This window comes from Albibacillus kandeliae (assembly GCF_003116585.1).
GTDB classification, from domain to species: domain Bacteria; phylum Pseudomonadota; class Alphaproteobacteria; order Rhodobacterales; family Rhodobacteraceae; genus Albibacillus; species Albibacillus kandeliae.
Map to the genome: position 1 here is coordinate 114120 of NZ_QEHM01000010.1, position 55503 is coordinate 169622.

53 protein-coding genes (2 of these 53 running past the window's edge) are annotated in these 55503 nt (G+C 65.5%); 34 read left to right on the forward strand and 19 right to left on the reverse strand.

Going from position 1 to position 55503, the window contains the following annotated elements; translation table 11 throughout:
• From cysP to DDT93_RS21745, 9 genes are all read left to right on the forward strand, one after another.
• A protein-coding gene (cysP, locus tag DDT93_RS21705; RefSeq protein WP_109467993.1) for a thiosulfate ABC transporter substrate-binding protein CysP crosses the window boundary here: on the forward strand, nucleotides 1-599 show its 3' portion. 433 nt of this gene lie to the left of the window's left edge; only the last 599 of its 1032 coding nucleotides appear in the window; its start codon lies beyond the left edge, outside the window; the stop codon is at nucleotides 597-599.
• A 61-nt stretch (nucleotides 600-660) separates the two neighbouring features.
• Complete coding sequence (gene cysT / locus DDT93_RS21710) at nucleotides 661-1503, forward strand: sulfate ABC transporter permease subunit CysT (protein WP_109467994.1); 843 nt, start codon at nucleotides 661-663, stop codon at nucleotides 1501-1503.
• Between the two features lie 3 nt (nucleotides 1504-1506).
• Nucleotides 1507-2310 carry a sulfate ABC transporter permease subunit CysW gene (gene cysW, locus DDT93_RS21715; RefSeq protein WP_109467995.1) on the forward strand — a complete coding sequence of 268 codons (804 nt, stop codon included), beginning with the start codon at nucleotides 1507-1509 and terminating at the stop codon, nucleotides 2308-2310.
• Entirely contained in the window at nucleotides 2307-3035 is a 729-nt protein-coding gene (locus DDT93_RS21720; RefSeq protein ID WP_109467996.1) for an ABC transporter ATP-binding protein, read from the forward strand. Before cysW (DDT93_RS21715) ends, DDT93_RS21720 begins: the two co-directional genes overlap by 4 nt.
• A gap of 191 nt (nucleotides 3036-3226) precedes the next feature.
• Entirely contained in the window at nucleotides 3227-4174 is a 948-nt protein-coding gene (locus tag DDT93_RS21725; protein WP_109467997.1) for a TAXI family TRAP transporter solute-binding subunit, read from the forward strand.
• A 57-nt stretch (nucleotides 4175-4231) separates the two neighbouring features.
• Nucleotides 4232-6331, forward strand: a complete 2100-nt coding sequence (locus DDT93_RS21730; RefSeq protein WP_109467998.1) for a TRAP transporter permease — start codon at nucleotides 4232-4234, stop codon at nucleotides 6329-6331.
• Complete coding sequence (locus tag DDT93_RS21735; RefSeq protein WP_109467999.1) at nucleotides 6328-6708, forward strand: DUF1850 domain-containing protein; 381 nt, start codon at nucleotides 6328-6330, stop codon at nucleotides 6706-6708. The genes DDT93_RS21730 and DDT93_RS21735 overlap by 4 nt, the downstream gene beginning before the upstream one ends.
• Before the next feature lie 7 nt (nucleotides 6709-6715).
• Entirely contained in the window at nucleotides 6716-8509 is a 1794-nt protein-coding gene (locus DDT93_RS21740; protein ID WP_109468000.1) for a sensor histidine kinase, read from the forward strand.
• Complete coding sequence (locus DDT93_RS21745; protein WP_109468001.1) at nucleotides 8506-9810, forward strand: sigma-54-dependent transcriptional regulator; 1305 nt, start codon at nucleotides 8506-8508, stop codon at nucleotides 9808-9810. The genes DDT93_RS21740 and DDT93_RS21745 overlap by 4 nt, the downstream gene beginning before the upstream one ends.
• Before the next feature lie 9 nt (nucleotides 9811-9819).
• Here the strand turns inward: DDT93_RS21745 and DDT93_RS21750 are convergent, their stop codons facing one another.
• The 9 genes from DDT93_RS21750 to DDT93_RS21790 all read right to left on the reverse strand — a co-directional run bounded on the left by DDT93_RS21750 (nucleotide 9820) and on the right by DDT93_RS21790 (nucleotide 20297).
• On the reverse strand, nucleotides 9820-10980 hold the full coding sequence (locus tag DDT93_RS21750; RefSeq protein ID WP_109468002.1) for an acyl-CoA dehydrogenase family protein: 1161 nt from the start codon (nucleotides 10978-10980) through the stop codon (nucleotides 9820-9822).
• A gap of 2 nt (nucleotides 10981-10982) precedes the next feature.
• Nucleotides 10983-12527 (reverse strand): long-chain-fatty-acid--CoA ligase, encoded by a 1545-nt coding sequence (locus DDT93_RS21755; protein WP_109468003.1) that lies wholly within the window; start codon nucleotides 12525-12527, stop codon nucleotides 10983-10985.
• Nucleotides 12527-13684: an acyl-CoA dehydrogenase family protein gene (locus tag DDT93_RS21760; RefSeq protein ID WP_198654936.1), complete on the reverse strand. Its 1158-nt coding sequence runs from the start codon at nucleotides 13682-13684 to the stop codon at nucleotides 12527-12529. The genes DDT93_RS21755 and DDT93_RS21760 overlap by 1 nt, the downstream gene beginning before the upstream one ends.
• An 83-nt stretch (nucleotides 13685-13767) precedes the next feature.
• Nucleotides 13768-14931 (reverse strand): ABC transporter substrate-binding protein, encoded by a 1164-nt coding sequence (locus DDT93_RS21765; RefSeq protein WP_109468004.1) that lies wholly within the window; start codon nucleotides 14929-14931, stop codon nucleotides 13768-13770.
• Nucleotides 14932-14960: 29 nt separating this feature from the next.
• The gene (locus tag DDT93_RS21770) at nucleotides 14961-16802 is read right to left on the reverse strand and encodes an AMP-dependent synthetase/ligase (RefSeq protein WP_109468005.1); all 1842 of its coding nucleotides are present in this window, start codon (nucleotides 16800-16802) and stop codon (nucleotides 14961-14963) included.
• On the reverse strand, nucleotides 16793-17554 hold the full coding sequence (locus DDT93_RS21775) for an ABC transporter ATP-binding protein (protein WP_109468006.1): 762 nt from the start codon (nucleotides 17552-17554) through the stop codon (nucleotides 16793-16795). Before DDT93_RS21775 ends, DDT93_RS21770 begins: the two co-directional genes overlap by 10 nt.
• Complete coding sequence (locus tag DDT93_RS21780) at nucleotides 17554-18321, reverse strand: ABC transporter ATP-binding protein (protein ID WP_109468007.1); 768 nt, start codon at nucleotides 18319-18321, stop codon at nucleotides 17554-17556. The genes DDT93_RS21775 and DDT93_RS21780 overlap by 1 nt, the downstream gene beginning before the upstream one ends.
• Nucleotides 18318-19415 carry a branched-chain amino acid ABC transporter permease gene (locus DDT93_RS21785; RefSeq protein ID WP_109468008.1) on the reverse strand — a complete coding sequence of 366 codons (1098 nt, stop codon included), beginning with the start codon at nucleotides 19413-19415 and terminating at the stop codon, nucleotides 18318-18320. The genes DDT93_RS21780 and DDT93_RS21785 overlap by 4 nt, the downstream gene beginning before the upstream one ends.
• A gap of 3 nt (nucleotides 19416-19418) precedes the next feature.
• Nucleotides 19419-20297 (reverse strand): branched-chain amino acid ABC transporter permease, encoded by an 879-nt coding sequence (locus DDT93_RS21790; protein WP_109468009.1) that lies wholly within the window; start codon nucleotides 20295-20297, stop codon nucleotides 19419-19421.
• A 155-nt stretch (nucleotides 20298-20452) separates the two neighbouring features.
• Here DDT93_RS21790 and DDT93_RS21795 point away from each other — a divergent pair, with 155 nt between their 5' ends.
• Genes DDT93_RS21795 through DDT93_RS21810 form a run of 4 tightly spaced genes read left to right on the forward strand, consistent with a single transcriptional unit; the run spans nucleotide 20453 to nucleotide 25592 of the window.
• Complete coding sequence (locus DDT93_RS21795; protein WP_109468010.1) at nucleotides 20453-21073, forward strand: TetR/AcrR family transcriptional regulator; 621 nt, start codon at nucleotides 20453-20455, stop codon at nucleotides 21071-21073.
• Nucleotides 21074-21100: 27 nt separating this feature from the next.
• Nucleotides 21101-22309, forward strand: coding sequence for an acetyl-CoA C-acetyltransferase (locus DDT93_RS21800; RefSeq protein ID WP_109468011.1), 1209 nt, complete (start codon nucleotides 21101-21103; stop codon nucleotides 22307-22309).
• An 11-nt stretch (nucleotides 22310-22320) separates the two neighbouring features.
• Entirely contained in the window at nucleotides 22321-24468 is a 2148-nt protein-coding gene (locus DDT93_RS21805; protein ID WP_109468012.1) for a 3-hydroxyacyl-CoA dehydrogenase NAD-binding domain-containing protein, read from the forward strand.
• Complete coding sequence (locus tag DDT93_RS21810) at nucleotides 24465-25592, forward strand: CaiB/BaiF CoA transferase family protein (RefSeq protein ID WP_109468013.1); 1128 nt, start codon at nucleotides 24465-24467, stop codon at nucleotides 25590-25592. Before DDT93_RS21805 ends, DDT93_RS21810 begins: the two co-directional genes overlap by 4 nt.
• Before the next feature lie 18 nt (nucleotides 25593-25610).
• Here DDT93_RS21810 and DDT93_RS21815 read toward each other — a convergent pair whose 3' ends face one another.
• Complete coding sequence (locus DDT93_RS21815; RefSeq protein ID WP_109468014.1) at nucleotides 25611-26081, reverse strand: Lrp/AsnC family transcriptional regulator; 471 nt, start codon at nucleotides 26079-26081, stop codon at nucleotides 25611-25613.
• Nucleotides 26082-26208: 127 nt separating this feature from the next.
• On the opposite strand from DDT93_RS21815, the gene DDT93_RS21820 reads away from it, so the two are divergent.
• From DDT93_RS21820 to DDT93_RS21845, 7 genes are all read left to right on the forward strand, one after another.
• Nucleotides 26209-26712 carry an RrF2 family transcriptional regulator gene (locus tag DDT93_RS21820; RefSeq protein ID WP_109468015.1) on the forward strand — a complete coding sequence of 168 codons (504 nt, stop codon included), beginning with the start codon at nucleotides 26209-26211 and terminating at the stop codon, nucleotides 26710-26712.
• A 111-nt stretch (nucleotides 26713-26823) separates the two neighbouring features.
• Nucleotides 26824-27033: a hypothetical protein gene (locus DDT93_RS26570; protein ID WP_157960252.1), complete on the forward strand. Its 210-nt coding sequence runs from the start codon at nucleotides 26824-26826 to the stop codon at nucleotides 27031-27033.
• Nucleotides 27034-27051: 18 nt separating this feature from the next.
• Nucleotides 27052-28074, forward strand: coding sequence for a sulfate ABC transporter substrate-binding protein (locus DDT93_RS21825; RefSeq protein ID WP_109468016.1), 1023 nt, complete (start codon nucleotides 27052-27054; stop codon nucleotides 28072-28074).
• Between the two features lie 4 nt (nucleotides 28075-28078).
• Nucleotides 28079-28906: a sulfate ABC transporter permease subunit CysT gene (cysT, locus tag DDT93_RS21830; RefSeq protein WP_109468017.1), complete on the forward strand. Its 828-nt coding sequence runs from the start codon at nucleotides 28079-28081 to the stop codon at nucleotides 28904-28906.
• Nucleotides 28899-29171 carry a hypothetical protein gene (locus DDT93_RS21835; RefSeq protein ID WP_109468018.1) on the forward strand — a complete coding sequence of 91 codons (273 nt, stop codon included), beginning with the start codon at nucleotides 28899-28901 and terminating at the stop codon, nucleotides 29169-29171. The genes cysT (DDT93_RS21830) and DDT93_RS21835 overlap by 8 nt, the downstream gene beginning before the upstream one ends.
• The gene (gene cysW / locus DDT93_RS21840; RefSeq protein ID WP_109468019.1) at nucleotides 29164-30021 is read left to right on the forward strand and encodes a sulfate ABC transporter permease subunit CysW; all 858 of its coding nucleotides are present in this window, start codon (nucleotides 29164-29166) and stop codon (nucleotides 30019-30021) included. The genes DDT93_RS21835 and cysW (DDT93_RS21840) overlap by 8 nt, the downstream gene beginning before the upstream one ends.
• Nucleotides 30022-30033: 12 nt before the next feature.
• Nucleotides 30034-30774, forward strand: coding sequence for a sulfate/molybdate ABC transporter ATP-binding protein (locus DDT93_RS21845; RefSeq protein WP_109468020.1), 741 nt, complete (start codon nucleotides 30034-30036; stop codon nucleotides 30772-30774).
• Between the two features lie 287 nt (nucleotides 30775-31061).
• On the opposite strand, the gene DDT93_RS21850 is transcribed toward DDT93_RS21845, so the two are convergent.
• From DDT93_RS21850 to DDT93_RS21865, 4 genes are all read right to left on the reverse strand, one after another.
• Nucleotides 31062-32033, reverse strand: a complete 972-nt coding sequence (locus tag DDT93_RS21850; RefSeq protein ID WP_232825531.1) for a FecCD family ABC transporter permease — start codon at nucleotides 32031-32033, stop codon at nucleotides 31062-31064.
• Nucleotides 32034-32095: 62 nt separating this feature from the next.
• A complete protein-coding gene (locus DDT93_RS21855) occupies nucleotides 32096-33124 on the reverse strand; it encodes a FecCD family ABC transporter permease (RefSeq protein ID WP_232825532.1) in 1029 nt (342 codons plus the stop codon).
• A complete protein-coding gene (gene fepB, locus DDT93_RS21860) occupies nucleotides 33121-34038 on the reverse strand; it encodes a Fe2+-enterobactin ABC transporter substrate-binding protein (protein ID WP_232825533.1) in 918 nt (305 codons plus the stop codon). Before fepB ends, DDT93_RS21855 begins: the two co-directional genes overlap by 4 nt.
• A 31-nt stretch (nucleotides 34039-34069) precedes the next feature.
• Nucleotides 34070-34936 (reverse strand): siderophore-interacting protein, encoded by an 867-nt coding sequence (locus DDT93_RS21865; RefSeq protein ID WP_198654937.1) that lies wholly within the window; start codon nucleotides 34934-34936, stop codon nucleotides 34070-34072.
• 183 nt (nucleotides 34937-35119) lie between these two features.
• Here DDT93_RS21865 and DDT93_RS21870 point away from each other — a divergent pair, with 183 nt between their 5' ends.
• Nucleotides 35120-35908, forward strand: a complete 789-nt coding sequence (locus DDT93_RS21870) for an ABC transporter ATP-binding protein (protein ID WP_109468023.1) — start codon at nucleotides 35120-35122, stop codon at nucleotides 35906-35908.
• Here DDT93_RS21870 and DDT93_RS21875 read toward each other — a convergent pair.
• The gene (locus DDT93_RS21875) at nucleotides 35893-36702 is read right to left on the reverse strand and encodes an IclR family transcriptional regulator (RefSeq protein WP_109468117.1); all 810 of its coding nucleotides are present in this window, start codon (nucleotides 36700-36702) and stop codon (nucleotides 35893-35895) included. The two genes, DDT93_RS21870 and DDT93_RS21875, sit on opposite strands and share 16 nt — an antisense overlap.
• A 202-nt stretch (nucleotides 36703-36904) precedes the next feature.
• On the opposite strand from DDT93_RS21875, the gene DDT93_RS21880 reads away from it, so the two are divergent.
• Both DDT93_RS21880 and DDT93_RS21885 read left to right on the forward strand, forming a co-directional pair.
• Entirely contained in the window at nucleotides 36905-38986 is a 2082-nt protein-coding gene (locus tag DDT93_RS21880) for a TonB-dependent receptor (RefSeq protein ID WP_109468024.1), read from the forward strand.
• 64 nt (nucleotides 38987-39050) lie between these two features.
• Entirely contained in the window at nucleotides 39051-40355 is a 1305-nt protein-coding gene (locus tag DDT93_RS21885) for an NtaA/DmoA family FMN-dependent monooxygenase (protein ID WP_109468025.1), read from the forward strand.
• Between the two features lie 207 nt (nucleotides 40356-40562).
• On the opposite strand, the gene DDT93_RS21890 is transcribed toward DDT93_RS21885, so the two are convergent.
• Nucleotides 40563-41570, reverse strand: a complete 1008-nt coding sequence (locus DDT93_RS21890; RefSeq protein WP_232825534.1) for an AraC family transcriptional regulator — start codon at nucleotides 41568-41570, stop codon at nucleotides 40563-40565.
• A gap of 200 nt (nucleotides 41571-41770) precedes the next feature.
• Here DDT93_RS21890 and DDT93_RS21895 point away from each other — a divergent pair, with 200 nt between their 5' ends.
• On the forward strand, nucleotides 41771-42961 hold the full coding sequence (locus DDT93_RS21895; RefSeq protein WP_109468026.1) for an acetyl-CoA C-acyltransferase: 1191 nt from the start codon (nucleotides 41771-41773) through the stop codon (nucleotides 42959-42961).
• Nucleotides 42961-44088, forward strand: a complete 1128-nt coding sequence (locus DDT93_RS21900) for an acyl-CoA dehydrogenase family protein (protein WP_109468027.1) — start codon at nucleotides 42961-42963, stop codon at nucleotides 44086-44088. The genes DDT93_RS21895 and DDT93_RS21900 overlap by 1 nt, the downstream gene beginning before the upstream one ends.
• An 88-nt stretch (nucleotides 44089-44176) precedes the next feature.
• Here DDT93_RS21900 and DDT93_RS21905 read toward each other — a convergent pair whose 3' ends face one another.
• Together DDT93_RS21905 and DDT93_RS21910 are read right to left on the reverse strand one after the other, a co-directional pair.
• Nucleotides 44177-45280 (reverse strand): ParB/RepB/Spo0J family partition protein, encoded by a 1104-nt coding sequence (locus tag DDT93_RS21905; protein ID WP_109468028.1) that lies wholly within the window; start codon nucleotides 45278-45280, stop codon nucleotides 44177-44179.
• The gene (locus DDT93_RS21910; protein ID WP_109468029.1) at nucleotides 45277-46584 is read right to left on the reverse strand and encodes an AAA family ATPase; all 1308 of its coding nucleotides are present in this window, start codon (nucleotides 46582-46584) and stop codon (nucleotides 45277-45279) included. Before DDT93_RS21910 ends, DDT93_RS21905 begins: the two co-directional genes overlap by 4 nt.
• Before the next feature lie 480 nt (nucleotides 46585-47064).
• Here DDT93_RS21910 and DDT93_RS21915 point away from each other — a divergent pair, with 480 nt between their 5' ends.
• A complete protein-coding gene (locus DDT93_RS21915; protein ID WP_109468030.1) occupies nucleotides 47065-47760 on the forward strand; it encodes a hypothetical protein in 696 nt (231 codons plus the stop codon).
• Between the two features lie 148 nt (nucleotides 47761-47908).
• Nucleotides 47909-49177 (forward strand): MFS transporter, encoded by a 1269-nt coding sequence (locus DDT93_RS21920; RefSeq protein WP_109468031.1) that lies wholly within the window; start codon nucleotides 47909-47911, stop codon nucleotides 49175-49177.
• Nucleotides 49178-49181: 4 nt separating this feature from the next.
• Here the strand turns inward: DDT93_RS21920 and fliI are convergent, their stop codons facing one another.
• Nucleotides 49182-50534, reverse strand: coding sequence for a flagellar protein export ATPase FliI (gene fliI / locus DDT93_RS21925; protein WP_109468032.1), 1353 nt, complete (start codon nucleotides 50532-50534; stop codon nucleotides 49182-49184).
• Nucleotides 50535-50615: 81 nt separating this feature from the next.
• Between fliI and flgB the strand changes: the two genes are divergently transcribed.
• The 7 genes in view from flgB to DDT93_RS21960 are tightly spaced (at most 14 nt apart) and all read left to right on the forward strand, a layout consistent with a single transcriptional unit that may run on beyond the window.
• Nucleotides 50616-51002 carry a flagellar basal body rod protein FlgB gene (gene flgB, locus DDT93_RS21930; RefSeq protein WP_232825535.1) on the forward strand — a complete coding sequence of 129 codons (387 nt, stop codon included), beginning with the start codon at nucleotides 50616-50618 and terminating at the stop codon, nucleotides 51000-51002.
• A gap of 14 nt (nucleotides 51003-51016) precedes the next feature.
• Nucleotides 51017-51427, forward strand: coding sequence for a flagellar basal body rod protein FlgC (gene flgC, locus DDT93_RS21935; protein WP_109468034.1), 411 nt, complete (start codon nucleotides 51017-51019; stop codon nucleotides 51425-51427).
• Nucleotides 51428-51436: 9 nt separating this feature from the next.
• The gene (locus tag DDT93_RS21940) at nucleotides 51437-51766 is read left to right on the forward strand and encodes a flagellar hook-basal body complex protein FliE (protein WP_109468035.1); all 330 of its coding nucleotides are present in this window, start codon (nucleotides 51437-51439) and stop codon (nucleotides 51764-51766) included.
• A 14-nt stretch (nucleotides 51767-51780) separates the two neighbouring features.
• Complete coding sequence (locus DDT93_RS21945) at nucleotides 51781-52050, forward strand: flagellar biosynthetic protein FliQ (protein WP_109468036.1); 270 nt, start codon at nucleotides 51781-51783, stop codon at nucleotides 52048-52050.
• On the forward strand, nucleotides 52047-52832 hold the full coding sequence (locus DDT93_RS21950) for a lytic transglycosylase domain-containing protein (RefSeq protein ID WP_232825536.1): 786 nt from the start codon (nucleotides 52047-52049) through the stop codon (nucleotides 52830-52832). Before DDT93_RS21945 ends, DDT93_RS21950 begins: the two co-directional genes overlap by 4 nt.
• Nucleotides 52832-54937: a flagellar biosynthesis protein FlhA gene (gene flhA, locus DDT93_RS21955; RefSeq protein WP_109468037.1), complete on the forward strand. Its 2106-nt coding sequence runs from the start codon at nucleotides 52832-52834 to the stop codon at nucleotides 54935-54937. The genes DDT93_RS21950 and flhA overlap by 1 nt, the downstream gene beginning before the upstream one ends.
• 1 nt (nucleotide 54938) lies before the next feature.
• Nucleotides 54939-55503 carry the 5' portion of a flagellar biosynthetic protein FliR gene (locus DDT93_RS21960; protein WP_109468038.1) on the forward strand. It continues 194 nt past the right edge of the window, so only the first 565 of its 759 coding nucleotides appear in the window; its start codon is at nucleotides 54939-54941; the stop codon falls past the right edge of the window.

The window sequence follows — 55503 nt, forward strand, 5'->3', positions numbered from 1 at the left end:
GGGATGACCTCATCCGCGATGACGTCTCCATCGTCTTCCCGAACCCCAAGACCAGCGGCAATGCTCGCTACACCTATCTCGCTGCCTATGCCTACGCGCTCGACAAGTTCGAGGGCGACGACGCGGCGGCGCAGGACTTCGTCGGCAAGGTGCTGAAGAACGTCGTGGTGTTCGACACCGGCGGGCGTGGCGCCACCACCAGCTTTGTCGAGCGCGGTCTGGGCGACGTGCTGATCACCTTCGAGGCCGAGGTGGAGAACATCCGCGCGGCCGAAGCCGAAGGTGCCTACGAGCGTGTCGTTCCGCCGGTTTCGCTGCTGGCCGAATTCCCGGTGGCGCTGGTCCAGAAGGTCGCCGAAGAGCGTGGCACCACCGATGTGGCAAAGGCATACCTCGAGTTCCTCTACAGCAAGGAAGCGCAGGAGATCATCGCCTCGTTCAACAACCGCGTGCACAACCCCGAGGTCGTCGCCGCAACGGCAGACCAGTTCCCCGAAGTGCGCCTGATCACGGTCGAGGACGTCTTTGGCAGTTGGGCGGAAGCGCAGGAAACCCACTTCGGCGACGGCGGGACGCTGGACAAGGTCTTCCGGAACTGATCCAGACAGCGCGTCATGCCGCGACCCCGCGGCATGACACCTCCGAGGGAAGTTAGACCAAGTGACCGCGATACCCCGCTCAACTCCGCGCGTGCTGCCCGGGCTCTCGCTTGGCCTGGGCATCTCGATTCTGTTCGTGACCCTGATCGTGCTGCTGCCGATCTCGGGCCTGTTGTGGCAACTGGCCCAGCTTACGCCCGCAGACTACTTCCGCGTCATGTCGTCGGAGCGTGTGCTCACCGCCCTCAGGGTCACCCTCACTGCCGCGGCCGCCGCCACGCTGATCAATGGCGTCTTCGGCCTCATGCTGGCCTGGGTCCTGACCCGGTATCGTTTTGCAGGTCGCGGACTGATCGACGCGCTGGTCGATCTGCCCTTCGCCCTTCCGACGGCGGTGGCGGGCATTGCCCTCGTCTCCCTCTACGACCGTTCCGGGTGGCTCGGCAGCGTCCTCGATAAGTTCGGCCTGCAGGTCGCCTATACCTGGTGGGGCATCATGATCGCCATGATCTTCACCTCGATCCCCTTCGCCGTGCGCGCGATCCAGCCAGCGATCGAGGAACTCGACCCCGACGAAGAGGCGGCCGCGCTGACCCTTGGCGCGAACGGTGTGCAACGGTTCCTTCGGGTCGTGCTGCGCCCGCTGATGCCCTCTATCCTGACCGGCGTGGGCCTGTCCTTCGTGCGTTCAATGGGGGAATTCGGGGCCGTCATCTTCATCGCGGGCAACCTCCCCTACAAGACCGAGATCGCCTCGCTGCTGATCCTCATCCGGCTGGACGAATTCGATTACCCGGCCGCGGCGGCCATCGCCGGCACGCTGCTCCTGCTCTCGGTCATCCTTCTGGTCGCCATCAACCTCGCCCAGACCCGCATGCAGCGCTACCTGAGAGCCGAGGGCTGACGCATGACCCGCTTCATTCTCATTGCCCTGTCCCTGCTGTTTCTCGGCCTGATGGTGATCCTGCCTGTCATCGCCATCTTTCACCGTGCCTTCGCCGACGGGTTCGACGCCTACCGGGCGGCCATTCTCGACCCCGAGACTCTCGCCGCGATCCGTCTGACGGTGATTGCGACACTGCTGGTCCTGCCGCTCAACGTGATCTTCGGCGTCGCCGCGGCCTGGGCCATCGCCCGGTTCCGCTTCGTCGGCCGCCGTGTCCTGCTGATCCTGATCGAGATCCCCTTTGCCGTCTCGCCCATCGTGGCTGGCCTCTGCTTCCTGCTGATCTATGGCGCCTATGGCCCGGTCGGCGCCCTGCTGGAGCCCTACGGCGTGCAGCTGATGTTCAACCTGACCGGCATCGTCCTTGTCTCTGCCTTCGTCACCTGCCCCTTCGTGATGCGTGAAGTGCTGCCCGTCCTGATGGTGACGGGCGAGGACGAGGAACTGGCCGCCGTGACTCTGGGGGCGAACGGCTGGCAGATCTTCCGCCACGTGGTCCTGCCCAACATCTCCTGGGGGCTCGCTTATGGCGTGGTCCTGACGATGGCGCGCGCCATGGGAGAATTCGGGGCGGTCAGCGTCGTGGCCGGGGCAATTCGCGGCCAGACGATGACGCTGCCTCTGCAGATCGAACTTATGTACAACGACTACAACGCGACCGGGGCCTTCGCCGCCGCAACCGTGCTGACGGCGCTGGCGCTCGTCACGCTGGTGCTGCGCGGGGTACTCAACCGGTTCGGACCAAAGAAGGAAGCGCACGCATGACGTTTCAGGCGCTCGACATACACAAGTCCTTCGGCGACACCGAAGTGCTCAAGGGCGTTTCGCTCTCGATGAAAGAGGGCGAATTCGTCGCCCTTCTCGGCCCTTCCGGATCCGGCAAGACGACCCTTCTGAACATCATCGCCGGGCTCGCCCACGCGGACCGGGGGCAGCTTCTGTTCGCAGGCGAGGACATCACGAGGCTGCCCGCCGGGCAGAGGCATTTCGGCTTCGTGTTCCAGAACTACGCCCTGTTCCGCCACATGACCGTCGCGCAGAACATCGCGTTCGGCCTGCGCGTCCTCCCGCGCAAGTCCCGGCCGTCGCGGTCGGCGATTGCCGCACGGACGCGGGAACTGCTCGAGATGATCGAGATGGCGGATCTGGCAGACCGCTTTCCCGCGCAGCTTTCCGGCGGACAGCGCCAGCGGGTCGCCATGGCCCGCGCCCTTGCCATCGAGCCCCGGCTGTTGCTGATGGACGAACCCTTCAGCGCGCTGGACGCGCAGGTGCGGCAGTCCCTGCGCGAGTCCGTCCGCGACCTGCAGCGCAAGGCAGGTGTGGGCGCCATCATGGTCACCCATGACCGGGCCGAGGCATGGGCGCTCGCCGATCGCGTCGCCGTAATGAACGAGGGCCACATCGTCCAGTTCGACCGGCCCGAGGTCCTGAGCAGCAATCCAAGCTCTGATTTCGTCCGCCTTCTGGTGCGCGCCGACGCGGCCTGAACGCCGTTCGCGGTCCGCCTGAACAGCTCCCGTGGCAGAAAACCGCCACGGGCGGGGCAGGAACCTGCGAACTATTTGAAAGCTCCCCCGACTCGCAGGGTTGTCGCCCGGTCGACGCTTGACCATGGTTCCCGCACCGCGCGCCAGCGACCCAAATCCTGCTGGTGCGATCGTTTTCTGGGAGGAACATCATGTTCAAAACCTTTGGGCTCGGCGCGCTGGTCGCCGGCAGCCTCGCCGTCTCCGCACCCGCCGCGATGGCCACTGAATTCGTCAACGTCCTCACCGGCGGCACCTCGGGCGTGTACTACCCGCTCGGCGTTGCCCTCGCGGATATCTATGCCAAGAACATCCCCGATTCCCGCACCCAGGTGCAGTCCACCAAGGCATCGGTCGAAAACCTGAACCTGCTGCAGCAGGGCCGGGGCGAGCTCGGCTTTGCGCTCGGTGACTCGGTCAAGGACGCCTACGAAGGCAACGCAGACGTCGGCTTTACCAAGCCGCTCGACAAGCTGCGCGCCATCGCCGCCATCTACCCGAACTACATCCAGATCGCAGCATCCGCCGACTCCGGCGTGTCCACCGTGACCGAACTGGCCGGCAAGTCCGTGTCCGTCGGCGCCGCCAAGTCCGGAACCGAGGTCAACGCACGCAAGATCCTCGACGCGCTCGGCATGACCTACGACGATCTCGGCAAGGTCGAGTACCTGCCCTTTGCGGAATCCGTCGAACTGATGAAGAACCGTCAGCTGGACGCCACCCTGCAGAGCTCGGGCCTCGGCTCCGCCGCGCTGAAGGATCTGTCCTCCACGCAGGATGTGACCTACGTGTCGATCCCCGCCGAAGTGGCCGACACCCTGGGCGCGCCCTACGCCGCTGGCGTGATCCCGGCGGGCACCTACCCGGGTCAGGATGCAGACATCCCGACGCTGGCAATCACCAACATCCTCGTCACCAGCTCCGACGTCTCGGACGAACTGGCCTACGAGATGACCAAGCTGCTGTTCGAGAACCTCGAGCAACTGAAGGCCGCGCATGCCGCAGCCGGTGCCATCGACATCAAGGAAGCGGTCAAGAACTCGCCGATTCCGCTGCATCCGGGCGCCGAAAAGTACTACAAGGAACAGGGCCTGCTGTAAGCGGACCCGTGCGGTGGCCCGGCCAAGGCCGGGCTGCCTGCGCGAAGGGAGGATCACATGACCGGACAAACCGTGGCCGAGCGCGACAGCGCCGAGGACCTGACCGAAATGCACGACCCGCTGGCATCGGGCTTTCCGCCCAGCCTGACCGGGCGTTTCCTGTTCTGGCTGGCCGTTGCTTTTTCTCTCTACCAGATTTCGATCGCCGCGCATGTGATCGACCTGCCCAGCCAAGTCATGCGCGCCGTTCACGTCGGCTTCCTGATGGCGCTCGGGTTCCCGATGCTTGCCATCGGGCGCGGCTTCCGGCCCGCGCTGCGCGCCTTCTGCTGGCTGCTGGCCGCCGCCGGCGTCACGGTCGCCGCCTACCAGTGGATCGAATACACGCCGCTGCTGATGCGCGCGGGTGCGCCCATCCCCGCCGACCTCGTCTTCGGCTGCATCGCGGTCGTGACCGTCTTTGTCGCCGCATGGATGCTGATGGGCCCTGCCCTGCCGATCATCTGCGGCATCTTCCTCGCATACGCGCTGTTCGGCCAACACTTGCCCTCCCCGTTCAACCACCGGGGCTATGCCTTCGAGCAGGTCGTCGAACAGATCGCCTACGGGACCGAAGGGATCTACGGGATCCCGACCTATGTCTCGGCCACCTACATCTTCCTCTTCATCCTTTTTGGCTCGTTCCTTGAGAAGGCCGGGATGATCAAGCTCTTCACCGATGTCTCCCTCGGTCTCGTCGGTCACAAGATGGGCGGCGCGGCCAAGGTTTCCGTCCTGTCCTCTGGCCTGATGGGCACCATCTCGGGCTCGGGCGTCGCCAACGTGGTAACCACCGGCCAGTTCACCATTCCGCTGATGAAACGCTTCGGCTATCGCCCCGCCTTTGCAGGCGGCGTCGAGGCGACCGCCTCGATGGGCGGGCAGATCATGCCGCCGGTGATGGGCGCCGTCGCCTTTATCATGGCCGAGACCCTCGGCGTTCAGTACATCGAAGTGGTGAAGGCCGCCCTCGTACCGGCCATCCTCTACTTCGCCGGGGCCTTCTGGATGGTCCACCTCGAAGCCGGCAAGCGTGACCTGCGCGGCCTCTCCGCCGAGGAAATGCCCTCGGCCCGCAAGGCGCTGAAAGAGGGCTGGTACCTGATCCTGCCGCTCGCCGTTCTGGTCTGGCTGCTGTTCTCGGGCTACACGCCGCTCTTTGCCGGCACCATCGGCCTTGCACTTACCGGGATGCTCATTCTCGGGGCGGCCATCGCCACGGGCATGTCCTCGACCGCGATCAGGGTGATCTTCTGGATCGTCCTTGGCCTCTCCGCCTCTGCCTTCTTCAAGTTCGGCATCAACGCCCTGCTTCTGGTCCTCGCCATCCTGATCATCGCCTGTGCGGTCTTCAAGGGCGGGCGCGAGACGCTGGCCATCTGCCGCAACAGCCTTGCCGATGGCGCCAAAACCGCCCTGCCCGTCGGGATCGCCTGTGCACTGGTCGGCGTGATCATCGGGGTGATGACCCTGACCGGCGCGGCCAATACCTTTGGCCAGTTCATCGTCTCGGTCGGTCAGAACAGCCTGTTCCTCAGCCTCGTCCTGACGATGATCACCTGCATCATCCTCGGCATGGGCATCCCGACGATCCCGAACTACATCATCACCTCCTCCATCGCGGGCCCCGCCCTGCTCGACCTCGGGGTGCCGCTGATCGTCAGCCACATGTTCGTCTTCTACTTCGGCATCCTCGCCGACCTGACGCCGCCGGTGGCGCTCGCCTGCTTTGCCGCGGCACCCATCGCCAAGGAGAACGGGCTCAAGATCAGCTTCGAGGCCATCAAGGTCGCCGCCGCCGGTTTCGTGGTGCCCTTCATGGCGGTCTACACGCCAGCGCTGATGCTGCAGGATGGCGGAACGCTCGCCGGTTCGATCGGCTACTGGCCCGCCGTCGCCTACATCGTCTTCAAGGCGCTGCTTGCCCTCGCGCTCTGGGGCACCTGCGTCATCGGCTGGCTTGGCCGCCCGCTGGCGATCTGGGAACGCCTCATCGCGGTCGCCGCGGCCTTTACCCTGGTCGCCGCCCTGCCGGTGACGGACGAGATCGGCTTTGCCCTCGTCGTGGTCTTCGGTCTGCTGCTGTGGTGGCGTCGCCGGACCCCGGTGTCGGCATGACCGGTTGCCTGATGGCCGGGGCGACGATGCTCGCCCTCGCCAGCGGCAGCAGCTTCACGCTGGAATGGACCCACTCGGTCGAACGTCAAAGCTGGCGTGAAAGCTGGGAAGTGACCGCCGACCACCGCCTTCACCTGACCGAGGCGGCAGTCAAGGGATCGGGCGCGGGCATGGAGCCCGGTCCGGGGGGACACTTCGAGGATGGTTGGTGGGTCTGGGCCCCTGACCTGCCCTCGGTCCCCGAACTGGTGCTCGCCGCCTCCGGCGAAACCCCGTCGGCCTGGCGCCTCTGCGCCGCGGACTGCACCGACATTGGCGCGACCTCCGGGCAGCCTATCCGGGTCGCCCCCTGTTCCGACACTGACAGCCGGGGCTGAGGGGCCGATGGTGTCCCGTCGCGTCCACCTCCCCCGCATCGGCCCGCAATGGCGGCTGCGGCTGGTCCTTGTCACGATCGGCGCCCTGCTCTGCGGTGCCCTCGCCTGGCAGATGATGCTGGGGCAGCTCCGTCAGGGACTCGAGCAGACCCTGCTCGTCAGCCATCGCGCGATCCAGACCGAGATCGACCGGTTTCGCTACCTTCCCCGCGTGGCCGGAGAGGATGCGCGCATCCATCAGGCGCTCGCCAGGCCGCAGGACGGCGCAACCATAGAAGCCGCCAACCGCTACCTCGAGCGCGTGGCCACGCAGACCGGGGCCGAGCGCCTTTACCTTCTTGATGACACCGGTGTCACGCTCGCCTCGTCGAACTGGGCCGAACCCGACAGCTACGTGGGCCACGATTACAGCTTTCGGCCCTATTTCACCGATGCCTACGCGACCGGCAGCGGTGCGGTCTACGCCATCGGCGTGACCACCGGCGAGCCCGGTTACTTCATCTCGGCCCGGGTCGACGAACCGGGGCTGAGCGTGCGCGGCGTCATGGTCGTGAAGATCGACCTGCGCCCACTCGAACAGGCATGGGCCGAGACCGGCCAGCACATCGCGGTCACCGATCGAGACGACGTAGTCTTCCTGTCGTCGCAGCCGGGCTGGCGCTATCGTCCCCTCACCCCGCTGCCCGCCGATGCCCGCGCGCGGCTGAGCGCCTCGCGCCTCTACACCCGCTCCGAACTGGAACAGGCCGCACCGCTCCTGCCGAATGGGACCGAGCTCAACATCGAAGGGCAGGGCCGCGCGACGAGCCTGCGCGGAACGCCCTTCGAGAACGGCTGGCGCCTGCTCGCGGCGACACCGCTCTGGCCCGCGCGAACCGCGGCCGCCCTTACCGTTGCACTGGTTTTCCTGACCGGCCTGCTCGGGCTCGGGCTGGCGGATATGCGCCGCCATCGCCGCCGCCTGATCGCCCTGCGCCTGAAGCAGACCGAAACGATGGAGCGCAAGGTGCACGAGCGCACCGCCGAACTGGCCCGCGAGATCGACGCGCGCCGTCAGGTCGAGGCCGATCTTCGCGCCACGCAGGCCACGCTGGTCCAGTCCGAGAAAATGGCCGCCCTGGGTCGCATGTCCGCAGCCATCGTCCACGAGGTCAGCCAGCCCCTTGCCGCGATGGAGGCCACGCTTACCGCTGCCGAGTTCGGCCTGTCGAACGCGCCCGAGCAGACGGCTGCTCGGCTTCAGTCCGCGCGCGGCCTGATCCGGCGGATGCAGCGCATGACCAAGCACCTCAAGAACTTCTCGCGGCGCGAGGCGGCACCGCTCGCACCGGTGGACGTGACCGAGGTCGCGCGCTCGGCACTGGCACTGGCCCAGCCCCGCGCCGACGCTGCCGGTGTCCAGCTCCACTTCGAGGCGCCGACAAACACCCCCGTGGTGCAGGCAGGTCATGCCCGGCTGGAGCAGGTGCTGGTGAACCTGCTGCACAACGCCATAGAAGCGGTCGAGCCGGGGCAAGGCGAGGTGTCGCTTCAGGTCCTCTCGCGGGATCAGGAGCTGTCGCTGGTGGTGCGCGACAACGGCCCCGGCATCCCGCCCGATGTCCTGTCCCGCGTCACCGAACCGTTCTTCTCCACCAAGATCGGGGGCGAGGGGCTTGGTCTCGGACTTGCAATCAGCTTCGAGGTCGTCCAGCAGTTCGGCGGACGGCTCGACATCCACTCTACCTCCGGCCAGGGGGCGGAGATCGCGGTGATCCTGCCGCTCCTGAGCAGCGACGACACCCGCGAGGCCGCCGAATGAACCCCCTGATCCACGTTGTCGAAGACGACCGGGACCACCGCCATGCCCTCTGCGACCTGATCGAGGCCGCCGGGTATCGCGCCGAAGGTTTTGCCGAGGGCGGCGCGGCACTGGCCGCGACCACCCGCCCCGATCTCGTGCTGACGGACCTCCGCATGCCCGGGATGGACGGGCAGGCGGTGTTGCAGGCGGTGCGCGAACGCGACCCCGATTGCCCGGTCGTCCTGATTTCCGGGCACGGCGATCTTGCGCAGGCGGTTCAGGCCATGCGGGCCGGGGCCGAGGACTTCCTCGAAAAGCCCTATGACGGCATGCACCTGCTGACGGTCATCGAACGCGGGCTGCGCACCCGTGCCGCGCGGGCCGAGATCGGGCGACTGCAGGACAGCATCACCCGCAGGGACGATGGCGGGCTGCTCGGGCAGTCTGCCGCCATCACTGCGCTTCGATCCCGGATCGCCGCCCTGGCGCCCACCGATCTCGATATTCTCGTCACCGGAGAGACCGGGACCGGCAAGGAACTGGTCGCCCGCGCCCTGCACGAGTCGAGCACGCGCGCGTCCGGCCCCTTCGTCGCCCTCAACTGCGCCGCGCTCCCCGAGAGTCTGTTCGAGATCGAGATCTTCGGCCATGTCGCCGGTGCCTTCCCCGGGGCGCAGGACAAGCCCGGCAAGCTCGAGGCCGCCTCGGGCGGCACGCTGATGCTCGACGAGGTCGAGGCAATGCCGGCCGCGATCCAGCCCAAGCTGCTCCGCGCCTTGCAGGAACGCGCGGTGGAACGGCTGGGTGAGAACCGACTGCGGCCGCTCGATCTGCGCATCGTCGCGACCTCCAAGACCGATCTGCGGCCCCTCACCCTCGATGGCAGCTTCCGTGCGGACCTGTTCTATCGCCTCGCCGGTGCGGAAATCGCGGTCGAACCGCTGCGCTCGCTCGGCGAGGATATCATCCTGATCTTCAGCCACTATGCCGGGCTGGCTGCCGCGCGCTATGGCCGCGAGGTGCCCGAGCTGGATTACCCGCTCAAGCAGCGTCTGCTGCGCCGATCCTGGCCCGGCAACGTCCGGGAGCTGAAAGCCGCCGCCGAACGCTTTGCCCTTGGCCTCGACATTCCGGAGGGGTCGGCCGCGCCACTCGCCGCGCCCGAAAGCCTTGCCGATCGCGTCGCCGCCTTCGAAGCCCGGGAGATCCGGCTCGCGCTCGAACACTGCCGCGGCAATACCGAGCGGGCGGCCAAGGCCCTCGGCATGGCGCGCCGCACGCTGAACGACAAGATCAGCCGCTACGGCATCCGCATCTGACTCCTGCGCTCAGGTCAGATCGCGCTCTCCCAACCCCAGCCCACGCCCGATGATCTCCTTCATGATCTCCGACGTTCCCGCATAGATGCGGGCGATCCGCGCGTCGCGGAACATGTGGCTGATCTCGTATTCGTCCATGTACCCCGCGCCGCCGTGGAACTGGAGCCCGGAATCGACCACCTCGCCCTGTAGCTCCGAGCAGAGCAGCTTGGCCGACGCCGCGTTCTCGGGCGTGAGCCGTCCCGCATTTGCGAGCATCACGCATTGATCCAGGTAGGCCTGCGCCGCATCAAGACGCGTGCGCAGATCGGCCATCACGAAACGGGTGTTCTGGAACGCGCCCACGGGTCGGCCAAAGGCACGGCGTTCCTTGATGTAGTCCAGCGTGATGTCAAAGGCCGCCTGCGCATGGGACAGCGACGAGATCGCGCTCATCGTGCGCTCTACGGCAAGGCACTCCGCCATGTAGGCAAAGCCCATGCCCGGATCGCCGAGCAGGTTCTCCCTCGGCACCCTGATGTCATCGAACCTGATCTCGGCAGTGTCCTGTACCGGCAGGCCCAGCTTCTTGAGGTGCCGCCCACGCGAAAATCCCGCCATGTCGGCGGTCACGACAAACAGCCCGATCTGCCCGCGCTTGTCGCCCGTCTTGGCCGCCACCACGAAAAGGTCACCGATGAGTCCGTTGGAAATAAAGGTCTTGGCCCCGTTCAGCAGCCAGTGATCGCCCATGTCCTCGGCCCGGGTACGGATCGCCGCAAGGTCCGATCCAGTATCGGGTTCGGTCATGGCAATCGCCATGATCGTCTCGCCGCTGACCGCGCCGGGCAGGAAACGCGCCTTCTGCTCTTCATTGGCGAACCGGTCCAGATAGGGCCCCACCAGCATCGAATGCGCGTTGTGGAAAAAGCCGATATCGGTCCAGCGGATTGTCTCTTCCTGCAAGACCTGATCGTATCGGATATCCCGGATGCCCGGGCCACCATACTGCTCGTCCGCCCAGAGGCACAGCCAGCCCTGCGCCCCGAAGGCGAGAAAATCCTCCCGGTCGACATGGCCCTGCGCGCGCCATTTCGGAACCTTGTCCGACATGGTGTCCTTCAGAAAGCGGCGGACCTGGTCGCGGAACATCTCGTGCTCCGGTTCGAGGTGGGTGCGGGGAAACTGCATGGTCATTCCTTGGCAAGCTCGGCCCGCAGGACGTGCTTCAGCACCTTGCCCGCGGGTGACAACGGAAGCGCGTCGATCAGCGAGACCGAGCGGGGCGCCTTGTAACCGGCAATCAGCGACTGGCAGTGCGCCCTGACGCGCTCCAGCGAAATCTCGGCGCCCGCAGCGGCGACGATCACCGCGTGCACCCGTTCGCCCCATTCCTCGTCGGGCGCGGCAACCACGGCCGACGCCGCGATGCCGGGCATCGTGGCAAGGGCGTTCTCGACCTCGGCGGAATAGACGTTCTCGCCCCCGGTCACAATCATGTCCTTCACCCGGTCGACCACGTGAAGGAACCCGGCCTCGTCCATGAACCCCGCGTCTCCGGTATAAAGCCACCCCTCCGACAGGGCCTTCGCCGTCTCCTCCGGGCGGTTCCAGTAGCCCAGCATCACTTGCGGCCCCCGCACCGCGATTTCACCCACCTCGCCCACCGGCAACGGATTGCGCGCCGCATCGACGATCCGCACCGTGGCAGTAGGAAGGGGGCGCCCGGCGGAGGTGAGGCGCTGTCCGGCTCCCTCACCCAAATGGTCCGCCGGGGCCAGGCAGGTCACGACGGGGGAGAATTCCGTCTGGCCATAGACCTGCATGAAGCCCGCCGTCGGGATGGCCTCCATCGCGCGGGCAAGGAGCGTGGTGTCGATCGGGGCAGCGCCATAGCGGATCGACACCAGCGAAGACAGGTCGCGCCGCGCCAGATCGGGATGATCCAGCAGCCAGCGCAGCATGGTCGGAACCACGAAGATATCACCGACCCTTTCCTCTTCGATCAGGCGCAGCGCCTCGCCAGCGTCAAAGGCGGGCATGATCACCTGCGGCGCGCGGCGATAGGCGAACTGGAAGATCACCCCGACACCGCCGATATGGAAGAAGGGCGCCACATGGAGGCCGGGCGCATCTCCGCCATTCGGCGCCGCCGCCGTGAGCGAGAGCGAGCAGGTCGCGATCCCCGCATGCGACAGCATCACGCCCTTAGGTCGCCCGGTCGTCCCGCCGGTGTAGAGCAGCGCCGCCATGTCGTCGCCCGCGCGTCCCGCATCCGGGACCGGGTCATGTGACGCGATCAGCTGCTCCCAGTCGTCCATTCCCTCCGGCGCCGCCATATCGCCAGCATGGATGATCCGCTCCAGCCCCGGCGCGGGCGCGCGCAGCTCGGGCACCATACCGGCGAAACCGTCATCCACGATGAGTATCCGGGTCTCGCTGTCCTCCAGCGAAAAGGCCATCTCGCGGGCCGACCAGCGGGCGTTCACCGGGTTGATCACACCCCCCGCCCAGAGTGTCGCGAAGACATACTCGACATAGCGGTCCGAGTTGGCGGCCAGCATCGCGATGCGGTCACCCGGTCCGACCCCCATCGCCCGGAACGCGGCGGCAAGGCGCGCGACCCGATCGGCAAAAACGGCGTTGCTCCGCCGCCTGCCTCCGAAGATCGTGAAGATCCCCTCGGGCCGCTCTGCCGCGGCCTTGATCACCGGTTGCGTGAGGCCGAACCCGGTCATCAGTTGCGCTGCCGGTCGTCGAGCCCAAGACCCCGACCGATGATCTCGCGCATGATCTCTGAGGTCCCGGCGTAGATACGGCTGATCCGGGCATCGCGGTACAGCCGCGAGATCTCGTATTCGTCCATGTAGCCCGCGCCACCATGCAGCTGCAGGCATTCATCGACGACACGCCCTTCGACCTCGGAAGTGTAGAGCTTGACCTCTGCCGCCATCTCGGCGCTGAGCGTTCCGGTCAGGTGCTCGCGCGCGCAATGGTCGGTCAGGGCCCATGCCGCGTCCAGCTCGGTTCTCAGCGAAGCCATCTTGAAACGCGAGTTCTGGAAGGTGCCGATGGCACGGCCAAAGGCCCGGCGCTCCATGATGTAGTCCATCGTGACGTTAAAGGCGTGTTCCGCCCGTGCGACGAAACCCACCGCACCGATCAGTCGCTCCTCGGCCAGGTTCATCATCATCGTCTTGAACCCGCCGCGCGGGTCGCCCAGCACGTTGGCCTTCGGCACCTTGACGTTGTCGAAGAACAGCTCGGCTGTGTCCTGGCTCTCCAGCCCGACTTTCTTGAGATTGCGTCCGCGTTCGAACCCCGGCGTGCCGTCCTCGACCCAGAACAGCCCGATCTCGTGGCTGGCCTCCGGGTTCGTCTTGGCCGCGACAAGGACCAGCCCGGTCAGGAATCCGTTGGAGATATAGGTCTTGGACCCGTTCAGCACCCAGTGGTCCTCGTGCTCCACCGCGCGCGTCCGGACCCCGGCGAGGTCCGACCCGGTCCCCGGCTCGGTCATCGCGATGGCAAGGATTGTGTCACCCGAGACCGCGCCCGGCATAAAGCGGTCGCGCTGCTCTTCGGGCGCGAAACGGTGCAGGTAGGGGCCGACGATCCGGTTCTGGAGCCCGATGAAGAACCCGGGCTCGCGCGGCCCCAGTTCCTCGCAGATGATCATGTCATAGCGGAAATCCTGCAGCCCCAGCCCGCCGTATTTCTCGTCCGCATACATGCAGAGAAAGCCCTGCGCCCCGGCACTCTTCCAGACCTCGCGGCTGACGCATCCGGCCTCGCGCCATTCCTCGGCATGGGGAAAGAGTTCCTTCTCGGCCCAGGCGCGAACCGTTTTCCGGAAAATCTCGTGCTCTTCTTCGTATATCGTTCGTCTCAGCATGCAGGCCTCCGGGCCGTCGGAGCCCGGCCCCGCGGCATCTGTTCAGGTTTGCAGGGCGGCCTGCGCCGCCCTGTCTTCAGGAATTAGTCGAGGGTCTGGACCAGCACCCAGGACCCGTTCTCGATCCGGTTGACGAAGATCTCGTCCGCGGCCACGTGGTCCTCGGCACTGAAATCGACGTGGTTGCCCGAGATCGGATCGTCGTAATCGAGGCTCTCCATCGCCGCGATAAAGCTCTCGCGTGTCAGGTCAGGTCCCGCCGCTTCCAGCGCGGCCACCATGATCCCGGCGCCCGATCGGCCCAGCAGCGCCCCGGTCCCCGGGTAGGCTTCACCAGTCGCCGCGGTGTACTTCTTGACCCATTCGGCGACGTCCGGGTCGCTCATCCGGGCCTCGAGGTCCTGCCAGCCGGCAGCCGAATAGACTCCGTCCATCACCCCCTGCTGGGCCAGACCCTTGGCAACGACGGTGTGGAAGCCAGCGCTAGACAGCAGGAACTTCAGGTCATCCATGCCCAGCTTGCGCGCGGTGGTGATGGCGTTGATCATCTGGCTGATGCCGAGGGCAACGCCGACGGTATCGCAGCCCGAGTCCTTGATCCGCCCGAGCGCACCGGTGAAGTCGCTCTCGTCCGGCTTGTGGCCGATCTCGGCGCCCAGCTCGATCTCGCCCGCTTCCGCCGCTTCGTGGACCGCGGCCTCGATCTCCTTGCCAAAGTCGGTCGGCAGAATCATCAGGCAGACCTTCTTGGTGCCTTCCGTCTCTTTCATGTAAGCCAGCGCCGCCTTGATCGCGTCGTAGTAGGAAGCCGTCCCGGCGAACTTCCAGGGCTCCGGCGGCTCGACCATCTGGCGCGCGGCGGTGATCGGAGACACGTTCGGCACACCCTGCGGTCCCATCAGCTGGAACATGGCAAGGTTATGCGGCGTCCCAAGGTTCAGCAGCATGGCAAAGACCTGATCGCGGTTGATCAGCTTGTTCGCCGCCTGCGCCGCCTTGGGCACCTGGTAGCCGTGATCCTCGACGATGTAGGTGATCTTGCGACCATGCACCCCGCCATTGGCGTTGACCTCTTCGAAATAGGCCTGCGCCGCAGAAACGGCGGGCACCGAGAAGGGTGCGAAGATTCCGGACAGGTCATGCGCGCCACCGATCTTGATCTCGGTATCGGTCACGCCCGGTGTCTGTGCCAGAACCGGCGACGCCGCGAGTGCGGCAAGTGTGGCCAGTGCTTTCAGTTGTTTCATTCCATCCTCCCTGTTCGACCCTCTCGGGGTCAGTACATCTCGTCGATCAGCGCGGCGTGGCGCTGGTTCACGAAATTCCGTTTCAGCTTCATGGTCGGCGTCAGTTCCTCGTCCTCAGCTGTCAGCAGGATATCGATCAGCCGGAAATCCTTGATCTGCTCCACCTGCGCGAAATCCTTGTTGGTATCGCGAACCACCTGGCCGATCAGGTCGCGCACCTCGCCTGCCCGCGTCAGCGAGGCGAAATCCGAGAAGGGGATCTGCCGGTCCTGCGCGAATTTCTCGACGTTCTCCTGATCGATCATGATCAGGCAGGTCAGGTACTTGCGGCGGTCCCCGATCACCACGGCGTCCGAAACATAGGGCGAGAACTTGATCCGGCTCTCGATCTCGGCAGGGGTAATGTTCTTGCCCCCGGCGGTGATGATGATGTCCTTGATCCGGCCCGTGATGGTCAGGCAGCCGTGGTTGTCGATGCGCCCGACATCGCCAGTCCGCAGCCAGCCGTCCTCGGTCATGGTCTCGGCGGTCTTCTCCGGTTTGTTCCAGTAGCCGCTGAACACCGTAGGTCCCGCGATCTGAATCTCGCCCTCGGGCGACAGTCTCAGCGACACCCCGGGCAGCGCCGCGCCGACCGTTCCGATCCGGCTGTTGTGCACCGTGTTGGTCGTACCCACCCCGGCCGTCTCGGTCATGCCCCACCCTTCGACCAGCGGCACACCAATCGCATTGAACCACCGGATCAGCTCGGGCGAGATAGGTGCGGCGCCGGTCGTGCACTGTCGCGCCTGCGACAGGCCCAGCATCCGCCTGAGATTGCCAAGAACCAGCAGGTTCGCCAGCGTGTACTGCAGCTTCAGCCCGGCGGACGGCGACTGGCCGTCTTCCCTCGCGGCGGCGTTGGCCGCCCCGGTGCGGATCGCCCAGTCGAACACCCACCCGGCCAGCGCCCCGGCGTCCGAGCGCATGATCGTGACCTTCGAGTAAATCTTCTCCCAGATGCGCGGCACCCCGGTAAAGGAATGCGGGCTGACCTCGCGCAGGTTGTCAAAGACCGTTTCCGGGCTCTCGGCAAAGTTCACCGTGCTGCCATTGGCAATCGGGTTCTCGACCGAGACGAGCCGTTCGAGAACGTGGCACAGCGGGAGAAAGCAGAGCAGCTCGTCACCCTCGCCGAACTCGTAGGCGTCGCGCCAGGCCCCAATCTGGAAGATCACGTTGCGGTGCGAGATGATCGCGCCCTTCGACGGTCCGGTGGTGCCCGAAGTATAGATCAGCATGCGCGGATCCTCCGGGCGGACCCGCTTGATCGCCGCCTCGAAGCGCCCCGGCTCGCGGCGCTCCTCCGCGTCGCCCAGATCGTAGAGCTCGTCGAGGAACATCACGTTGGGGTCCGAGAAGTCCGCCAGCCCGTCACGGTCCAGCACGACAACCCGGGCGATACCCGCCATGTCGTCGCGCGCCTCGAGATACTTGTCGAGCTGTTCGTCGTTCTCGACGAAGAGGATCGAGGCACCGCTGTCGTTGGCAAGGTAGGCAAGCTGGCTGGCGCTGTCGGTCGTGTAAACGCCCGACGGGATCGCCCCGACCGAGGCCGCTGCGAGGTCGATATAGAGCCATTCGCGCCGATCCTCCGACAGGATCAGCACCGGTTCGCCATGCTCGACCCCCAGCGCCAGCAGGGCCAGCCCGATCCGCCTCGCGTTTTCGTAGTAGTCGCGCCAGGTGTAGGACTGCCAGATTCCCAGTTCCTTCTCCCGGTGGCAGACCCGGTCCCCGTGCTGCGCGCATCGCTCCGCCCAGAGCGACACCACGGTGTCATGGCCGTCGTATGTCAGATGATCGGAAGCGGTCACGCGGCTCATCTCCATGTCTTGCGCCTCTTCCAGCGCTTCTGATCGCGCTGCTGGTCACCCGAGCGACCGAGGTAGAATTCCTGGATATCGTCAGAGGCGCGCAACCGCTCGGTCGTGCCCGACATCACGATCCGACCGGTTTCCAGAACGTAGCCCTTGTGCGCGGTGGCGAGCGCAATGTGGGCGTTCTGCTCGACCAGCAGCATGGTCACGCCCTGTTCGGCATTCAGCCGCGCGATGATCGCAAAGATCTCCTGCGTTAGCAGCGGCGACAGGCCAAGCGAGGGTTCATCGAGCATCATCAGCCGGGGTCGAGCCATCAGGCCGCGCCCGATCGCCAGCATCTGCTGCTGACCGCCCGACAGGAAGCCCGCCGCCTGCCGATAGCGCTCCTTCAGGATCGGGAAGTAGGAATAGACCAGCTCAAGGTCATCGGCGGTGTTGTCGCGCCGGGTAAAGGCGCCGAGCCTGAGATTCTCCTCGATGGTCAGGTAGGGAAACACTTCCCGCCCCTCGGGCACCAGCGCCATGCCCTTCGACACAACGCGGTCCGGGTCCAGCCCGGCAATCGGCTCGCCAAGAAAGGTGATGGTCCCCTTCTCCGGATCCATCAGTCCGGCGATGGTCTTCATCAGCGTCGTCTTGCCCGCGCCGTTGGCGCCGAGGATGGTGACGATCTCCCCTTCCTCCACGTCGATCGAGACACCGCGCAACGCCATGATCGCGCCGTAGTAGGTTTCGAGGTTGCGAACTGAAAGCACCGCCATCACGCCGCCTCCGTTCCAAGGTAGGCCGCCTTGACGTCCGGGTGCGCCTGCACGTCCGCCGGTGAGCCAAGCGCCAATGGCCGCCCGTTCGCAACCGCCAGCACCCGGTCCGACACCTGGTTCACGAGGCTCATGTCGTGTTCGACCATCAGCACGGTCAGTCCCATGTCGCGGCGCATGTCCTCGATCCAGAAGGCGACCTCGCGGGTTTCCTCCACCGAGAGCCCCGACGCCGGCTCGTCGAGCAGGATCAGCTTGGGCCCGATGGAAAGCGCGCGGCCGATCTCGACCACCTTGCGCACGCCGTAGGGCAGGCCCGCGATCATCTTGTTGCGATAGGCCTCGAGTTCGAGAAACTCGATCACCTCCTCGACATGGCGGCGATGGTCCCTCTCTTCGCGCCGGACTTTCGGCAGGAACAGGATATCCTCGACGAAACTGGTCGAACGATGCGTGTGGCGCCCCATCAGCAGGTTGTCGAGCACCGTCGAGTGATCGAAGAGCTCGATGTTCTGGAACGTCCGCGCGATCCCCAGCTTGGCGATGTCATGCGCCTTCAGGCCGGTGATGTCCCTGCCGTCGAACCTGATACTGCCCCGGGTCGGTTCGTAGATCCGCGAGATCAGGTTGAAGATCGTCGATTTCCCGGCCCCGTTCGGGCCGATGATCGCAAAGACCTCCCCGCTTTCAACCGAGAACGACACCCCGTCGACCGCCTTCACCCCGCCGAAATGAACGGCCAGGTCGTTGACCTCCAGCAGGCTCATTTCATCCGCTCCGTCTTGAGATAGGTCTTGTGCCTGCGGAACATGTCGCGCCGCGCCAGCGGAAAGGTTTCCAGCCAGACCCGGATCTTGCGCCAGCGACCGTAGAGTCCTGCCGGTTCGAAGATGATGAAACCGATGAGGATCATCGAGAACACCATGGTGTCGAGCCCCGGGATCCCGCCAAGGTCGATGCCGAAGTTGGCGTTCACGCCGTCCCGCAGGATCGCGATGAGCTGGGGCATGCCGGTGATCAGGATCGCGCCCAGGAACGCACCCTGGATCGAGCCCAGCCCGCCGATGGTGACGACCAGCAGCAGGTTGATCGAGATGATCACCGAGAAGAGCTCGTAGTTGAAGAACCCGATGAAGTGCCCCATCAGCGCCCCGGCCAGTCCGGTCACGCCCGAGGACAGCCCGAAGGCAAGGGCACGCGTGCGGGTAACGTTGATCCCGAGCGCGCGGGCGCTCACCTCGCTGTCGCGCACCGCGAGAAACGACCGGCCCGTCGGACTGCGCATCAGGTTGGCATACCCCCACGTGACGAGCGCGACGATCCCCAGGACCAGCCAGTAGAAGTTCGTCAGCGCGGCGTAGCGGTCGAAACTCACACCGAAAAGGGTGATCGACGGGGCCATGATCCCCCCCACCCCGCCGGTGATCGGCTCCAGCATGATCACCAGTTCCTCGACGATCACGAAAACCGCAAGCGTGGCGATGGCAAGGTAGATGCCCGACATGCGCACTGCGGGAATCGCGATCAGCGCGCCGAACAGTCCCGCGGCCAGACCTGCCGCCGGAAGGGCGAGGTAGAATGGCAGCCCTGCATTCATCAGCGCCGCATCGGTATAGGCCCCGATGGCCAGAAAGGCCGCATGGCCAAGGCTCACCTGCCCGGTGTGACCTACGGCAATCATCAGCCCCATGCCCGCCAGAGCCCAGATCAGCGTGTTCGTCGCCTCGGCGAGGTAGTAGTCGCCCACGAGGAACGGAAGGATGGCCATCAGCCCCAGCAACAGCGCGGTGCGCAGCCGATCCGCCCCATGCTCGTGCAGGTCGATGTCGCTGTCATAACTCGTCTTGAATACGACCCGCATGGCTCAGACCTTCTTCATCTGGATTTGCGAGAACAGTCCGCCGGGGCGTGTGACCAGAACCAGCAGCATGATGATGTAGGGCGACATCTTGGCGAACTCGCCCGGCGCATAGCGTCCGGCCACCGGCTCGATGATCCCGATGATCAGCCCGCCCAGCAGCGCCCCGGGCAGCGACCCGAGACCGCCGATGACGGCGGCAGCAAAGGCCTTGATGCCCAGCAGCCCGATGTTCGGGTCGATGGCGCCGCGCGTGGCATAAAGCACGCCACCCACGGTCGCGACCGCACCCGACAGGCCCCAGATCAGCGAGTTCACCCGCATCACCGGCACCCCGACGATATAGGCGGCCATCTGGTTCTGGCTGGCCGCCTGCGCGGCAAGCCCGATCCGGGTAAAGGCGAAGAAGGCCCAGAGCGCGACGGTCAGGACAAGGGTCACGCCGATGGCGATCAGGTCCGCGACCGAAATCACGATCCCCCCGGCCCGCATGTTCATCCCGGCAAAGGGAGTCTCCAGCACCAGCGGGGTATATCCCCAGATGGAGCCCGCGACGAAGCGGAAGACGAAACCGAGCGCGATGGTCAGGATGACCAGGGCAAACTGCGGTTGACCGAAAAGCTGTCGGACGATGACCCGCTCGACCCCCCAGCCCACGCCGAACATGATGACAACCGCCAGCGGCACCGCGATTGCAAAGGGCATTCCCAGTTGCTCGCTGTTGCCAAGACCGAGCGCGATGAACGCGCCCAGCATCATCATGTCGCCCTGCGCGAAGTTCACGCCTTCGCTGGCCTTGTAGATCAGAACGAAACCCAGGGCGACGAGCCCATAGATGCAGCCGTTGGCGAGACCGCCAATCACGAGCTGAAGCAACTCCGTCATGGCCGGAGCCACGGCGCAGTCGCGCCTTGCATAGAGTGCATCACGCCGACTCCTCCCTTCCGGCAATGAACGCTGTTGACACGATTTAAACACTCGTGTTCAATTTCAGTCAACAGCGATTTTCATTCGACCGAACCCCGGTTAGAGACGTCCCCATGAACACCGCCACCCTGCGCATTCACCAGGCAGCCCTGCGTTTCTTCGCCGACAATGGCGGCACCAGCGTTGCTGTCAGCGATCTCGCCCGCGAAGCCGGCCTGTCGCGCGGCACCATCTACAACAACCTCGACGAACCGCAGGCACTGTTCGGCTCGGTCTGCCAGACCGTCGCCGAGGAGTTCGGCAGCTCGGTCGCCGAGGCGACCGCCGGCATGAGTGACCCGGCCGAGAAGATCTCCGCCGCTATCCGGCTGTGCATCCGCCGCGTTCACGAAGATCCGCACTGGGGCCGGTTCATCTCGCGCTACGCGATGATGCAGCCCGAACTGGGTTCGTTCTGGGGCAAGATGCCCGCCGACGAACTCCGGCGCGGCATCTCGTCGGGCCGGTTCGACATCCGGCAGGAACAGATAGCCTCCATCACCGCCACGGCGGGCGGAGCGACCTTCGGCGCCATGACACTGGTTCTGGAAGGTCACCGCACCTGGCGTCAGGCAGGCAGCGATACGGCCGAGATCATCCTACGTGGCGTCGGCATTGACAAGAACGAGGCCCGGGAGATCACTCAGAGGGAACTGGAGGGCCTGCCGCGATTGAGCGTGTTCGACGCGGCCTGAGGATTTGGGAATTCAAGGAGGAGAGACATGGCACAAGCGGCCTATATTTACGATGCAATCCGCACACCGCGGTCCAAGGGCAAAGCCGACGGCACCCTGCACGAGGTCAAGCCGATCGACCTCGTCACCACGCTGCTGGGCGAAATGCAGCAGCGACACGACCTCGACACCTCGCGCGTGGATGACGTCATGCTGGGCTGTGTCGCACCGGTGATGGAACAGGGCGCCGTGCTGCCCAAGATCGCCCTGCAAAAGGCCGGTTGGGATGAAACCGTGCCCGGCGCGCAGGTGAACCGATTCTGTGCCTCCGGGCTCGACACCTTCAACACCGCGGCGGCCAAGGTCGCCTCCGGCTGGGAAGACCTCGTTTGCGCCGGTGGCTTCGAATCGATGTCGCGCGTGCCGATGGGCGCTGACGGCGGCCCCTTCGCCGAGGATCCGGCCACCGCGATCCAGACGGGCTTCGTGCCGCAGGGCATCGGCGCCGACCTGATCGCCACGATCGAGGGCTGGTCGCGCGACGACGTCGACGCCTTTGCGCTGGAAAGCCAGAAACGCGCCGCCCACGCCCGCGATTCCGGCTGGTTCGACCGCTCCGTGGTGCCGGTCCGCGACGAGAACGGCGTGACCATTCTCGAACGTGACGACTTCATCAAACCCGACACCGACATGCAGAAGCTCGGCGCGCTGAAGCCCAGTTTCGCCATGCCGGGGTCGATGGGCTTCGATGCCGTCGCACTGGCCAAGTACCCGCAGGTCGAGCGTATCAACCACGTCCACACCCCGGGCAACTCCTCGGGCATCGTCGACGGTGCCTCGCTGGTCATGGTGGGCAGCGAGCAGGCTGGCAAGGATATCGGCCTCGACCCGCGCGGCCGCGTGCTCTCCATCGCGCTGACCGCGACGGATCCGACGATCATGCTGACCGGCCCCGGGCCGGCCTCGCAAAAGGCGCTGGCCAAGGCCGGGCTGACCATCGACGACATCGACCTCGTCGAGATCAACGAGGCCTTCGCCTCGGTGGCCCTGCGCCTGCAGCGCGACCTGAACGTGCCGGATGAAAAGCTCAATGTGGTCGGCGGCGCCATCGCCATGGGCCACCCCCTTGGCGCAACCGGCGGCTGCCTTGTTTCGACCATGCTGGACGAACTGGAGCGGCGCAAACTCAAGCGCGCGCTGATCTGCATGTGCGTCGGCGGCGGCATGGGCATCGCCTCCATCATCGAGCGCGTGTGAGGGAGGACGACATGGAAGATTTCATCTACGAAAAAGACGCCGACGGCATCGTCACCGTGACCATGGACATGCAGGGGCAGTCCGCCAACACGATGAACAAGCGCTACATCCCCGGGATGAACGCGGTGATCGAAAAGCTCCGCGCAGAGGAAGGTCTGAAAGGCGTCGTGTTCGCCTCTGCCAAGAAGACCTTCTTTGCCGGTGGCGACCTCGGCGACATGCTCGCCAACGAGCAGAGCTCCGATGCGCTGTTCCACTACATCGAGGCCAACAAGAAGCCCTACCGCGATCTGGAAAAGCTGCCCGTTCCCGTGGTCGCCGCGATCAACGGCGCGGCGCTCGGCGGTGGCTACGAGCTGTGCCTCGCCTGCAATCACCGGATCGTCCTGAACTCTCCCAAGGCAGTCGTCGGCCTGCCCGAGGTCACCCTCGGCCTGCTGCCCGGCGCGGGCGGCGTCGTGCGCCTGACCAAGCTGCTGGGGTTGGAAAAGGCCCTGCCCTACCTGCTGGAAGGCAAGCAATCCAAGCCGCAGGCGGCGCTCGCCGCCGGGCTGGTAGACGAGATCGTGGAGGCCCCGGAAGATCTGGTGCCTGCCGCCAAGGCATGGATCAAGGCGCATCCCGACGAGCACACCCAACCCTGGGATCAGAAAGGGTTCCGCTATCCGGGCGGTGACACGCTCAGCCCCAAGATCCGGCAGATCATCCAGGTCTCGTCGGCAATGCTCTACAAGAAGACCCGCGGCCTGCTGCCCGCCCCCGAAAAGATCCTCGACATCGCGGTCAACTCGATGCGGATAGACTTCGACGCGGCCCTCCGCAACGAGAGCCGCGGCCTGTGCGCGCTGCTGGTCACCAAGGAATGCCGCGCGGCGATCACGACCTTCTTCTTCGGAATGCAGGCCATCAAGTCCGGCAAGGTGCGCCCCGCCGGCGATCATTGGCAGGCCGGCTCGGCCGTGGTGCTGGGCGCGGGCATGATGGGGTCGGGCATTGCCTATGCCCATGCCAAGCGCGGGCTCGCCACGCGGCTGAAGGATACCGATCAGGCCAATGCCGAAAAGGGCAAGTCCTATTCGGAGAAGCTCTGCGACAAGGCCCTGTCACGCGGCCAGATCGACGAGGCCGCCAAGGCGGCGCTGCTGGGCCAGATCACGCCCACCACCGAGAACGCGGCGCCCGGAACGGTCGATATCGTGATCGAAGCGGTATTCGAGGATATCGACCTCAAGGAGAAGGTCATCGCCGATACCTGGCCGATGCTCTCTCCCGAGGGCATCTACGGCTCCAACACCTCGACCCTGCCGATTTCGATCCTGGCCGAGGCCTGCCCCGATCCGACCCGCTTCATCGGGCTGCACTTCTTCAGCCCCGTCGACAAGATGAAGGTGGTCGAGATCATCATGGGCGAGAAGACCAGCGAAGAGACCCTTCGCAAGGCCTACGACTACGTGCAGCAGATCGGCTACATGCCCATCGTCGTGAACGACTCGCGCGGGTTCTTCACGTCGCGCGTCTTCGGTACCTTCATGGACGAAGGCTGCCAGCTTCTCGTGGACGGGATGAAACCCGTCGCCATCGAACGCGCGGCATGGCTCGCCGGGATGCCGGTCGGTCCGCTGCAGGTCTTTGACGAAGTCTCGCTGATCCTCAGCCAGAAGGTCCGCAAGACGCACGAAGCGCTTGATCAGCGTCTTGGCCTCGACAGCAACTTCGGCACCCACAACACGGCCACCAACGCGATCATCGACCCGATGATCTCGATGGGGCGCGGCGGGCGCCAGTACGGCGGCGGCTTCTACGACTACGACAGCCAGGGCAACCGCACCCTCTGGGACGGCCTCGGCCAGTTCGCCAAGGGCAATGCCGATATCCCAATAGAGGACGCCATCGACCGTATCCTTTATCGCCAAGCCATCGAAACGCTGCGCTGCCTCGACGAGGGCGTGCTGAACACCGAAGTCGAAGCGAACCTCGGCGGCATCTTCGCCATCGGCTTCCCAGCCCATACCGGCGGGGCGATCCAGTTCATCCGGGGCATCGGGGTAGACGCCTTCGCGGCCCGCGCCAAGGAACTGGCCGAAGCCTACGGCGAGCGCTTCGATCTGCCCGATACGATGCTCGACCGCCTGCGCGACAGCGCAGCCAAGGCGGCATGAGCGGGCCCCTCGCGGGGCTCAGGGTCGTGGAAATGGCGGGGCTCGGGCCGGCACCTCTTGCCGGCCAGTTCCTCGCCGACCTCGGAGCCGAGGTGATCCTGGTCGGACGCAAGTCCGGCCCGGCCGACCCAGCCGACATCAACAACCGGGGCAAGCGCCCGGTGGCCCTGAATCTCAAGGCGCCCGAGGGCGTTGCCGCCGCACGCGCCATGATCCGCCGCGCCGATGTCCTGATCGAGGGGTTCCGCCCCGGAGTCATGGAACGGCTTGGCCTTGGTCCCGAAGACTGCGCCGCAGACAATCCGCGACTGGTCTATGCCCGGATGACAGGCTGGGGTCAGGATGGCCCTCTGGCGCAGACCGCCGGGCATGACATCAACTACCTCGGCCTCACCGGCTTCCTGCACTCCATCGGACGGGCCAACGAGGCCCCGCCCCCGCCCCTGAACATCGGGGCGGACTACGGCGGGGGCACCATGTTCCTGCTGTTCGGCATCATGGCGGCACTGTTCGAGCGCCAGACATCGGGCAAGGGACAGGTCGTCGATGCGGCGATGGTCGATGGCGCCTCGGCAATGATGGCGCTGATCCACAGCTGGATCGGCCGGGGTCATTGGACCGAGACCCGCGAGGCCAACCTGCTCGACGGCGGCGCCCCGTTCTATCGGACCTACGAGTGTGCCGACGGCAAGTTCCTCGCCGTTGGTCCGCTCGAACCCCAGTTCTTCGCCGAACTGGTCCAGCTTGCCGGTCTGCCCGAGGATCACCGCGTGACCCAGATGGACGCGGCGCAATGGCCGAACCGGCGCGACACCTACGCCGAGGTGTTCCGCCGCAAGACGCGGGATGAATGGGCCTCGATCTTTGACGGATCCGACGCCTGCGCCACCCCGGTCATGACATGGTCGGAGGCGCCGAAGCATCCGCACAACGTGGCGCGCGGGACCTTCACCGAGGTCGGCGGCATCACCCAGGCTGCTCCGGCACCGCGCTTCTCGCGCTCCGTCCCTGCGCCGGTCGCCGCACCACCGGCCCCCGGGTCGCAAACCGAGGCCGTGCTGCGGGACATCGGCTATGCCGAGGACGACATCGCGCAGATGCGGCAGTCCGGCATCCTGACCTGAACACCGAAGTCGGCCTTTTCAGGCCGACTTCGTATCAATCGGCAGCGCGGTCTGGGCCTTGAGCCGCCGCAGAGCGAAATTGGCCGAGATTTCCCGGACCGGGATCGCCTCGGTGATCCGCTGCCGGATCCGGTCGAACCCGGCCATGTCAGGCACCACGATCCGCAGAACGTAATCATGGTTCCCCGCCAGCTGATAGGCGTCCATCACCTCCGGGATCTCGTCCAAAAGTTCGCCGAAACGGTCGTGCCAGCTTGGCGTCTGTTCCGGCGCCGATACTCCTGCGAACACCGTCAGGCCCAGGCCCAGCCTCTCGGGATCCACCACGGCCACCCGCGCCCGGATGACGCCGGACTCCTGCAACCGTCGCACGCGTTTCCAGCAGGGCGTCTGCGACAGCCCCACGATATCGGCCAGCCGGGCCAGCGGCACGGTCGCGTCCGCCATCAGCGTCGCCACGATCTTGCGGTCAATGCGGTCGAGCTCCATGCGGGCTCCTCCCTGCGACTCGTTCTTTCTCCAGCATGGCGTAAATTTACTATTAGTCTACCGTCTTTATCGTGATTAAGCGGAAAGACGACTTTGCCTGCCGTGAAATTGGTGATTTACTGCCCACATGATCACCCAGAAGACAAAGTATGCCCTCAAATCGCTAATGGCGCTCGGAGCGCTGGATAAGGGTATGGCGCTGACCATCGAGGAAGTCGCGCAGCGCTCGGGCGCACCCAAGCGCTTTCTCGAGCACATCCTTCTGGAGCTGCGCAAATCGGGATACCTCGGGGCCAAGCGCGGGCGCGCCGGCGGCTACTTCCTGATCCGCGACCCGGCCCGGATATCTCTCGGCGAATTGCTGCAGCAGATCGACGGCCCCATCGCGCCCCTTCCCTGCCTGTCGCGCCGCGCCTACCGGCGATGCGACGACTGCGCCGACGAGGAAAGCTGCCAGCTGCGCCGGGTCTTCGGCGAAATCTTCTGGAGCTACCTGCTGCTCATCGAATCGCTGACGCTCCAGGATCTTCTGCAAGACCCTGGAAAGACGATGAAAACCCTCGCCGGGGCGGCTCCGCAGTCAGCTGACGATGAAAGTCTGCTCGCGCCCGGAGACGGCTCGGGAGAATAATTTTCTCTCGCGGGACCGCAGAACGCCAAATCCTTTCTCTATAAATCACGACTAATACAGTGGATATTATGGTTATTGGGTAGCCCACCCTGATCCGAAAGGAGGACCATAATGCCACCTGCTTCCCATTCCCGGCCCGCCGGACGGGTTCACGTGCTGCACCTCGTGGCCCGTGACACCGGAGAACCCCTGCGCATCAGCGGGCGAACACTGACCGTCCTCGCCAGCGATCCGCACCTTGCCGCGCGCGAGATGATGCAGGGCCGCAACCCGGCCCAGTGGTCGGTCCGCATCGCCCGCCCCGAATCCATGACCTCCTGACAGCAAGAGAGAACCGCCATGACAATCGCATTTCTTCGCAACCCGGCAACCGCCCTCGCCATCGTGCTCGCCGCAGGCGGGGCCGTGACCCCGACCTTTGCCCTCGCCGAAACCCGGCTGCTGAACGTCTCCTACGACCCGACGCGAGAGTTCTACCGGGCCTACAACGAGCTTTTCGCCCAATGGTGGGAAGCGCAGGGCCACGACCCGGTGACAATCGAACAAAGCCACGGCGGCTCGGGCGCGCAGGCCCGCGCCGTGATCGACGGGCTCGAGGCACAGGTCGTCACGCTGGCGCTGGCGTCCGACATCGACGCCATCGCGCAGCGCAGCGATGTCCTGCCCACGGACTGGCAGGCCACGCTGCCGCACAATTCGGCGCCCTACACCTCGACCATCGTGTTCCTTGTCCGCGAAGGGAATCCCAAGGGCATCAAGGACTGGCAGGACCTGATCGGCGAGGGCGTGCAGGTCATCACACCGAATCCCAAGACATCGGGCGGTGCGCGCTGGAACTTCCTCGCGGCCTGGGGCTGGGCGCTGAAAGCATCGCAGGGCGACGAGGACCGTGCGCGGGACTACGTGACCCAGCTGTTCAAGCATGTCCCGGTCCTCGACACCGGCGCACGCGGAGCGACCACGACCTTCGCCAAGCGCGGCGTCGGCGACGTGCTTCTGGCTTGGGAAAACGAGGCCTTCCTCGCGCTCGCCGAGATGGGCGACGATGCCTTCGACATCGTCGTTCCCTCGGTCTCGATCCTCGCCGAACCCCCGGTCGCGCTGGTGGAGGGCAATATCGAGTCAGATGATCAGCGCGAGGTCGCGCAGGCCTATCTGGAGCATCTCTACAGCCCCGAGGCACAGGCGCTGGCACTGGCCCATTACTACCGGGCCTGGGACAAGTCGCGCGCAACGGACGAAGACATCGAACGCTTCCCCGATCTCGAACTGGTGACCATCGCCGATTTCGGTGGCTGGGCCGAAGCGCAACCGCGCTTCTTCGGCGACGGCGGCATCTTCGACCAGATCTACGCGGACTGAACCGATGCTGCGGATTTCCTCTCCCCTGCCGGGCTTTGGACTTGGAATGGGCCTGCTCCTGGCCGGTCTGTCGCTCGTGGTCCTTCTGCCCCTGGCCGCCCTGCTGGGAGAGGGGATCGCGATGGGGCCGGCGGCGCTCGCCGGTCACCTCGCCTCCCCGCGCGTTCTCTCGGCTCTCGCCCTGTCGTTCCGCGCGGCGCTCGTCGCCTCCGCCTTCAACCTCGTCTTCGGGCTGGCGCTGGCGTGGGTCCTGACCCGCTACCGCTTTCCCGGCCGACGCCTGATCGACGCCGCGGTCGACCTGCCCTTCGCCCTGCCCACCGCCGTGGCCGGGATCGCCCTGACAGCGCTCTATGCGCCCAACGGCATCTTCGGGCAGGCGCTCGCCCCGCTTGGCATCACGGTGGCCTATACCGAGATCGGCATCTGGCTGGCGCTTGTCTTCGTCGGGCTGCCCTTCGTCGTGCGGACCGTGCAGCCGGTGATCGACGAGATCGACCGCGAGTGCGAGGAGGCCTCGGCGACCCTGGGTGCCTCGCGGGCCCGCACCCTGCGGCGCGTGGTGTTGCCGGTGCTGACCCCTTCGCTGCTGACCGGCTTTGCCCTAGCCCTCGCGCGTTCGGTGGGCGAGTTCGGATCGGTGATCTTCATCGCCGGGAACCTGCCGGGAAAGACCGAGATCGCCCCGCTGCTGATCGTGATCCGGCTGGAAGAATACGACTACGCCGGGGCCGCCGCCATCGGCCTCGCCATGCTCGGCATCTCCTTCTCGATGCTGCTGCTCATCAACGCCACGCAAGTCTGGAACCGCAGGAGGATCGGACATGTCTGACAGATGCACGAACGACACCTACAAGGGTGCCCTGCCCGAGGGCGCTGGCCTTGCCATCGGCACGGCGCTAGGGCTGATCGGCATCGCCGCTGCCATCGTGCTGTGGAAGGCGGGGCTGCCACTCTGGCTGGCGCTGGCCAGCTACGTCACGGTGCCCCCCGCCCTGCTGCTGGTTCTCTACCTTGCCACTCGCCCCGCGCCTCGCCGGCCCGGGCGTCCACGGCGGCGCACGGTCCTTGCGCACAGCGGAGGCGGCAATGTCTGAGACCGCCCGCACCTACGAGGTGGTGTCCGAAGCGCCCCTGTTCCGCACCGGCGTCACGCTTTCGGTCCTCGCGCTGACCGTCATCCTGCTGCTCGCCCCGCTGGCCGTGGTCTTTGCCGAAGCGCTGCGCGAGGGGCTCGGCGCAGCGATCACCGCACTGGGAGACCGCGACGCCTGGTCGGCCATCCGCCTCACCGTGCTGGTCGCCGCCGTCGCGGTCCCGCTGAACGCCTGCCTCGGGCTCGCCGCGGCATGGGCCATCGCCAAGTTCGACTTTCGCGGCAAAGCCGTGCTGATCTCCCTGATCGACCTGCCATTCTCGGTTTCACCCGTGGTCGCGGGCCTTGCCCTCGTACTGCTCTACGGCTCGCACGGATGGCTGGGCGTCTGGCTTCAGGCGCATGACCTCAAGATCGTCTTCGCCTTCCCCGGCCTCCTCCTCGCCACGCTCTTCATCACCTTTCCCTTCGTGGCGCGGGAGCTGATACCCGTGATGACCGAACAGGGCCGGGCCGAGGAAGAGGCCGCGCTGACCCTTGGCGCGTCGGGCTGGCACATGTTCCGCACCGTGACCCTGCCCAATATCCGCTGGGCCCTGCTCTACGGCGTGCTCCTGTGCAACGCGCGCGCGATGGGTGAATTCGGCGCCGTCGCGGTGATCTCGGGCAAGATCCGCGGCCAAACCACGACCATGCCGATCATGATCGAGATGCTCTACAACGAGTACCTCACTGTCGCCGCCTTCTCGATGGCCGCGCTGCTGGCCGCCCTCGCGCTGCTGACCCTTGCCCTGAAATCCCTGCTGGAATGGCGACACGCCGACCTGCTGGCCGCCACGCGGCGCCACTGAACGGAGCACGACATGCACATCGACATCGACGAAATCTCCAAGACCTTCGCCGCCACCACGGCGCTTCATCCCGTCTCGCTCTCCATCCCCTCCGGCGCGATGGTCGCCCTGCTCGGCCCGTCGGGTTCCGGCAAGACGACCCTCCTGCGGATCATCGCGGGACTCGAACAGCCAAGCGCGGGGCGCATCCTGCTCGACGGTGTGGATGCGACCGGCACACCGGTCCAGCACCGGCACGCGGGCTTCGTGTTCCAAAGCTATGCCCTGTTCCGTCACATGACCGTCTTCGAGAACATCGCCTACGGGCTGCGCGCCCGACCGCGACGAACCCGACCCGGCAATGCCGAGATCGCGCGGCGGGTGGAAAGGCTGCTCGAGCTGATCCAGCTGCCGCAGATCGCCACCCGCTATCCCTCGCAGCTCTCCGGCGGACAGCGCCAGCGCGTCGCCCTGGCCCGCGCGCTGGCGACAGAACCGAGGATGCTGCTGCTCGACGAACCCTTCGGCGCGCTCGATGCTCAGGTGCGCCGTGAGCTGCGGGCAGGGCTGCGCGAGATCCACGATGCGACCGGGCTCACGACCGTTTTCGTGACCCATGACCAGGACGAGGCCCTTGGCCTCGCGGACCGGGTTGCCGTCATGTCGATGGGGCGGATCGAGCAGGTCGGCGCGCCCTCGGACATTCGCGATCGCCCGGCCAATGCCTTCGTCCGGGGCTTTGTCGAGGCGCACATCCCGGTCGGTGACGGATGACCTCTGCCGCCCTTGGTGTGCAATGGGTCCGAATGTAAGACCACTGTCGCCACGTCAGCTATGATGCAGAAGCAACTTAGGTCTGCAAATCTGACCATTGCTCTGCAACGCAGCAATTGCTATTTTCTCTTCATGACGAATTAATCGTCATACAGTTTTCCTGGAGCTCTCTCCTCCTCCCTGAGCTCCGGAATTAGCGGCGGTCCCCTCCTCCTCCCTGGGACCGCCGCACCCCTCTCTCCCAGTTTCGCAATTGCACCCGATTTGCGGGCAAACCGTATTCGGGCTCAGGCGTTCCGGCGCTGGGTCAGGACCAGCAACAGGTACACCCCTCCCAACAGGCCGGTGGTCAGCCCGATCGGCATGTAAAGCGCGAAAGGCGCCGATTGCCCGATCAGGTCCGCCACCAGCAGCAGCACCGCGCCCGTAAGGGCGCCGGAGACAAGCGGCACGTCGCTGCTCCCGGTCAGCTTTCGCGCGATCTGGGGTGCGGCCAGCGCGATGAAGGCAATCGGCCCGGTTGTTGCGGTCGCCACCGAGGTCAGCCCGACCGAGGCCAGCACCAGCCAGAACCGGCTGCGCGAGACGCCGACGCCCAGCTGGCGCGCCATGTCCTCGCCCATTTCCATCACCCCGAGCCGCCGTGACAGCATCAGGACCGGCGGCGCGAACAGGCAGAACCCCACAAGGGCGGTCCAGACGTGCCCCCAGTTGCGCCCGTTCAGCGACCCCGCCAGCCAGACCTGCGCAGACATCGTGCGGTCGATATCCCCGACAACCATCAGCATGGTGTTGATCCCCGCCAGCGTCGCCCCGACGCCGATCCCCACAAGGATCAGGCGATAGCCTCCCACCACCGCGCCCCGCCGCGCCAGCAACAGCACCACGATCGCCGTCAGCATCCCCGACGCCACGGCGGCTGCCGCTGTCCGGATCGGGTCAGTCTCGACCAGGATGATCTGCACCAGCGCCCCCGTGGCCGCTCCGGTGGTAAAGCCGATGACGTCGGGCGACCCCAGCGCATTGCGCGACAACGACTGGAACACCGCGCCCGCCATCCCGAGTGACGCGCCCACCGCCATCGCCGTCAGAACCCTCGGCAGGCGCACCCGGTTGATGACCTTGCTCGCAACGTCGCCGTCACCCGACCCCGTAAGTGCGCCAAGAATCTGCGCCGGCGACAGCGCCAATGTCCCGGTGCCGAGCAGGATCACGGCAAGGACGGCCAGCGCCGCAAGGAGCAGAGCGCCAATGGCCACGGCTCTCGGTTGCCACAGGATCGAGACCTGCCCAACCCTGATCAGCCTGCGCCCCCCTGGCCTCATAGCTGCGCCAGCCGAAAGCGCCGGACGAGGTGCACGAAGAACGGGCCACCCAGCATCGCCGCCACGATCCCCGCCGCGATTTCCTCGGGCGCCACGACAACGCGCCCCAGAACATCGGCCGCCAGCAGCATGATCGCGGCGAAAAGCGCCGAGAGCGGCAGCAGGTTTCGATTGCCCGGCCCGGCGATGGCCCGCGCGGCATGAGGGGCCGCCAGCCCGACAAAGGCAATGGGCCCCGCCGTCGCCGTGCCCGCCCCGGACAGGATCATCACGCAGAGACAGGCCAGCCCCCAGATTAGCCGAGGATCAAGCCCAAGCGTGCGCCCGATGTCCCGGCCAAGCGCAAGCGCATCGAGCGAGGGCGCCAGCATCAGCGCCAGCCCTCCCCCCAGCATCAGGGCCACGGCCATCACCCAGGTCGCCGTCATCCCGCGCCCTTCCAGCACGCCCGCGCCCCAGTTCCGAAACAGGTCAAGAACTTCGAGACCCGAGTTCAGGATGATCAGGCTTGCCGCGGCGCCGAGGGTGATCGACAGCCCCGCCCCCGCCAGCACCAGCCTGATAGGATCCGTCCCGCTCTCATGCGCGCGCCCGAGCAGGAGCACCGCGACCCCGGCAAGCCCCGCCCCCATTAGCCCGAACCAGACATACTGGGTCACATCGGTAAGCCCGAAGGCCATCGCGCCCAGAACCACGGCGAGCGCGGCACCCGCGTTGACCCCAAGCAGGCCCGGCTCTGCCAGCGGATTGCGCGTCAACGCCTGCATCACGCCACCGGCCAACCCGAGCCCTGCTCCGGCAGTCACCGCCAGCAGACAACGCGGCACCCGCAGCGAACGGACGATCAGATGCAGGTCGTTGTTCGGGTCAAAGGCGATCAGCGCACGAAGCACCTCAGCCGGAGGCACGCTGCGCGACCCGACACCCAGCCCGAGCACCATCAGCGCCAGCAATGCGAGCGCCCCAAAGCCATATCCGCGCACCGTCGCGGCGTTGCGACGCGCCAGCGCGGCGGATCCGTTCAATGGGCAAACTCCGCCTCGACGGCATCGATCATCGCGAGACCCGAGTAATAGTCGATCCGGAATGACGTCTTGCCCAGGGGATAGACCCGACCCGACCGAACCGCCGGCAGGTTCGCCAGCACCGGGTCATTCAGGAAGGCCCGCACGTCCGTCTCATCCGCCGCCAACAGAAACACCGTGTCGCCGGTGACTGCCGCAGGCAGGTTCTCGTGCGAGAGAAAATCGAACTCGCGCGATTGCTGGATCATCCCCTGCATTCCCTCGGGAACGCCGGTGACCGTGAACCCCATATCGGCCAGCACACGGGCCTGCACCCCCTCGGGTTTGCTGATTCCGTAGGTGCCGAAGAAATTGTAGGACACGATGCTCGCCGTCCCCTCCTGATCGGGGATCCGGGCGCGGGCCTCCGCCGCACGCTCCGCAAAGGCGGCGATGATCGCGGCCGCGTCGTCCTCGTGTCCGGTCGCCTGCCCCAGCGTCGTGGCCAGCTGCTCCCACGAGTTGACGCCGTAGTTCAACACCAGAACCGGAAACCCGAGCGCCTCGATCTCCGGCACATAGGCCAGAGCGCTGTCTCCTCCGGTTTCGGATACGATCACGAGGTCCGGATCCGCCACGATCAGCGCCTCGATATCGAAGGAGAGGTTGGGATAGAGCACATCCAGTCCGCGCGCCCGGGCGATGTCGGCCCATTGCCGAAAGAACCCGCTGTCATCGGTCAGCGGTCCCTGCACCGCAGCTGCCGTCGACACCACGGGAGCGTCGATCGCCAGCAAGGTTCCGGTCAGGCTGGGCGAGGTCGAAACGATCCGCACCGGCGGAGTGTCGAGGGTCAGGCTGCCACCGTCATGGGCGATGGTGCGCGGCCATCCCTCGGCCAAAGCCGCAGCCCCGTGCAGGATCGCAAGGGCCACAACAAGAAGTCGCGAGAAACGGAGCAACGAGTCAGACTGCAATGTCGGCATCCCGCATGTCGTCCATCGAGAGCCCGCTCTCCCGCATCCTCGCGTATTCGGCCAGCCGCATCCGGTCCAGTTCGGAACTGCTGGTGCCCTTCTTCCAGTAGCCCAGCACCTTGAGGTCATCCCGCGCCATGCCCGCCGCGCGGAAGTGGTTGCGCAGATCGCGCATTTCCTGCCGTTCGCCTGCCGCCCAGACGGTCCAGCCCGAAACATCGGCAACCGCCGAGCGCGCCGCTGCGAACAGTCGGCCCGTCGTTCCCGCAGCCTCGTCCTTGGCGCGCTGCAGGATGTGAACCTCAACGCCCTCGACCTCTGGCAACTCGTCCACAGCCGCGAGGCTGCCCGCCTCTATCCAGACCGTCCCCGTCGCGTCGGCAGGCCATGCCTCGAGAATGGCAAAGACCGCCGGAATCGCGGTTTCATCGGCAAAGATCGCGGCCTGCTTGCCCGAAGCGTGATCCGGGACGAAATGGGGGCGCGGCCCGGTCATCCAGACATCGTCACCCGGCTGAACCGCGTGCAGCCACCGCATCGCCGGGCTGTCGTCGTCATGCAGGACAAAGTCGATCTCGACTTCGCCGAGCGCGCTGTCATAACGGCGGATGGTATAGACGCGCGACACCGGGCGCTGACCCGCGGGGCTCTCCACCTCGATCCGGACCGCCACGTTCGGCAAAGTCCATGTCACCGGATCCACCGGTTCGATCCGGCCCGTCACCCGCATCACCGAGTCAAAGGGCTGCCGGATCGCCACGATCTCCATGCGCAGCCGCTCCATGTCGCGCATGTGATCGTCTTCGTTGAGGAGCCCCTTGGGATCCTCAACCACCTCGGTTTGAACGGACGTCATGATCTACCTTCCCTCGCCACGCGCAAACGCGGCCTGCTTCGCTTGATTCAGATCTGGGGGATGGCTCCAGCGGGTCGGCGACGGATCGCGGCTCGAAGTGGCTGCGACCATATTGCAGAGCACGTTCCGCAATGCAATACGGGGCTGACCGGGCCCCGGGGCCCCCGAAGACAGGAGCAGCGCATGCCGGACCGACTGGGCGCCGAAGCCGTCACCCTGCGTTACGACGCGCGGGTGATCTCCGAGAACCTCTCGCTCCACATCCCCGACGGCAGCTTTACCGCGATCATCGGGCCGAACGCCTGCGGCAAGTCCACCCTGCTGCGCGGCCTGTCCCGACTGCTCCTTCCCGAGGCGGGCCGGATCGTGCTCGACGGCAAGGACATCGCCCGCCTCCCCTCCCGCGAGGTCGCGCGCACCCTCAGCATGCTGCCGCAGTCGCCCGTCGCCCCCGAAGGCACCACCGTGTCCGACCTCGTGGCGCGCGGACGCTTCCCCCACCAAAGCTTCCTGCGCCAATGGTCACCGCAGGACGAGGCCGCCGTCCTCTCGGCCCTGCAGGCGACGGGGACCGCCGACCTGGCAGACCGGTCCGTCTCCGAACTCTCGGGCGGTCAGCGTCAGCGCGTCTGGATCGCCATGGCGCTCGCGCAGGACACGCCGATCCTGCTGCTGGACGAGCCGACCACCTACCTCGACATCGTGCATCAGGTCGACCTGTTGGAACTGCTATCAAAGCTGAACGCCGAGGGCCGCACGGTGGTCGCCGTGCTGCACGAACTGAACCTCGCCTTCCGCTACGCCCATCACATCGTGGCCATGCGCGACGGGCGCATCGTCGCCACCGGGGCGCCGGCCGAGATCGTTTCGGAACAGCTGATGCGCGAGGTGTTCGACCTCTCCGCGCTTGTCATCCCCGATCCGCTGACCGGCAGCCCGATGGTCATTCCACGCGGTCAGCCGCGACCCTGAGACAGGCAGCTTTGTCCGCCCGTGGCGCGATTGATGACGCGGGCCACATCCTGAAGCACCAGCCGGTCATCGGGTGAACGAAGCTGGCCAAGGTCGGTCACCGTGGTGACAACGCAGCTGAGTTCACCCTGCGCATCGAAGATCGGCGCCGCCTGCCCGGTGACATTCGACAAGAGGTGGCTGGTCAGCTCGGCCCAGCCCTCGCGGCGGATCTGCTCGATATCGGCCCGGCGCGGCGTCTCGCCCCGGAAATGGCCCGGCTGGATCCGGCGGGCCGCGTCGATGGTGGACTTGGGCAGGTAGGACTGGAACACCAGCCCGCAGGCCGTGTTGTCAACGGGGAGCATGTCGCCCAGACCAAGGGCAGTGATCGAGAAATAGGCGCTGCGGTACCACCGCACCAGCGTCGGACCACGATCGGTCCAGATCGCGACACCGCCGCTCATCGCGTGCGACTCCGCCAGTTGCTTCATGTGCTGCCCGGCCAGCTCCACCGCGTCGATCCGGCGCAACGCCGCAATACCAATGCTCAGCGCCATGGCGCCAAGGTCGTAATGGCTGGTCGCCGGATCCTGCTGAACCAGTCCCTCCTTCACCAGCGACTGCATGTAGCGATGCGCCGTCGACCGCCCCGCCCCGGCCAGCCTGGCCAGTTCGCCAAGGGGAAGGGCGCGCTCGGACGACGCGAGAATGTCGAGAAAACGCATGGCAATCGAAATCGACTGGATGGTGGTCGACCGCTTCGTCTCGCTTCCGGTCTCCTCCTGATCGGAAAGCACGAGGGATTTGTTCATGCGTTGGGCCTCCTCGCCCTGCGTGGCGACCATCTTCCGGTCGCCCGGGATAATAGGCAGCTTCGCCCCGAACGGTAAAGACCCGGCGGGCAGGATCTGATTGACATGCGGAACGCGTCATGCATTGTGCAACGCGCTTCAGGACTGCCAGCAAGTTACTCGACACGCCAGCACTTCATTAAACGCGTTTCGGGGGACTACCATGAACGACACAAGACGCGGGCGGCTCATCTGCGGCACGAGCCTCCTCTCCATCGCGGTCGCGCTCTCTGCACTACCGGCCCATGCACAGGATTCGGACGACAACGTCGTCGAACTCGCACCCATCTACGTCACCGGCGAAAAGGTCGTGCGCGACCTCAAGGACACCGCCTCGTCCGTCGAGGTCATCACCTCCGAGGACCTCAAGGACAAAGCCGGCAAGAACAACGTCAGCACGGCCATCGCGGGTACGCCCAACGTGATCTATACCGAAAGCGTCGGCGCGCCGATCATCCGGGGCCAGAACACCGAGGGCCCGCATACCGGCGCCAATGCCTTCTTCGCGGGCACCATGCCCCGGGCAACCATCAACCTCGACGGCCATTACCTCGACTACAACGAGTTCTACTTCGGCGCGACCTCGGTCTGGGACGTGCAAAGCATCGAGGTCTTCCGCGGCCCGCAGACCACCTCGCAGGGCGCCAATGCCATCGCCGGGGCGATCATCGTCAAGACCAACGACCCGACCTTCACGCCCGAGGGCGCCTACCAGTTCGAACTCGGCAACTACAACCAGAAGCGCGCGTCGTTCATGTGGTCCGGTCCGATCTCCGACTCCGTCGCGGTCCGCTTCGCGCTCGATTACGCCGGGCGCGACACCTTCATCGACTACGTCGGTTCGACCTTCGTCCAGAACGAGATCGGGCAGGACTTCGAGACGATCAACGGCCGCGTCAAGCTGCTGTGGCAACCGGCCGAGCTCTCGAACCTCGAGGTCATGCTGACCTACAGCCGCACCGACACGACCCGGCCAAGTTCCGAAGGCGCTTCGGAGCCCTATGAGGACCTCGAATCCATCACCACATGGATGCCCGGTTGGCACCAGGTCACCGATACCGTCCTGCTCGACGCCAACTACGACTTCGACAACGGGATCGTCCTGCACAACCAGCTCCAGTTCTCGACGCAGGAAATCGAGCGGCGCGTGGGCACCCCCACGATGGGCGATGCAAACATCGGCCGCGACAGTTACAGCAACGAGACCCGCCTGACCTTCGGCCTGCCGCAGGACACTTTCAGCGGCGTCGCCGGGCTCTACTACGCCTACATCGCTCAGGACGACTGGCTGAACCAGGGCGGCGTCTCCACCTTCACCGACCGCAAGCACAACTTCGGCCTCTACGGCGAACTAAGCTGGCGCTTTGCCGAGCGCTGGACACTGACCGGCGGCCTCCGCTACCAGCGCGATGACATCCGCCGCACCGGTGACGTGGTGGCCAGCTTCGCCAACAGCGATCTCGACTACGACCAGAGCTTTGACGAGGTACTGCCCAAGATCTCGCTGGCCTACGAGGTTTCGCCGGATGTCACCCTCGGCGGCATGGTCTCGAAGGGGTACAACCCCGGCGGCGTCTCGCTCGATTTCGTCTCTTCCAAGGAATGGGAAGAGTTCGAGGCCGAAACCGTCTGGAACTACGAGCTGTTCACCCGCGCGAGCCTGCTGAACGACCGGCTCTTCCTCTCAGGCAACCTGTTCTACATGGACTACAAGAATGCCCAGCACAGCATCACCCAGTCCATCGGCGGCGTGACCTATATCCACACCATAAACGCCGACAGGGCCGAGGCTTACGGTCTCGAACTCTCGATGGACTATCGCCCGACCGAGGCCCTGACGCTCAGCGCCGGGGCGGGTCTGCTGCACTCCGAGATCACCGAGTTCTCCTCGGCAACCGCCTATGAGGGCAACGAATTCGCCCGCGCCCCGGGCCGGATGCTGAGCCTGGCCGCCAGCTGGGACGTGAACCCGCGCCTCAATCTCGGTGGGCAGCTGCGCTTCGTCGACGGATACTACTCCGATACGGCGAACAGCGCGGTCTATGCCATCGAGGACTACACCCTCGTCGACCTTCAGGCGAGCTATCAGCTGCGCAGCGGGCTCGAGATCTACGGGTTCATCAACAACGTCTTCGACGAGCGGACGCCGGTGATGAAACAGGCCGCGCGCGGCGACGTGGTGTTCACGCAGGCCAGCATGACCTCTCCCCGCATGTTTGGCCTTGGCGTGCGCGGCACGTTCTGAACCGCGACCCCGACACCAGGGATCGGCCCCGTCAGGGGCCGGTCACCGCCATAACGGAGACAGCATGAGACTTCGAAACAAGCTTTGCATCGGCATGTCGCTGGCACCGACATGGCTCAGCAACGAGGGCTGGCGCGCCGAGGATAGTGGCATCGAGGGGCTCTACTCGGCTGATTTCGCCGTCGACATCGCAAGGCGCGCCGAAGCCGCGCATATGGATTTTGTCTTTCGTCCCGATGCCAGCGCCCTGCCCGTCCCGGTGCTGGAGCAGTCCTTCGGGTTTTCGAGCCTCGACCCAACTCTCCTCTTGGCCGCGCTGGTCCGCGAAACCAGCAAGATCGGCCTCGTCACCACCATCTCGACCACCTTCAGCCACCCCTACACCATCGCCCGGCAGATGATGTCGCTCCACTGGATGAGCCGCGGCCGGGCCGGGTGGAACGTCGTCACCGCCCTGCAGGGCAACCAGAACTTCGGCCTTTCCGAGATGCCAAGCTCGGCGGAACGCTACGAACGCGCGGAAGAATTCGTTGCCGCCGCGCAAAGCCTCTGGGCCAGCTTTCCCGCCGAGGCCCTGCTCGTCGACAAGGCCATGGGCCGTTACGCCGATACCGACCTCATCAAACCCGCCAACCACGAAGGCAGGAACTTCCGGATTGCCGGACCGCTGAACATCCCCCGGTTTCCGGGTCCGCGCATCCCCTTGATGCAGGCTGGCGCCTCCGCCGGGGGTGTCGCGCTCGCGGGCAAGATCGCGGATATGGTCTTCGCCCAGACACTGGATATGACGACTGCGCTCCAGACCCGTCAAAGGCTCTCAGACGCAGCACAAGCCGCCGGTCGCGACCCGGCCTCGGTTCGCCTGCTGCCGGGTCTCAGCCTCTATCTCGGCGACACCCGGGCCGAGGCTCGCGAGCTGTTCCTCGCCAACCACCAGCGCGTCGACCGGGCGCAACGGATCGACCGCATCAGGGCTGCGCTCGGAATCGACCTTGCCGACTGGCCCAGCGACCGCCCAGTTACCCCCGCCGATCTCCAAGACGGGGAGACCGCCCGAAACTCGGGGCACGGTATAATCCTGCGGGATCTCATCGCGCGCGAGGCGCTCACGGTCGATCAACTGCTGGAGCGCCCCGAAACGCTGGCCTCCGTCCACTGGCAGATCATCGGAACGGTCGATGATGCCGTGTCCACCATCTCCCAATGGTTCAATGCCGGCGCGATCGACGGTTTCGTTGCGGTGCCCGGAGGCTCTCCCCGGTCGCTTGACCTCGCGCTCGAACAACTCCTGCCCCGACTGGCCGAAGCCGGGCTGTTCCGGGCTGCCTACTCCGGCGAGACCCTCGCCGCGCATCTGGACGAAGCCTGACCCCCCTGCCCTGCCCGGACCGCCAACCTGCAGGAATGCCACATCCCGGCGGCTCTCCGACTCTTCGCCGGTGACCTGAACTCTTTGTTACGCTAGTCTCTCTTCGTCCGGAGTCAGCTTCTGACCCGACAAATCCGCCGGCGCTTTCAGCACAAATTCACCGCACAAAGCGCCGCGCCTTGTTGCGTCCAGTAACGTCCGATAATTCTATCCCGTCTTCTTCCCCACGCGCGAAGAATCCCGCATCTCGCCGGGGCTTCGTCCGAACCACTTCTGGAACGCACGGTAAAAAGCGCTCGGTTCGCTGTACCCCAAACGGCCCGCAATCTCGGCCACGCTCAGGTCCGTGCTGCGCAACAACTCCCGAGCCCCCTCGGCCCTCAGTTCGCCCTTGATCTCGGAATAGCTCTGCCCCTCGGAACGCAGCCTGCGCCGGAGCGTTGCCGGCGACACCACCAGCGTAAGCGACAGCTCCTCGAATGTCGGCCACTCCACCGGATCCGTGGTCTTGAGATGGCTCCGAACGGCAGCGGTCGTTTCCTGATCGTGGTGATACCGCACGAGGATGTTCGCAGGCGCGTCCCTCAGGAAGGTCTTCAGCGCCTCCTCGGTCCGGACAATCGGCAACCGCAGATAGGCCGCGTCGAACACAAGCCGGCTCTCGGCCGCGCCAAAGGTCACCGGTGCGCCAAAGAACTGGTGATAATCCTGCCGGTGCTCGGGGGCAGGACAGGCGAAATCGACCCTGCGCAAGGCGATCCGCCGCCCGGCAAGCCAGCACGCCACCCCCATCAGGATGATCCAGTATGTCCGATAAGCAAAGGCGCTGCGCCCTGCCCCGCCATCTGCCAGCGATATCTCGGCCTGTCCGTTGCGGACCATCAGGGCCCCACGCGGCGCATCGAGAACCACGTTCAGAAACCGGAGCGCCCGCGCCAGCGCCCGGTCGAGGCGACCCGAGTGAAGCACGGCATAGCACAACAGGGCAAAGCTCCCGGGCCGCATCGGGCGATCCCCCTGGCCAAAGAACTCGTCACCCGTTGCCTCCGCAATCTCCAGCCAAAGCCGGCCGTAGGACAAGTGGTCGACCGGCGACCCATCCCAAGTCGGCAGCCCGGCAGCCGCCAGCAGCGGCCCCGGCTCCAGTCCCGCCACGCGCAGGCTCTCGAGGGCATCCTCGACAAAGCCCGCCGAAATCATCCGCAGATCAGACATCTCGACCCATTGCAAAATCGATCACCCAATTGGACACCATTTGTCATTGTTTGCAATACACTTGCCATTACTGTGCCCCACCGCTGGGAGGTCGTGAGAGGCCGAGGCCCCTCCCCCGCACACCGCATCTGGTGTAGACCTTGCCCAGGGAGATTGTCGCGACCGGCCCATCGCCGCGTCGCCATGCTAGGGAGACACTCATGTCAGCTACCGATCCGATCGTCATTGTCGGGATGGCCCGGACCCCCATGGGCGGGTTCCAGGGCGACTTTACCGGCGTCACCGCCAGCGAACTGGGCGCCGCGTCGATCACCGCCGCGCTCGACCGCGCGGGCGTCACCGCCGACCAGGTCGAGGAAGTCGTCTTTGGCTGCGTTCTGCCCGCAGGCCAGGGCCAGGCCCCTGCCCGTCAGGCCGCGCTCGGCGCCGGGCTGCCCAAGGCAACCGGCGCGACCACCATCAACAAGATGTGCGGCTCGGGCATGAAGGCCGCCATGTTCACCCACGACCTGCTGCTGGCTGGCAGTGCCGATGTCGCCGTCGCGGGCGGCATGGAGAGCATGACCAACGCCCCCTACCTGCTGCCCCAGATGCGCGGCGGCGCCCGCCTCGGCCACGGTCAGGTCAAGGACCACATGTTCCTCGACGGTCTCGAAGACGCCTATGACAAGGGCCGCCTGATGGGCACCTTTGCCGAAGATTGCGCCCAGACCTACCAGTTCACCCGCGAGGCACAGGACGCCTATGCCATCGCCTCGCTGGAGCGCGCGCAGAAGGCCATCGCCGACGGCTCCTTTGCTTCCGAGATCACGCCCGTCACGGTCAGGACTCGCAAGGGTGACACCGTGGTCGAGATCGACGAACAGCCCGGCAAGGCCCGGCTCGACAAGATCCCGACGCTGAAACCCGCCTTCCGCCCCGATGGCACCGTGACCGCTGCCAACTCCAGCTCCATCTCGGACGGTGCCGCCGCGCTGGTGATGATGCGCCGGTCCGAGGCCGAGCGTCGCGGGCTGACCCCCATCGCCGTGATCCACGGCCATTCCACCTATGCCGACGAGCCAGGCCTGTTCCCCACCGCGCCCATCGGCGCGATGAAAAAGCTCTCGGACAAGACCGGCTGGGACCTCAAGGATGTCGACCTGTTCGAAGTGAACGAGGCTTTTGCCGTGGTCGCGATGGCTGCCATGCGCGACCTCGATCTTCCCCATGATAAGGTCAACGTGCACGGCGGCGCCTGCGCTCTTGGCCACCCCATCGGCGCATCCGGGGCCCGGGTGATGGTGACCCTGCTCGCCGCACTCCAGAAATACGACCTCAAGCGCGGTGTTGCCTCGCTCTGCATCGGTGGCGGCGAAGCCACCGCAATCGCGCTGGAGCGCGTCGCCTGATGCTGCTGGATGAGACCCACGAACAGGTCCGCGACGCCGTCCGGGCCTTTGCGCAAGAACAGCTGGGCCCGGGCGCCGCACAGCGTGACCGCGACCATGCCTTCCCCCGTGCCGAGCTCAAGGCGATGGGTGATCTCGGCTTCCTCGGGATGCTGGTGCCCGAAGAGCACGGCGGCTCCGATCTCGGCATGGTCTCCTACGCCCTCGCGCTGGAAGAAATCGCCGCCGCCGATGGGGCCTGTTCTACCATTGTTTCGGTACACAGCTCGGTCGGTTGCGTGCCGATCCTGCGCTTCGGGACCGAGGATCAAAAGCAGCGCTTCCTGCCCCGGATGGCCTCCGGCGAATGGGTCGGCGGCTTTGCCCTGACCGAACCGCAGGCCGGATCCGATGCATCCGCGCTGAAAACCCGCGCCCGCCGCGACGGCGACCACTACGTGATCAACGGCGCCAAGCAGTTCATCACTTCGGGCAAGAACGGCGACGTGATCATCCTCTTCGCCGTGACCGACCCCGATGCAGGCAAAAAGGGCATTACGGCCTTCATCGTCCCCACCGACACCCCCGGCTACGAGGTGATGACGGTCGAGCACAAGCTGGGTCAACATTCCTCCGACACCTGCGCACTGTCCTTCACCGACATGCGTATCCCGGTCGAAAACCGTCTGGGTGACGAAGGCGAAGGCTATCGCATCGCGCTCGCCAACCTCGAGGGCGGCCGCATCGGCATCGCCTCTCAGGCGGTCGGCATGGCCCGCGCAGCCTTCGAAGCAGCCAAGGTCTACGCAGGCGAGCGGCAGGCCTTTGGCAAGCCGATCATGGCCAACCAGGGTGTCAGCTTCAAACTCGCCGATATGGCCACTCAGATAGCGGCGGCTCGCCAGATGGTCCTGCATGCCGCCGCGCTGCGCGAGGCAGGCAGGCCCTGCCTGACCGAGGCATCCATGGCCAAGCTCTTCGCCTCCGAGATGGCCGAGCGCGTCTGCTCCATGGCGATCCAGATTCACGGCGGCTATGGCTACCTGAACGACTACCCGGTCGAGCGCATCTATCGCGATGTCCGGGTCTGCCAGATTTACGAGGGCACCAGCGAGGTCCAGCGACTGGTCATCGCCCGCAGCCTCTGATGCGATGAGCCAGAAATGAAACGGGCCGCTCCCTGTGGGGCGGCCCGTTTTCGTTTCGCCATCTTACCCGTGGGTAAGACCTCGCACCTCAGTCCTTGCCATCCAGAACATCGAGAAAGGCGGCAACCGCGCGCTCGAGATCCCGCCGGTCGATGGTCGAAAAATCCCTGTCATAGCGCAACTCGAGCCGACCCAGCGAGGCGTTGCACTTGGCCACGCCGCCACCGCGCGAAACCTGGAACGTGGTCTTGGCCTTGCGCGGCTTCACCGTATTTGCTGTACCAGTCTTACCCGTGGGTAAGATCGGGGCACCGTCGTCACCCCCCGCAAATCTCCGAAGTATGTCCACCTCACGCGCGGCCGAACGCTGGGGTTCTTCCGCAAGCGCGCCCGCCAGAACGGCCGTCAGGTCAGGATCGTTCTCCAGACGCCGCTTCAGATCTACGCCCACATTGCGCGGAATGTCGAAAGGATGCGCGAGGTGATCTCCCAGCTTTGCCAGCAGCGCGGCAAAGGAACGGATATAGCTCCGCTTGGTGTAGCTGGCCGACTTGAACAGAACGGCGACAGCGTCATCCACCTCCGGACACCCATTGGCCGGATCCGCCGCATAGGCCCGCGCGAGGTTCGCCATCTCCGCAAAGGAGATGTCCTTTCGGATCAGGTTCTCGTCGACCATGCGCCGATAGCTGTCCTCGGTCTTGCCGGACTTAGAGTCTATTCCGGCTGGAATAGACTCGAAACGATCCTCTCCAGTCTCCTCGCGCAGAGCCTTGAAAGCCTGCAGACGCCGCATCCCCTGGATCAGCTCGTACATGCCATCGGCCCGCGCCTCGACCCGAATGGGGTTCGACAGACCCACCTCGCGAATGGACAGTTTGAGCTCGTCCAGATCGTCGTCGATCCCGGGCTTCCGGTCGCGCACCAGTGCCTCGGTCACGATCTTATCCAGCGGGATCCGGTCGACAACCAGACCGGCCTTCTTCAGCCGAACGAACTCCCGTGCGAGGTCTTCGTTCTCCTTCAGGATCGAACGCGTCGCCTCCTCGCGTTCCTTCACCGAGTCGACATTCTCCGAGATGGCCGAGGCCATCGGCCCGCGGCGGGCTGGCGCACGGGCAGGGGGCTCTTCTGCCGCGAAGCCCTCGGACGGCGGGACGTCGATGTCAAACATCCGGCGCTTCTTGCTCATTGTCCTGCCTCCATATCTGCCCAGGCCCCGACCAGCACGTCGCGGAACTCCTGGTAGGCGTTGTCGAACGTCAGCCGCGCGCGCCGCCATGTCTCGCGGGTCATCTCGCGGTAGTCCATCTCGTAGACCGAATTCAGAAAGCGCCCGGACTGCTCCACCGCGCGCGTCATCTCGACGGGCTGCGCGGCGACCCGGTCACCGAACACCTTGCGGAAGGCATCGAACATCGCGCGGTGAAGATCGTTACCCGGCTCGTATCGGGTCAGCAGGAAGCGGATGTCGTAGAAAGCCTTGGGCAGTTTGATCTTACCCGTGGGTAAGCCCGCGTCGAACCCGGCGGACAGATCTTCCAGCGCCTCCGACAGCTGGCCGATGAAGCTAGTGGTCGAGTCGTACTCCCAGTAGCCGGGCCCCGACGGCACGTAGAGCACGTCGGCGGCAAAGACCGCGTTCATCGACTGGTAGCCGATGGCCGGTGGGCAATCGAAGAGGATCAGGTCGTAGGCGTCGTCGGGAATCTGGTCGAGGTAACGCGACACAGCGGCAAAGAAGGTCCAGTCCGGGTTCAGGTGCCGGTACTGCGCCGAGGCGAACTCGACAAAGGCCGCGTTGGCGCAGGAAGGGATCGCGTCGATCGTCGGCCAGGATGTCGGCTTGATAAAGTCGTTGACGCGAAGCTCGCCAAGGCCAAGGCCGGTGATGGAAGAGGGCAGGTGGCGGCGGGGCAGGGCGGCGCCCGATTCCGCGCCCACCGGCCCGGCATTCATCCGCTCCGTTTCGCGGATCAGGTCGCGCGCCATGATGCCCCAGACCGAATGCTCCTCGGACACATCGGTCAGGCCCATCGAGTGACTCAGGGTCGCCTGCGGGTCGAAGTCCACCACCAGCACGCGGTATCCGTCCAGCGCGGCGGCGTGCGCAAAGTGGAGCGCCACGGTCGACTTGCCCGCACCGCCCTTGAAGTTGGCGATGGCGGCGCGCACCGCGCGCTTGCCCGCCGGGCGCGGCGGCATCAGCCCCTTGCGGTTGATCTTGAGCCGCCGACGCAGCTCGTTGATCTCTTCCAGCGAGAACCAGCGTTGCCGCCCGTCAGGCTCCACCTCGCCCGCGGGCAGGGTCGGATCGGCGGCCAGCTTGCCGCGAAAGGTCGACTGGTTCACCTGAAAGATCAATTCGGCGACCTCCCAGGATGAGAAGCGGCGCAGGGTCTTTTCCATCTCCGGGCTGAAGGTTTGCTGCCGGATCCAGCCCTGCAGTTTCAGCGACTGTGCCTGCAGCCTGCTCAGGTCCTCATGGGTATACATTCAGTGTTTCCGTTTTTTCAGGACGTCAAATCTGGGTTTTTGTCTATTTACGCCTAATTTGCGATTTCCGCAAAAGGAAATATCATGAAACCCGGTAGAGCGCCCTCGCGGGAAAAGCCCTTGCTGCAAGGCGATTTCCGATTCGGCTCTGCCAATCAGCGAATCGGGACCAGAGCTTTCCCGTAGTAGCGAGCGCCACAAGATTTAGGGGGACAAGAGATCTCTCAAAACGATAGATGGGGGGACATTTTGGCGCTATAAGGGGTCATCCAGGGTGTCCCCCATCACCATAGAGTCACCAATTTAATGAAATTGGAATTGGGTCGATCTGGTGAACTAAGGCACGGTGAACACAATCCCTTGACAGAATCGCATCGGTGGACGCTAATTACGTTCAAGCTCGGAAAAGCGTTGAGAACTTCCAGATACCGGGCACCGAGGCGGGGATTTTCCCGCAAAACACGATAGCGGAGCACAGGGATGCTTGCGACCAGACCCGTCGGGCGGAACGCCTCGGCGATGAAGTATGATATTCTATCGGCCCTCGGCGTCGCTGCCCTGGCCGCCGACAAGCATCGGCAGAAGCTCATGCTGCGTCTCATGGTGCTGATTACCACGCGCTATAACTGGCAGACCAACGAACTCTCGATGGGCCGGGCCGAGATCGCCCGCCTCTGGTCGGTCGAGGAACGGACCGTCAAACGCGAGCTCGGCAAGTTCCGCACGCTTGGCTGGATGAACGTAAAGCGGACAGGCGCCCGTGGCCGGGTCACGGTCTACGAACTCGACCTGGCTCAGGTCCTCGGCGAAACCCGCAGCGTGTGGGAGGGCATGGGGTCCGACTTCCGCGCGCGCATGGAAGAGAGCCAAACTGTTCCCGAGCTTCCGGTGGACTCCAAGGTCGTGCCGCTCCACCGCGCGCCATTGCCCGCCGCGGCAGGGCAGGGGGACCTCTGGTCACAAGTGCTTGAAACCCTCCATGCGCGGGATCCGGGTCTCGCCTCCGCCTGGTTCCATCCGCTTCAGGAGATCGAGCGCGGGAACGGCCGCGTCGTCCTGGCGGCGCCCTCCCGCTTCATCGCGGGTTATGTCTCGACTCACCTGGCCGGTCGCCTGCTGGCCACCTACAGCCGGTTCGATCCCTCCATCCGCCGGGTCGACATCGAGACCGTCTGACATACTTCACACCTGAACCACTTCGATCTATATCCCCGGTGACTGTCTCTTGCCGGGGTGCTTCGTCACTTCTGGCGGAGGCCTGAAAGGACCACCCCATGTCACGTCCGGTTCCGGACAAGAGTGCCGCCAGCCGCGGAGCGCCCCGATGAGCATGGCGCTGCCGCGCGTCTTCCGTTCCTTCCGGAACCGCAATTACCGTCTCTGGGCCGCGGGGGCGCTGGTGTCGAACACGGGCACCTGGTTGCAACGCACCGCGCAGGACTGGCTGGTCCTGACCGAACTCACCCAGCATGACGCCTCCTCGGTCGGCATCGTCATGGCGCTTCAGTTCGGGCCCCAGCTGCTCCTGTTGCCCTGGACGGGCTTCGCGGCCGACCACTTCGACCGGCGCAAGCTGTTGCTGCTGACGCAATCGGCGATGGCGATCCTCTCGCTGATGATCGGGTTGCTCACCGTAACCGGGCTCGTCACGCTCTGGCAGGTCTACGTATTCGCCTTCGTTTTCGGCTGCGCGGCGGCTTTCGACGCTCCGGCGCGCCAGACCTTCGTCACCGAACTGGTCGGCGACGGAGACCTGTCCAACGCCGTTGCGCTGAATTCGACCACCTTCAACACGGCGCGGATGATCGGGCCCGCCGTCGCCGGGCTGCTGATCGCCGCAGTGGGAACAGGCTGGGCCTTCCTGATCAACGCCGGGTCTTTCGCTGCCGTTCTTGGCGCGCTGCTGGCGATGAGGACCTCCGAGCTGCATCCGACCGTGCGCGCCCGCAAGGCCTCCGGCAGCCTCACTGCCGGTCTGCGCTATGTCCGTGACAGGGCCGATCTGCGGACGATGCTGTTCATGCTCTTCCTGATCGGCACCTTCGGGATGAACTTCCCGCTGTTCATCTCGACAATGGCGGTAAAGGTGTTCAGCGCCGACGCCCGGGGATATGGCCTGCTGTCCTCCTGCCTTGCCATCGGAACAGTCACCGGCGCCCTGCTGGCGGCGGGGCGAGAGAAACCCAGCTTCCCGATCCTCATGCGCAGCACCGCCCTGTTCGGGATCGGCTGCGGCCTCGCGGCGATCGCCCCGGGCTACTGGATCTTTGCCGCCTTCCTGACCGTCATCGGTGTTGCAGCGCTGACCTTTCTCAACACGTCCAACAGCCTGATGCAGCTGACCACCCATGCCGAGATGCGGGGCAGGGTGACCGCACTGCGTATGGCCATCGTCTTTGGCGGAACCCCGATCGGTGCGCCTCTGATGGGGTGGGTGGCCGATACCTACGGCCCGCGCTGGTCGCTTGGCATCGGTGCGGCCGCCGGATTCATGGCGGCGGGCGTGGCCGTGCTCTACCTCATGCGCCAGAGATCCGCGCCAGAACAGGCGCGGGCCAAGGTCTCGGTTTCGGGAGAAGACGAGGGGCTCTGAGCCGTCAGCCCTTCGGCATCGGCACTTCGACCCCGGCCTCGCCGAGCAGCTGGTAGAGCCGCGCAAACGTCTCTTCCGATGCCATGCTCTCTTCCTTCTTCTGCGCAAGGAAGGCTTCGGCCGGGCCAAAGAACCGGATCGCGGCATCAACCTCCTTGTCCGCGCCGTGCCGGTAGGCACCGATGCGGATCAGCTCCTCCATGTCGGCATAGCGGGCGAGGGTCCGTCTGGCCGTCTGGAACACGGCGAATTCCTCGTCGGTATGGCAATCGGGCAGCATACGCGAAACGCTCTTGTAGAGGTTGATCGCCGGGAACCGGCCCCGCTCGGCGATATGCCGGTCCAGCACGACGTGGCCGTCCATGATCCCGCGAACGGTGTCGGCCACCGGTTCGTTCATGTCGCCGCCATCCACCAGAACGGTGTAGATCGCGGTGATGTCGCCGGCGCCCTCGGTTCCGGGGCCCGCCCGTTCCATCAGCTGCGGCAGCTCGGAGAACACGGTCGGCGGATAGCCCTTCGAGGTCGGCGGTTCGCCCCCGGACAGGCCGATCTCGCGCTGCGCAGTCGCAAACCGGGTCACGCTGTCCATCAGCAGCAGCACCTGCAGCCCCTGGTCGCGGAAGTACTCGGCAATGGCCGTCGCGGTCCAGGCCGCCTGCCGCCGCATCAGCGGCGGTTCGTCCCCGGTCGAGACGACGACGACCGAGCGCGCCATGCCCTCGGGGCCCAGGTCGTTCTGAATGAAGTCCTGCACCTCCCGCCCGCGTTCGCCGACGAGTCCCACGACGATCACGTCAGCCTCGGCCCGGCGGGCCAGCATCGCCATCAGGGTGGATTTACCGACACCGGACCCGGCAAAGACGCCCATCCGCTGGCCGCGGCACAGCGGCGTGAACACGTCGAAAATCTTCACCCCGGTTTCCAGCCGCTGGCCGGTACGCCTGCGATCGAACGCCGGGGGAGGGGGGGCCTTCACGCGACGTTCGGTCAGTCCTTCGTGCAGCGGTCCCTTGCGGTCCACCGGGTCGCCGAGCGCGTTCAGCACCCGGCCGCGCCACGAGGGATCGGGGCGGATGGTATCGCCGCGCGGGCTGAGCGCGACAGGGTCGCCGACGGTCACACCAGCCCATGTCCCGAAGGGCAGGACATGTGTGCCGTCGCGGTCGACGCCCACGACTTCGCCCAGAACCTTGCCGCGTCTGCCCTCGACAACGCAGCGCTGCCCGACGCCCATCGCCCGCTCGAGGCCGCTGACGGTCATCGTAAGCCCGACGATCGAGCTGACCTCGCCAACTATCCTTGTGCTCTCCAAAGAGCGCGCGATAGAAGATAGCTCAGAGAAGACCGTTGTCATGTATAATTTCTCTAGTCATCCATTTTTATCCATGTTAATCATGAATAGATCAAAAGGAAAGATACATTGAAACTTCAGTCCATGGCATTTTTCAACCTGGCATCGCAGCGGATGAACTGGCTGTCCGCGCGCCAGAAGGTCATTGCCGAGAACGTCGCCAACGCCAACACGCCCGGCTACAAGGCGCAGGACATCAGTGATTTTTCCGACATGCTGGGCAGCAACGTGCAGCCCTCGGGCGTCAAGATCACGCAGGCCCGGCATATCTCGAGTGCCGAGGTTCAGGCGCCGGGCATTCGCGTCGAGGCAGACGAGACCGCCTGGGCGACCAGCATGGACGGCAACAACGTCACCATCGAACAGCAGACGATCAAGGCGGGCGAGGTCAGCGAGAGCTATCGCCTTGCCGCCAATCTCTACCGCAAGGGTTACGAACTGCTGACGCTGTCCGTCACCGGCAACAGATAATCAGGAGAGCCGTCATGGATCCGCTCAAGTCCATCGCCCAGATCGCCGCCAGCGGGATGCACGCCCAGAGCACGCGCCTGCAGATCGTGGCCGAGAACGTCGCGAACGCGGATTCCACCGGCAACACGCCGGGCGCGGACCCTTACCGCCGCAAGACCATCACCTTCGAGGAGGTGCTGGACGAAGAGGCCGGGGTGACGATGGTCAAGGTCGGCGAGATCGGCAAGGACGACAAGCCCTTCACCTTGCGCCATGATCCCTCGCACCCCGCGGCGGACGAGAACGGCTTCGTCAAGGTCTCGAACGTCAGCCCGATCCTCGAGATGGCCAACATGCGCGAGGCATCGCGCAGCTACGAAGCCAACATGAACCTCTACGAAGCTGGGCGCAAAATGCGCAGCGAAATGATTGATCTACTGAAATAGGACTAACCGATGGCAGACTCCTCCACTGTCTTCTCGACCAGCGCGGTCAGCGGCGCATACCGCAGCTCGCAATCCATCCAGCCCGCGCCCGGCCTGGCAGAAGACGCGGCACAGGCGCCGGGCCAGACCTTTGCCGACATGATCCGCGACGCGGCAGGCGACGCGGTTCAGACTATGCGCGAATCCGACGTGATCGCGCAGTCGGGTATGGCGGGCGAAGCCAGCACGCAGCAGGTTGTCGAGGCGACGATTGCCCTGGAGTCCACGGTCAAGATCGCGGTCTCGATGCGCGATAAGCTGGTCGAGGCCTACCAGGAAGTCATGCGTATGTCGATCTGAGCCGGGGAGGGCGCGTGAGCGAAGGAGACACATACTCGATCCTGACCCAGATGTTTCTGGCCGTGCTCTATTCCGCCGGCCCGATCATGGCTCTGGCGTTGGGGATCGGTCTGCTGGTCGCCTTTTTCCAGGCGCTGACCCAGATTCAGGAAATGACCCTGACCTTCGTGCCCAAGATCGTCGCGATCTTCCTGGGCCTTCTGGTGGTGACCCCGTTGATCTACGCCAACCTGCACGGCCTCTCTGACCGGATTTTCGACATGATCGTGAGTGGCGGGCTATGAAGCACACCCTGCGCGCCGTCATCGCCTCGGTCCTCGTCCTCATGGCGGCCCCCGCTCTGGCGACATGGCAGGGGTTCTACACCCCGAGCGAGCGCCCCTCGGACGGTGGTTTCGAAGTTCCGGAAGCCTCGGTTTGCGTCCGCGAGATCTTCAAGGCACAGCTGCGTCACGGCATTCCCGACAACCTGCTGCTCGGCATCGGCCTGCAGGAGTCCGGCCTCAACCACGAGGGAGAGCTGACCGTCTGGCCGTGGTCGGTGAACGCCGCGGGCGAGGGGCGGGTATTTGCCAGCCGCGAATCCGCGATGTCCTGGGTCGAGAAGAAACAGCGCGAGGGCGTGAACTCGATCGACGTGGGCTGCATGCAGGTCAACCTGCGCTGGCACAAGGACGCCTTCGCGACGCTGGAAGAAGGCTTCGATCCTGCGGCCAACGTGGACTATGCCGCGCGCCTCCTGCGTGACCTCTACAGCCAGAGCGGCGACTGGGTGACGGCGGCGGGCTCCTATCATTCCTTCACGCCCCAGTACCGCGACATCTACATTGCCTCGCTCAAGCAGAACGTGGTGGCGGCTAACGCCCGCATCGACGACTTCCGGGCACTCGCCGGTTCCGCGCGGATGCGCGACGACCTGCCCCGCGAGAAGCCCGAGGCGCAGGGTGGCATCTTCTGGTCGTCCGGCCTGAGCCAGTTGAAACAGGGCGAAAGCGGCGTCCGCAGCATCTACTCCGATCAGGCGCTGCAACCGGTACTGCCGGTATTCTTGGTAGGAGCGGATTGATGGCGGTAACCGATCAGGACCAGCAGGCGGCCGGCTTCGGCCGCTTCATGTCTCAGGGCTTTGCCAATCGGGACGTCGGGTTCGCCATCGGCGTGACCCTCGTTCTCGCGGTGCTCTTCGTGCCGCTTCCGGCGGCCATTCTCGACTTCGGCCTCGCCGTGTCGCTCTCGGTCTCGGTACTCGTCCTCATGGTGGCGCTCTGGATTCCGAAACCGCTCGAATTCAACTCCTTCCCCACGCTGCTGCTGGTCGTGACGCTCCTGCGGCTCTCGCTGAACGTGGCATCGACCCGACTGATCCTGTCCGAGGGCCACACCGGCCCCAGTGCTGCGGGCGGCGTGATCGAGGGCTTCTCGCGCTTCATCGTGGCGGGCAACTTCGTCATCGGGATCGTGATCTTCGCCATCCTCGTCGTCATCAACTTCGTGGTGATCACCAAGGGTTCGACCCGGATCGCCGAAGTCGCCGCCCGCTTCTCGCTAGACGCAATGCCGGGCAAGCAGATGGCCATCGACGCCGACCTCGGTTCGGGCCTGATCGACGAGACCGAAGCACGCCGCCGCCGCAAGGAACTGGAGGCCGAAAGCGGCTTCTTCGGTGCCATGGACGGTGCCTCGAAGTTCGTGCGCGGCGACGCCGTCGCCGGGATCATCATCACCCTTGTCAACGTGATCGGGGGCATCCTTGTCGGCGTGCTGCAGCACGGGCTCAGCCTCGGGCAGGCTGCCGACAGCTACACGACCCTCACCATCGGCGACGGTCTCGTCAGCCAGATCCCCGCGCTGATCGTCTCGATGGCAGCCGGCCTGATCGTGACCAAGGGTGGAACCGAAGGCGCCGCGAACGAGGCGGTTCTGGGGCAGCTGTCCAAGTTCCCCAAGGCCTTGTTCATGGCCGCGGCGTTGCTCTTCGCAATGGGCCTGCTGCCCGGCTTTCCCATGGTCATCTTCACGCTCATGTCGGCCGGGATGGTCGGGCTCGGCCTGCTGATCCTGCGCCGGACCGAACAGGCGCGGGTTGACGCGGCGCAGGCCGAAGCGGCCGAGAAAAAGGCTAGCGCGTCGAGCCCCGAGGACGACATGCGCACCGCCATGCGGCTGGACGATCTCAAGCTTTCGCTCGGCTCGGCGCTCGTTCCGCTGACCGCCGACAAGGAAGCCGCGCTGCCGGGCAAGATCCGCTCCCTGCGGGGCCTCTTCGCGCGGGACTACGGTTTTGTCCTGCCGTCGGTTCGGATCAAGGACGATCCGAACATCACCTCCAAGGCCTACACGATCTCCGTACAGGGCGTCGAAGTCGCCAAGGGCGAGGTGCGCCCCGGCCTGCTGATGGTGATCAGCCCCAGCGACACACCGCTCCAGATGCCGGGCGAAAAGGTCAAGGACCCGACCTTCGGTCTGGACGCGATGTGGGTCGAGCGCAGCTTTGGCGCCGAGGCCGAGCGGCAGGGCTATACCGTGGTCGACCCGGAGAGCGTGATCACCACGCACATGACCGAGGTGATCAAGGATCACATGCCCGCGCTGCTGAACTACTCGGCGGTGCAGGATCTGGTCGGCGGGCTCGAGCGTGAATACCAGAAGCTGGTCTCGGACCTGCAGGGCAAGACGCCGATGATCACCGTCCAGCATGTCCTGCAGGCGCTGCTGGCCGAGCGGGTCTCGATCCGCAACCTGCCCCTGATCGTCGAGTCCATCGCCGAGATCGGCCACGGCACCACCAACACGGTGACCCTGACCGAACATGTCCGCAAACGGCTTGCCAACCAGATCTGCAAGGCGCTCACCGATCAGACCGGCTTCGTGCCCGTCATCACGCTGAACGCGGCCTGGGAGAAGGAATTCATCGAGGCGGTCCGGATCAACGGGGACGAGCGCAACTTCCTGATGTCGCCCCAGCGCGTGCAGGAATTCGTGCTGGCCGCGAGGAAGCAGATCCAGCAGTTCGCGGCCAAGGACGAATGGCCCGCGCTGATGGTCGCCCCCGAGGTCCGGCATTTCGTGCGCTCGATGCTCGAACGGGTCAGCCCCATGACCTCGGTGATTTCCCACAACGAGGTTCATCGCAAGGCGCACCTTCGGACCGTCGCGACCATCGGGTCCTGACATGATCGACCTCACCGCCCTGCTGACCTCGCAAGTCCTGGGTTTCGCCCTGGTCTTTGCAAGGATCGGGGCGGCGATGGTCTTCATGCCCGGTTTCGGCGAGGCGCTGATCCCCGCGCGTCACCGCCTTGTCGCGGCCTTCGTGATCTCCCTTGGCTTGTTCCCGGCAACACCGGTGCAGGCGATCCAGATCGGTTCGCCGCTCGAGCTGCTGCCGATGCTCGGGATCGAGGTCACGCTGGGCACGTGGATCGGGCTGTGCGGCCGCATCATGCTGAGCGCCCTGCAGTTCGCCGGTTTCCAGGTCGGCATGGTATCGGGCCTGTCGAACGCGCTCGCGCCCAACATCGGCTCCTTCGAGGGCTCCACGCTGATCGCCACCGCCCTGATGATGGCAGGCGTTACCCTGATCTTCGTCACCGACCTGCATCACGGAATCATCCGGGCGCTGCTGATGAGCTACGACATCATGACCCCGGGCGCGTTCATGCCCGGCGACCTGTCCGAGCAGATCGTGCGCGCCGCCAGCCGCAGCTTCTACATCGGAACCATGATCGCGGCGCCCT

What these genes read in the sequence shown, in the direction of transcription:
- cysW (WP_109467995.1), top strand. Translation starts at nt 1,507, where the DNA reads ATGACCCGCTTCATTCTCATTGCCCTGTCCCTGCTGTTTCTCGGCCTG.
- DDT93_RS21720 (WP_109467996.1), top strand. Translation starts at nt 2,307, where the DNA reads ATGACGTTTCAGGCGCTCGACATACACAAGTCCTTCGGCGACACCGAA.
- DDT93_RS21725 (WP_109467997.1), top strand. Translation starts at nt 3,227, where the DNA reads ATGTTCAAAACCTTTGGGCTCGGCGCGCTGGTCGCCGGCAGCCTCGCC.
- DDT93_RS21730 (WP_109467998.1), top strand. Translation starts at nt 4,232, where the DNA reads ATGACCGGACAAACCGTGGCCGAGCGCGACAGCGCCGAGGACCTGACC.
- DDT93_RS21735 (WP_109467999.1), top strand. Translation starts at nt 6,328, where the DNA reads ATGACCGGTTGCCTGATGGCCGGGGCGACGATGCTCGCCCTCGCCAGC.
- DDT93_RS21740 (WP_109468000.1), top strand. Translation starts at nt 6,716, where the DNA reads ATGGTGTCCCGTCGCGTCCACCTCCCCCGCATCGGCCCGCAATGGCGG.
- DDT93_RS21745 (WP_109468001.1), top strand. Translation starts at nt 8,506, where the DNA reads ATGAACCCCCTGATCCACGTTGTCGAAGACGACCGGGACCACCGCCAT.
- DDT93_RS21750 (WP_109468002.1), bottom strand. Translation starts at nt 10,980, where the DNA reads ATGCAGTTTCCCCGCACCCACCTCGAACCGGAGCACGAGATGTTCCGC.
- DDT93_RS21755 (WP_109468003.1), bottom strand. Translation starts at nt 12,527, where the DNA reads ATGACCGGGTTCGGCCTCACGCAACCGGTGATCAAGGCCGCGGCAGAG.
- DDT93_RS21760 (WP_198654936.1), bottom strand. Translation starts at nt 13,684, where the DNA reads ATGCTGAGACGAACGATATACGAAGAAGAGCACGAGATTTTCCGGAAA.
- DDT93_RS21765 (WP_109468004.1), bottom strand. Translation starts at nt 14,931, where the DNA reads ATGAAACAACTGAAAGCACTGGCCACACTTGCCGCACTCGCGGCGTCG.
- DDT93_RS21770 (WP_109468005.1), bottom strand. Translation starts at nt 16,802, where the DNA reads ATGGAGATGAGCCGCGTGACCGCTTCCGATCATCTGACATACGACGGC.
- DDT93_RS21775 (WP_109468006.1), bottom strand. Translation starts at nt 17,554, where the DNA reads ATGGCGGTGCTTTCAGTTCGCAACCTCGAAACCTACTACGGCGCGATC.
- DDT93_RS21780 (WP_109468007.1), bottom strand. Translation starts at nt 18,321, where the DNA reads ATGAGCCTGCTGGAGGTCAACGACCTGGCCGTTCATTTCGGCGGGGTG.
- DDT93_RS21785 (WP_109468008.1), bottom strand. Translation starts at nt 19,415, where the DNA reads ATGCGGGTCGTATTCAAGACGAGTTATGACAGCGACATCGACCTGCAC.
- DDT93_RS21790 (WP_109468009.1), bottom strand. Translation starts at nt 20,297, where the DNA reads ATGACGGAGTTGCTTCAGCTCGTGATTGGCGGTCTCGCCAACGGCTGC.
- DDT93_RS21795 (WP_109468010.1), top strand. Translation starts at nt 20,453, where the DNA reads ATGAACACCGCCACCCTGCGCATTCACCAGGCAGCCCTGCGTTTCTTC.
- DDT93_RS21800 (WP_109468011.1), top strand. Translation starts at nt 21,101, where the DNA reads ATGGCACAAGCGGCCTATATTTACGATGCAATCCGCACACCGCGGTCC.
- DDT93_RS21805 (WP_109468012.1), top strand. Translation starts at nt 22,321, where the DNA reads ATGGAAGATTTCATCTACGAAAAAGACGCCGACGGCATCGTCACCGTG.
- DDT93_RS21810 (WP_109468013.1), top strand. Translation starts at nt 24,465, where the DNA reads ATGAGCGGGCCCCTCGCGGGGCTCAGGGTCGTGGAAATGGCGGGGCTC.
- DDT93_RS21815 (WP_109468014.1), bottom strand. Translation starts at nt 26,081, where the DNA reads ATGGAGCTCGACCGCATTGACCGCAAGATCGTGGCGACGCTGATGGCG.
- DDT93_RS21820 (WP_109468015.1), top strand. Translation starts at nt 26,209, where the DNA reads ATGATCACCCAGAAGACAAAGTATGCCCTCAAATCGCTAATGGCGCTC.
- DDT93_RS26570 (WP_157960252.1), top strand. Translation starts at nt 26,824, where the DNA reads ATGCCACCTGCTTCCCATTCCCGGCCCGCCGGACGGGTTCACGTGCTG.
- DDT93_RS21825 (WP_109468016.1), top strand. Translation starts at nt 27,052, where the DNA reads ATGACAATCGCATTTCTTCGCAACCCGGCAACCGCCCTCGCCATCGTG.
- cysT (WP_109468017.1), top strand. Translation starts at nt 28,079, where the DNA reads ATGCTGCGGATTTCCTCTCCCCTGCCGGGCTTTGGACTTGGAATGGGC.
- DDT93_RS21835 (WP_109468018.1), top strand. Translation starts at nt 28,899, where the DNA reads ATGTCTGACAGATGCACGAACGACACCTACAAGGGTGCCCTGCCCGAG.
- cysW (WP_109468019.1), top strand. Translation starts at nt 29,164, where the DNA reads ATGTCTGAGACCGCCCGCACCTACGAGGTGGTGTCCGAAGCGCCCCTG.
- DDT93_RS21845 (WP_109468020.1), top strand. Translation starts at nt 30,034, where the DNA reads ATGCACATCGACATCGACGAAATCTCCAAGACCTTCGCCGCCACCACG.
- DDT93_RS21865 (WP_198654937.1), bottom strand. Translation starts at nt 34,936, where the DNA reads ATGACGTCCGTTCAAACCGAGGTGGTTGAGGATCCCAAGGGGCTCCTC.
- DDT93_RS21870 (WP_109468023.1), top strand. Translation starts at nt 35,120, where the DNA reads ATGCCGGACCGACTGGGCGCCGAAGCCGTCACCCTGCGTTACGACGCG.
- DDT93_RS21875 (WP_109468117.1), bottom strand. Translation starts at nt 36,702, where the DNA reads ATGAACAAATCCCTCGTGCTTTCCGATCAGGAGGAGACCGGAAGCGAG.
- DDT93_RS21880 (WP_109468024.1), top strand. Translation starts at nt 36,905, where the DNA reads ATGAACGACACAAGACGCGGGCGGCTCATCTGCGGCACGAGCCTCCTC.
- DDT93_RS21885 (WP_109468025.1), top strand. Translation starts at nt 39,051, where the DNA reads ATGAGACTTCGAAACAAGCTTTGCATCGGCATGTCGCTGGCACCGACA.
- DDT93_RS21890 (WP_232825534.1), bottom strand. Translation starts at nt 41,570, where the DNA reads ATGTCTGATCTGCGGATGATTTCGGCGGGCTTTGTCGAGGATGCCCTC.
- DDT93_RS21895 (WP_109468026.1), top strand. Translation starts at nt 41,771, where the DNA reads ATGTCAGCTACCGATCCGATCGTCATTGTCGGGATGGCCCGGACCCCC.
- DDT93_RS21900 (WP_109468027.1), top strand. Translation starts at nt 42,961, where the DNA reads ATGCTGCTGGATGAGACCCACGAACAGGTCCGCGACGCCGTCCGGGCC.
- DDT93_RS21905 (WP_109468028.1), bottom strand. Translation starts at nt 45,280, where the DNA reads ATGAGCAAGAAGCGCCGGATGTTTGACATCGACGTCCCGCCGTCCGAG.
- DDT93_RS21910 (WP_109468029.1), bottom strand. Translation starts at nt 46,584, where the DNA reads ATGTATACCCATGAGGACCTGAGCAGGCTGCAGGCACAGTCGCTGAAA.
- DDT93_RS21915 (WP_109468030.1), top strand. Translation starts at nt 47,065, where the DNA reads ATGCTTGCGACCAGACCCGTCGGGCGGAACGCCTCGGCGATGAAGTAT.
- DDT93_RS21920 (WP_109468031.1), top strand. Translation starts at nt 47,909, where the DNA reads ATGAGCATGGCGCTGCCGCGCGTCTTCCGTTCCTTCCGGAACCGCAAT.
- fliI (WP_109468032.1), bottom strand. Translation starts at nt 50,534, where the DNA reads ATGACAACGGTCTTCTCTGAGCTATCTTCTATCGCGCGCTCTTTGGAG.
- flgB (WP_232825535.1), top strand. Translation starts at nt 50,616, where the DNA reads ATGGCATTTTTCAACCTGGCATCGCAGCGGATGAACTGGCTGTCCGCG.
- flgC (WP_109468034.1), top strand. Translation starts at nt 51,017, where the DNA reads ATGGATCCGCTCAAGTCCATCGCCCAGATCGCCGCCAGCGGGATGCAC.
- DDT93_RS21940 (WP_109468035.1), top strand. Translation starts at nt 51,437, where the DNA reads ATGGCAGACTCCTCCACTGTCTTCTCGACCAGCGCGGTCAGCGGCGCA.
- DDT93_RS21950 (WP_232825536.1), top strand. Translation starts at nt 52,047, where the DNA reads ATGAAGCACACCCTGCGCGCCGTCATCGCCTCGGTCCTCGTCCTCATG.
- flhA (WP_109468037.1), top strand. Translation starts at nt 52,832, where the DNA reads ATGGCGGTAACCGATCAGGACCAGCAGGCGGCCGGCTTCGGCCGCTTC.